We start from the raw sequence: 52,603 nt of genomic DNA, 5'->3' as shown, positions 1-52,603 counted from the left end.
AGCTGGCTTATAATCCTTACCATCTAGGGTCATTTTGGCGCCGATTCCGTGGGGAATTTTCGCCAAAACAACCACAACATTAATTAGTAGCTGGCTTATAGTCCTTACCATCTAGGGTCATTTTGGCGCTGATTCCGTGAGGAATTTTCGCCAAAACAACCACAACATTAATTAGTAGCTGGCTTATAATCCTTACCATCTAGGGTCATTTTGGCGCCGATTCCGTGAGGAATTTTCGCCAAAACAACCACAACATTAATTAGTAGCTGGCTTATAATCCTTACCATCTAGGGTCATTTTGGCGCCGATTCCGTGGGGAATTTTCGCCAAAACAACCACAACATTAATTAGTAGCTGGCTTATAGTCCTTACCATCTAGGGTCATTTTGGCGATAATTTCTCGCAAAATTTCAGAGGTGCCGCCGCCAATTGGACCTAAACGACTGTCGCGTAACAAACGTGCTAGCGGATACTCTTCCATATAACCATAACCTCCTAAAAACTGCAAGCACTGATATATTACCTCGTCTGCCATTTTAGTAGATTGTAATTTTGAAACCGTAGCTTCTTTTACTACATACTCGCCTTTGTTCATACGGTATGCTATAGCGTAGTTAAATTCCTTACAAACAATCATATGCGCATAAGCATCTGAAAAACTGTGCCTTAAAGCCTGAAATTTATTAATACTCTGCCCAAAAGCATAGCGCTCGCTCATGTATTTTTTAGCGTAGTCTAAAGCAAATTCAGCACGTGCATGGGCGTTTACTCCCATTATTAAACGTTCGAAAGCAAAGTGCTGCATAATATATGGGAAGCCTTTATTTTCCTCCCCTAATAAATTGGCAGCCGGAATGGTTACGTTATCGAATGCTATTTCGGCCGTATCGCTGGCGCGCCAGCCTAATTTATCCAGTTTTGTTGCTGAAATACCTGGCGTATCTCTATCCATAATAAACATACTAATACCTTTATTACCCAATTCCGGATTGGTTTTAGCCGCCACCACAAGGTAATCGCTGTATACACCATTGGTAATAAATGTTTTAGAACCATTTAACACGTAGGTATCGCCTTTCTTCTCCGCTGTCGTGCGCATACCCGCCACATCACTACCTCCAAAAGGTTCTGTTACACATAAACAGCCAACTAAATCGCCAGTAATACTCGCCGTTAAATATTTTTGTTTTATGTCTTCGCTACCTTCAGCATTCACGTGCGTCATGGCTAAATAAGCATGCGCCCACATGTTAGCCGCAAACCCACCAGAATTTATTTTCTGTAATTCTTCCAAAAATATAATAGTGTAAAATAAATCTAAATTTAAGCCACCATAGGCTTCAGGGTAGTTTACGCCAAAAAATCCCATCTCGCCGAACTTCTTCCAGATAAATCGGTCTACTTTACCTTCCTTTTCCCACTTTTCAATGTGTGGCACTACCTCTTTTTGTAAAAAATCTTTTAAGCTTTCTCTAAACAAGTTATGCTCTTCGGTGAAGTACATAGTATTCATATTGTCAATTTTTTTGTATAATTATTCGATTGTCAAAGATAACTTAATTATCTCAATCTTATTTATAGGAAAGTCCTTAACTTTCGTTAAATCATCCAGCGATTTAAAGCCATCGCGTAGCGTGCGCTCTTCAATTATGTTAAAAGCAACCTCATAATCTATGTACGGGATTGTTACCAACTCATCGCGAGTGGCCAAATTAATGTTATATTGTTTTATGGCGCGCGGTGTTTTCACCGTAAACTGCTCTAATATGTTACTTATAACCTCGGGCGACAATCCGTATATTTCGGATAGCTCTGCATTAGCTGCAAACTGTCCGCCTACTTTTTCTCGGTAAGCAACAATACGTTCCGACAACTTGCTACCAATACCATAAACACGCGTTAATTGGGTAGCGGTTGCTGTATTTAAATCGGTTTTCTGATTGTAGCTAAGCGGCTTTTTTTCGTCAAACCTAGTTACTTTAGGTGTTTTAGCTTGCTTGTTTACCCAATCTGGAAATTTAAAATAAGGCGACATTATTGCCAAAAGCGAGTCTGATACCTGTGTTACTTTTTGAAATTCCTGTGCAGAATTAACCCATTTGTTTGAAGCTCTAAACGCGTGGAGTCTGTCTATTTCTGCGGCCGACATACCTAAACTATAGCCTTTATAATCCGTAATATAATTTGGGTTAAACGGAAATATTTTTGGTTGCGAAGCTATTACGGCTAGCTGTTTTAAAGAATCGACTTCGGCCTGAAGCTGGCTACTTACAGGGGTAATTGATTGTTTATTTACGGTGGATGTCATGTAAATAACATAGGCCACCTGCACCAAAACCATCACGGTTATTAACAACAAAATCCCATTCCGTTGTTTTTTAGAAAACGTAAAATGGGATTTTAATCTGTGCATATTCGGTTATTTTTTATCCAGCTTTCGGTATAATTGATTAGTCTTTAGTTTGTTTAAATACTTGCTTAAATCTACTTTCACTTCATTAGACATAATGTACAAACCAATAATATTTGGGAAAGACATGGCTAATATCATCATATCTGAAAAATCCAGTACAGCGCCTAAACTCACAGAAGCACCTATTACCACAAATACCAAAAACAACATTTTGTATATAAATTCAATTTTTTTGCTCTTACCAAATAAGTAAGTCCAAGCACGCATACCGTAATAGGACCACGATATCATGGTTGAAAAGGCAAAAAGAAAAACTGCTACCGCTAAAACATATGGAAACCAGGAAATTTGACTTCCAAAAGCATCGGAAGTAAGTTGTGCACCGGCCAGGCCACCTACTTCATGCATTCCGGTAAAAATTAATACTAAAGCGGTAAGTGTACAAACCACAACCGTATCTATGAAAGGCTCTAATAAGGCCACAAATCCTTCAGATGGCGGATTATTTGTTTTTGCCGTACTATGCGCAATTGCGGCAGATCCAACCCCGGCTTCATTAGAAAAAGCAGCACGTTGAAAACCAACCACTAGCACACCTATAATACCTCCTTTTAAAGCAGAAGGACTAAATGCACCTTCGTAAATTGCTGAAAAGGCTGGCCCTATATTTTGAATATTCATAACAATAACTGCCAAGGCTGCAATTACGTATATACTTGCCATTACGGGCACGACTTTTCCGGTTACTTTGGCAATGCTATTAATCCCTCCAATTATTACCACACCAACTAAAATTGCCGTTATAATTCCGAAATAAAATCCATTCCCTTCCAACATTGGAAACTGTCCGGCCAACTGCTCGAACGATTGGTTTGCCTGAAACATGTTACCACCACCAAAAGAGGCACCTACTGCTAATATGGCAAACAAACCGGCTAACACTTTTCCAAATCCTTTCATGTTACGTTTTTCCAGGCCATAGCGTAAATAGTTCATAGGTCCTCCAAATACGCGTCCATCTGGCAAAATGTCGCGGTATTTTACACCTAAAGTACATTCTACAAATTTTGTGGACATGCCCAGAAAACCACATACAATCATCCAGAATGTAGCACCGGCGCCTCCTAAAGACACAGCAACTGCCACACCAGCAATATTTCCTAAACCTACAGTACCAGAAACGGCTGTAGCCAAGGCTTGAAAGTGCGTAACTTGTCCTGGTGCATTGGGATCGTCGTACTTACCACGTGCTAGATCGATAGCATGTTTGAAGCCTCTTAAATTAATGAATCCCATTCTTAAGGTGAAAAATAAAGCTCCAAAAACCAACCATATTACAATAAAAGAAATCGGTTTAGTTAAGGGGTCGCCGTTGGGATGGGTTAATGCTTTTGGTTCATCGTACTTAACTCGGGCAAAATAATGAGCACCTTGTTCTATAACATGTTCGGCATTTTTTGAATCGTAAATAATGTTACCTGCATTCGTTATATGTTCCAATTGTCCTTTTGCCGCGGCTAAAACCGTTACTTCCTTTCCGTTCTTGTCCGCTATTACAGCTATAGGAGTGTTTTTATCTACATGTTCGCCAGCCGCAACCAGCCATTCTTTAAGCGTAAATTCGTTATCAACTTCATTGGTCCAATTTGGAATACCAACTAGTTTAACATCGGCGTAAACCACAGGATCGTACAACCCAACGGCTGCAAAGGGATCCCAGAACAACACCGATCCTAATGCGCCAACGGCAGGTGTCATGGTGCCATTAAAAACCTCGGTTATGGCTTCTGCTTTTACTTTAAAACTCGCTGTTTTGCTGGCTCCAGTGGCATCGGTTACTTCTACGGTATAAGGAATACCTTCGGTAAGGCCAACAGCCATATTTGATGTAAGTGGCGTGCTTTGGTTGCTCCAACGATACGTATACGGTTCTACTCCTCCTTTAACTGTTAGTGTTATAGCCCCGTCGTTAATTGTTTTGGAGGGATTTGTGGTAACTCCCGATATTTCCAAATCCTGTGCAAATGCCATTAGGGGTAGAACTACAGTGAAAATTGAAAGAAGAATTTTCTTCATAAGAATTATGTATTAGTTAGTTTTTTAGAATTAGTAGGACAAGATGCTAAAAATAATTGATTTTTTGAAAAATCTATTCATAAAATCACTTTTTCACTAGGTAATATTATAAACTGCTTTTAATTTCTGAATTTGTTCCGAACGTCCTAGAACAATAATTTTACCATCGGAATGCAGCGCTTGAGTGGCTTCGGGGTTTATAACATAATCGCCTTTTCCATCTTTATAACCAATTATATTACAACCAGTTGTTTTTCGTAAATCCAGTTCACGAATGGATTTTTCAACCTCATTAGTCAGTAGTAATTTTACATCTATTTCTTCAATATTTACATGTGCACTACCGCCAATTTCTAGGTTATCAATAAATTCAATTAAATCGGGAACAACAACCAATGAAGCCATATGGTTACCCCCAATTTTATCGGGTAGAATAACATTGTTAGCACCTGCTAGTTTTAATTTGTTGTATGACGTTTCTTGCGATGCGCGACTAATAATTTTAAGTTGCTTGTTAAGTTGCCTAGCGGATAATACCACAAATAAATTGTCGGCATCGTTTGGTAGCGCGGAAATAAGTGTTGAAGCATGCGCGACGCCCGCTTTTAACAGGGTTTCATCCTCGTTGGCGTTGCCCAAAACAAACGGAACCATCTCACTCCTGTACTTTTCTACAACGTCCTTATCTTGTTCAACAATTACAAAAGGTTTTTTGTAGGCCATTAGCTTTTGTGCTGCTTGCTTCCCGTTTCGACCATAACCGCAAATAATGATGTGATTGTTAAGATTATCAATCTTTTTCTGCATCTTTTTTTGTTTTAAATCTTCAATAGTGTGTCTGCTTAAAATGTACTCCGTTATAACTGTTATGGCGTAACCAACTATAATGATGCTCGTTAAAATTAAAAAAATAGTAAAGAGTTTTGAACCATCGTCCAGTGGCCTTACCTCTCCAAAACCTACTGTTGTAATGGTAATAACAGTCATGTAAAGGGCATCAATAAACCGGTAGCCAGACATTAAAGCGAAACCAATTACGCCGGTAACTAGCAATAAAAATAATAAGGCAATAGCTGTAATTATTTTGGACCGAAAAAGCTTAATGGCTAATTTTACCATAACTACAAATCGAATACGGATGAACGTTTTGTGAATAACAAATCTTTAATACGTATCCAAAAAGCAAAAAACAAATACAGGGCAAATCCAAAGCCAAGTGTTACAAAGGCTAAATACATAAAAGAGGTCCGCACCACTTTAGCACGAATACCCAAACGGTCCGCAATACGCTGGCATACATAGAAACCGCGCTTTTGAAAATACAGCAAGGTTTTGTAAAAAAAATTCATGTTGCAAGATACTAATTTATTTGCTTATTAAATTATTTCCAATGGCACATTCTAAACATTTATTGGGCACACAATAGTGCTGTTTTAATTGTATTAGGGCTTGTGAAACAGCAGCGGTTTTAGCAAGCGGACGCAGGGTGTGAAAACGGCTAACAATCTGATTTTTTTCGGAAGGAACTTGTGCCATTACATTCAGTATTTCCGCAGTATTATCCTGTCCTTGGGCTTTGGCATAGCTGAACGTAATTGGTACAACAGTGTTTATAATTACCAAATTAATAAAACTTTTGGTAAGCATTTTTTTTGAGGCTTTTGAAGGGGTTTGAAAGGTGTAATGTGTTTGCCAAAAAGCGGTACAACCCACCTGGAAAATATCATAAAACTCCGGAAGTGTTTTAGCCTGAATAAGGCGCGATAATAACCCGTGATTTTGCGCATAAATACTTGCTAACTGCGACAGCCTGATAGTGGGAAAATTAGGTGGACGTAATTTAAAAAATTGCACCGGTAACACATGTGTATTGTCTAAATTATATTTGGTTTTTAAATACTGATAGGTGTTAAACAGGTTGTTTTCGTATGGTTCTTGACTGTTAGCGCGTAACAAACCCCCTTGCCCCATTAATAAAGCCTCCAATTGCTGAACATTATTTTGGAGTTTTCGGATTATAGAAAAATTAATAGATTGTGCTAGGGTATAAAACGCTTCGCCATTAATATTTAAACCAAAATTTTTTGCTAACATTATAAATAAAACAGCTTCCCAATTATTTTTAGACTGCTTTAAAAGTGTGCTAATAGTTGTTGCTTTGCGTTCCAACCGCTCAATATACAAACGCTCTAGCCAGTTGTTTATTAAAAATTGCGTCGGCTCATGAAATGCCTTTTCACAATTAATCCATGTTTGTTTTTTAGAAAATAATTTATAGTAATTTGCTAATAAGGTAGTATCTATATATTCCCGAAGTTCTAGGGTAGGTATAGCAGTGTTGTCCTGTCTAAAAACATCGGTGTCATGATCCCAAACCACATGAAGTATAACATTATAATAAGCAGGATCGGTTTCATGATTATGCACATACCAATCGCTGGATTTAATATGTATTTCAATATTTCCTGCCCAATGTTGGTTGTCTATTTTTACCTGTGCGGCAAAAAAATCTGGACCAGACAATGCGTTATGTTGCCCGGAATTTATAATACTAATAGGCAAACCCAAAGTTGTTTTTAGCTTTGTAATGGGCATTTTTTTATGCAACCACAAATAATGTAAAAAAGCCTCTTGCATGTTAACAATTTACGGAAATTAATCTAATATGTATAAACCCCTTTTTACTTTATTATTTTACTTATCTTGTTTCCATTAATTACAAGACACTAAAATGTATGGTAAATTTGATACTTATTTTATGTTTGTTACATCCACAAAATGCTATGACTATTTATACTTTTAATGCTGACAGCAAAAAAACAGATTGGTTTACATTGGACGATGTTGTTATGGGCGGCCAATCTGTAGGAAGTTTTACAATTCATCCAGAAGGTTACGGTGTCTTTAAGGGTAAGGTGTCTTTAGAAAATAACGGCGGATTTTCGTCTGTAAGGCATCAATTTAGCACAAAAAATACGACCAATTTTTCCTATTTCCGAATTGTATTACGAGGCGATGGTAAGCCCTATCAATTTCGCGTAAAATCCGATAAAAACAACCAATATAGCTACGCTGCAACTTTTAACACCCAAACCAAATGGGAAACAATAGATATTCCTTACGCTAGTTTACTACCCGTTTTTAGAGGGCGCAAATTAAATATGCCTCATTTTAACGGTGTGGCCTTATCGGAAATTGGCTTTTTAATTGGCAATAAAAAAGCACAAGAATTTCAATTAGAAATAAAAAGCATTCAACTAATTAACTAAAATAGCCAAATTTTACTGCCGTTTTAAAGATCAGAAACAGGTGTGTTTCCTGTCATTTTAATACCTTCGCAACCATGAATTCCATTGAAATCCGCCATGTAAACGTTGTGCAATACATTACACCTTTAAGAGAAGGTGGATCGCTACCTGCGGTTGTAAAAGCCGACGATGATTTTATGTATGTATTAAAATTTAGAGGTGCCGGACAAGGTAAAAAGGCTTTAATTGCCGAGCTTATTGGCGGTGAATTGGCTCGTGCCATTGGCCTACATGTACCAGAATTAGTTTTTATGACTCTGGACGACTCCTTCAGTAAAACCGAACCCGACGAGGAAATTCAAGATTTACTAAAGTTTAGCGTGGGTTTAAATCTTGGGCTTCATTATTTAGCAAATGCCATTACTTTCGACCCGTTGGCCACCCAAATAGATGCGTTAACAGCCTCTAAAATTGTAATTTTGGATAGTTTAATAAGCAATATAGACCGCACAACCAAAAACACAAACCTACTGTCATGGAACAACCAAATATGGGTAATAGACCACGGTGCCAGCTTTTATTTTCATCATAATTGGCCCACTTGGGAAAACCACTTAACACGTACATTTCCACTCATAAAAAATCATGTGTTGCTACCATTTGCAACAGTGCTAAATAAAGCTGCTGAAGCGATAGAAGTAGCATTAAACGCTTCAAAAATTGAAGAAATTATAGCATTAATTCCTAATGACTGGCTTATAGAGGCCTCTGAAAATACAGCTCCGTAACATTTAAAAGCCCGCTATGTTAGCTATTTAAAAGCAAAACTTGCAATACTAGACAAACTTGTAAACGAAGCCAATCATGCCAGATAACCTTACTTACGAATACGCCATTATTCGCGTTGTTCCGCGGGTAGAACGCCAAGAGTTTTTTAATGTTGGCGTGCTTCTTTACGCAAAACGAAATAGGTTTTTGGGTATAAAATACCACATCTGTCCTCAAAAACTAAATGCCTTCTCGAAAGACTTAAATGTGTCTGAATTAGAAAACTATTTAAATGCCTGGGCCTTAATTTGCGAGGGAAATTTACAAGGAAATACCATTGAACAATTAGATATATCGGATAGGTTTAGGTGGTTGGCTGCCTCCAAAAGTACCGTTATACAATGCTCGCCTACACATGTTGGTATTTGCACAAACCCAAAAGAGACCCTAGAGGGCCTCTTTACAATGTTTGTAGAATAAAAATAGACGTATTTACGCTTCTAAATACCCCATTTTTTTCATCCATTCATTATTAAACATTTTTCCTACGTACCTACTACCATGATCGTGAAATAATACGACCACCACATCGTCTTTGGTAAATTGATCTTCCAGTTGCAACACACCTTTTATGGCGGCACCAGCAGAATTTCCTAAAAACATACCCTCTTCTTTAGCCAGTTTCTGCGTATAAATAGCGGCATCTTTATCGGTAACTTTTGTAAAACCATCAATAATGCTAAAATCTACGTTTTCTGGTAAAATATCTTCACCTATACCCTCGGTAACGTATGGATATATTTCTTTTTCGTCGAAAATACCCGTTTCATGGTACTTTTTAAAAACGCTACCATAGGTATCGACACCCCAAATTTTAATGTTAGGATTTTGCTCCTTTAAATATTTACCTACACCAGAGATAGTTCCGCCCGTGCCAACGCCCACCACAAAATGTGTTACTTTGCCATCCGTTTGTTTCCAGATTTCGGGACCGGTGCTCTCGTAATGCGCACGCGCATTGCTAGGATTATCATACTGATTTACGTACCAAGAATTGGGCGTTTCCTCACCTAAACGTTTGGAAACCGAATAATAGCTTCGGGGGTCGTCTGGTTCTACATCGGTAGGACAAACTACTACTTCAGCACCTACCGCACGCAGGATATCCATTTTTTCTTTAGACTGCTTATCGGAAATAACAAAAATACATTTGTAGCCTTTTACTATTGCGGCCAGTGCCAAACCCATGCCTGTATTTCCCGATGTTCCTTCAATAATAGTGCCTCCTGGTTTTAACCTGCCATCTGCTTCCGCATCCTCTATCATCTTCAGGGCCATGCGGTCTTTTACCGAGTTTCCTGGATTAAAGGTTTCGTATTTAGACAACACCAAACACGGCAAATGTGCTGTTAGTTTATTTAGTTTAACCATAGGCGTGTTACCTATTGTTTCAATAATATTATTTGCGTATTCCATACTAGCTTGTTTCAAATGTTAAGCAAATTAAATGAAAGCTTCCGCTAAATTTAAAGAGCTTTTAATTTAGACATGCAAAGGTAAGTTTTTGGTAGCAAAGCACGAAAGATTTTTAAAGCCGTGCTTAACGAAAAAACAAAACGACCTAGTTAAAACGAATAGACTTAACCGGCGATATTTTTGTAATTACATACGATGGAATAAGAAGCATAAGAATGCATAATATAAAAGTACCTAAATTTAAAGCTAGAATATAGCTTAAACTTATATACACGGGCGCTTCGCTAACGTAATAAACGTTTGGATCCAATGGAAAAATTTTGAAATATTTTTGTGCCAATAAAATGCCTAATCCAATAGTATTACCCCAAAGTAACCCCAAAGCAATTAAATACGACGCATTGTATAAAAATATTTTCCGAATACGCCAGTTGTTACTTCCTAATGCTTTTAAAATTCCTATCATTTGTGTGCGCTCTAAAATAAGCACCAAAAGTGCGGTTACCATATTAAAGCCAGCAACAATAACCATAATGCCTAAAATGCCATAAATATTTTTTACAAAAATACTTATCCACTCGAATATTGAATCGAATTGACGCTCCACGGTTATCGTATTTAACTCTGGCGGTGTTTGTTTGTAAACCTCGTCGCGTATAGCATCTAAATTATTGTAGTTATTTACAAATATTTCGAAATGCCCAACCTGATCTGGCTCCCATTTATTTAATCGTTGCAAATGTTTTAAATGCGAAATAACATAGGTTTTATCGAATTCTTGAAATCCGGAATTATAAATACCAACAACTTGGTAAGGAATAATACGCGGTTGTTTATTAAAATCGTTATTTGTAAAATATGTTTGAATGGTGTCTCCTACTTCCAATCGCAGTCTGTTGGCCGTATATTCTGAAATAAGCACATCCTGACTGTATGCTGAGGTATATTTTGGAATGGTACCTTGCACCAAATATTCTTCAAAATAATCCCATTTATAATCTGTACCAACGCCTTTTACAATCACAGCCTCAAAATCGGTTTCCGTTCTCATAATTCCGAATTTAGTGGCTACACCTTGAATGTGGCTAACGCCGCTAACCGAATTAAATTCTGGATAAAACGACTGATTTTTTGAAATGGCCACGTCGCTTTCTTGCAAATTATTCATGCCAAATTTCGAGATTGTAATATGCCCATTAAAAGCCACTACTTTGTCGCGAATTTTTTGTTGTAAACCAATTCCTGTGGCTATAGACACCATCATAACTATAATACCAATGGCAATGGCTGCAATTCCAATTTTTATTATTGGTGCCGAAACGCTACTTTTATACGCTTTACTATCAATAATACGTTTAGCTATAAAATACTCGAAATTCAAATGATACAAATACTAGTTAATAAGTCCAAAAATACTGTTTTATTATTTGTTATGGTACTCATTTCTTGTGGAAACTTTTCACAAACAACCCAGGAGAAAAATTTGGCCAAAACAGTCGTAAAAAAACCAGTAAAAACAAATAGCACACCAGCTACTAAGGTGGGTGCTAATCAAACAACGGCCTACCTGCCTCTTTTAAAAAACAAGCGTATTGGTATTGTTGCCAACCAAACCAGTGTAATTTTTAAAGACCCTTCTTTACGCACATACACACATTTAGTAGACTCGTTAATGGCGTTAAATGTTACTGTAAAAAAGGTATTTGCACCGGAGCATGGGTTTAGAGGCACTGCCGATGCTGGCGAACTTATAAAAGACGGCACTGATACTAAAACAGGGCTGCCGTTAATTTCGTTGTATGGCGCAAACAAAAAACCTACTGCTGTACAATTACAAGATTTAGACCTTATTATTTTTGATATTCAGGATGTTGGCGCCCGCTTTTACACCTACATTTCAACCCTGCACTATGTTATGGAAGCCTGTGCCGAACAAAAAATACCTCTTTTAATTTTAGACAGACCCAACCCAAACGGTCATTACATAGATGGCCCTATTTTAGAACCAGCCTTTAAAAGTTTTGTTGGCATGCATCCCGTACCTGTGGTTCATGGCATGACAATTGCCGAATATGCAAAAATGATTAATGGCGAAAAATGGCTTGAAAACGCTGTGCAATGTAGTTTACAAATAGTTCCTGTTGCCAATTATACACGCCAAACACCTTATAGCTTACCAATAAAGCCTTCTCCTAACCTGCCCAATGACGTGGCTATAAATTTGTATCCCAGTTTGTGTTTTTTTGAAGGTACAAATGTAAGTGCTGGTCGCGGAACAGATAAACAATTCCAGATATTTGGGAGTCCGTATTTAAAAACTAATTCCGGCATGTTTACCTATCAATTTACACCACAACCTAACCCTGGAGCAAAATCTCCTAAACACCAAGACAAGCTTTGCTATGGTATGGATTTAAGTCAGACAAAACCACTAAACAACCTCAACCTAAATTACTTAGTAAACGCCTACCAAGCTACTGCAAATAAGGCCACTTTTTTTAATAGCTTCTTTTCTAAATTAGCAGGCACTGCCTCTTTACAATCTCAAATTGAAAGTGGTATGTCTGCACCTGAAATTACACAAACGTGGGCAAAAAATTTAAGCGCTTACAACCAAATGCGCCAACCGTATTTACTGTATCCTTAATAGCTGTGGCAAAAGTAAGCAAATAACATCCTTTAAGCATGCACATTACGTGCGCTCTACAGTTGTTTCTGGATCCGTAATATAGACCACAAAAATAATTTTTTTTGCGTCTTGAGAAACCACTAAAACATGCTTGCCTTTTGTAAAATTAGCAAGTGGTAATTTATACTGTTTTTTAAACGGGTGCATATCTATTTCCCGCTTAAAGTCCTCGTTTATGGAGTATATATGATTAATTTGGCTGTTGCTTGCCAGCAATAGCGTATCTTTTGTTGTGTTTAGCTCATGTACCAAAGTACGCGCACTTATATTGGTGTTTTTTACAATTTTTGCGGTATAACTGGTTTGTCCAAAAACCGATTGTTCTAACATAAAAAATCCAAAACAAAGAAACCCGCAAAATGCCGTACGCAACGTGTTACTATATTTTAAATTCATAGTTTTTTGTGAGGCATTTGGGTATTAAGTTTACATAATAGTTTGGATGTATTGTTGGCTAAACCAAAGTAACACTGGTGTAAACGCCAAGGTATAAGTAAAGAGGCTATTGAATGGTGAGGGGATTTCATAAATTATTTAAATTGCTATTAATTCGTTTTATTGGGTGGGTGTTGATAAGGCACAAAAGGCTGTTTTAATAACGTTTTTATTTGGCCATTTGCTACCGCATCTGGGAACACATCTACACCATATATAATTTGTTCGCGATCCAATTCTTTATATGTACCAAAAATCCTATCCCATATAGAAAAAATATTTCCGTAGTTGGAATCTGTATAAGGCAATACATAATGATGATGCACTTTATGCATGTCTGGCGACACAAAAATATAACTTAAAAGTTTATCTGTTGTACGCGGTAATTTAATATTTGCATGGGTTAATTGCGTAAACACAACCGACAAGGATTGGTATAAAAACACAATGGCTATTGGTGTACCCACTATAAAAACACCCAAAACGGTAAAAGCAAACCGGATAACACTTTCAATTGGGTGGTGGCGGTTTCCTGTTGTTGTATCTACATGATGGTCTGAATGATGAACTAAATGTACTTTCCATAACGCGGGAACTTTATGCTCCACAAAGTGGGCTAAATAAGCACCAAAAAAATCGAGTAACAGCACACCCAACAACACATAAACAACCAGCGGCATCTGTGGTAACCAATTTATAATTCCAAAATTATGAGCCGTTACCCAATCGGTTGTTTTTAACAGAACAAAGGCCAAACTCACATTTATAACCACCGTGGTTGCCGTAAAAAACAAATTAGGCCAAGCATGTTTCCATTTTTTGTACGAAAACCGGAATAAAGGTAAAGCGCCTTCCAAAAACCAGAAAAACACAATACCACCAACCAACAACGCACTGCGATGCAAACTAGGAATGGTTTCGAAATATGAAATAACAGCGTCCAATTTTTTTCTTTAAAGATACTAAAAGTTATTAAAAGTTGATGCGTTTTTTCATGGCTTCTACAATGTTAAAAGCTGCAGGGCAAATGGCCACATTTTTTAACGTAAGATTAGAAATTTGTTGAAACTTCTTACGGTCTGTGTGTGGAAACTCCCGGCAGGCTTTAGGCCGCACCTCATAAATACTACAAAAATTATCGGCGCCTAAAAAAGTACATGGCACGGTTTGCAAAACATAATCGTTGTCCTCATCTACTCGTAAAAACTGATTAATAAATTGCTGGGGTTTCATTTTAAAATGCTTGGCAATTCGTTGAATATCTTTATCCGTAAACAAAGGCCCTGTTGTTTTGCAACAATTAGCACATTCTAAACAATTGGTTTCCTTAAATGCCGCTTCGTGCAATTCTTGCATAAGGTAATCCAGTTGCTTTGGTGGTTTCTTTTTTAGTTTTTTAAAGAAATCTTTGGATTCCTTATGCTTATCTTTGGCAAGTTTTGGAAGCATTTCTATTTTAGGGCTAACACTCAAAATGATGGGGATTTTCAAATTTACTGGGGTCGCAAAATAAGAAAAACCCCAAAAACTATAACTATTAAACTGTAAACTTTGTTTTTAAAAGATTTATTTGGAAAAGCGCTAGTAGATTACCAATCTGGTAATTACACAGAGGATTTAGTAACCTATACTAATATTTCGGAGGAAGATGACTTGCCTATTCCTTATCTTTTCAGAAATTTTAGCAACATGCCCAAAATAGAACAAAAGGCTTTGCAGTTGGCAAAAGGCACTGTTTTAGATGTTGGCTGCGGAGCCGGAAGCCATAGTTTGTATTTACAAAACAAAGGGCTCCTTGTTAAGGGTATTGATATTTCTGCCGGAGCCATTGAAGTAGCGCGAAAGCGTGGTGTAAAAAACGTGCAACAAAAAGCCCTTTTAGACGAAACTGAAACCTTTGATACCATTTTATTACTTATGAATGGTACTGGAATTTTTCAGGAACTAGCTCACGTTAGCGCCTACCTTAAACATATCACATCACTGCTAAAACCAAATGGCCAGGTATTAATAGATTCCTCGGATATTAAATATATGTACGAAGATGAGGATGGTGGGTTTTGGATAGACACCCAAGCAAATTACTATGGTGAATTGGACTATTATTTAAGTTATAAAGGTGAAGAGGAAAACCCTATGAAATGGTTATATTTAGATTTCGACACCCTAAAACTTGCCTGCGAAACCCTTGGGTTATCCTGCCAAAAAATACTGGATGGACCGCATTTTGATTATTTAGCGAAACTAACAAAACTTTAAGCGCTGGGCGCAAACAGAAAAGTCTAGCTACGGGAACGTTTCCAGACTTTTAGGTTGCAACAAACTGTTTTTATAAATTAATGGACACGCACCCCACCCAGATAAGTCTGTAAAACCTTGGTGTAAGGCACTTGTTTTATATTAGCTGTCATGATATCTTGATCTAGGATAATAAAGTCCGCCCATTTACCAACCTCAATGCTTCCTTTTTCGGCCTCCTCAAAATTAGCATAAGCTGCCCAAATAGTCATACCGCGCAAGGCCTCTTCTCGCGATAAGGCGTTTTCTTTCTGAAAACCATCCGCTGGAAAGGCGTCTAAATCTTGTCGCGCTACCGCGGCATAAAAGGTTAAAAACGGATTTACTTTTTCAACCGGGAAATCCGTTCCTAAAGCCAATTTACCATAGCTTTCTAATAATTTTTTATAAGCATAAGCACCTTTTAGGCGTTCAGCGCCAATTCTATCTTCAGCCCAATACATATCGCTTGTAGCGTGTGTTGGTTGCACCGAGGGTATTATGTTATTAAATTTTTCAAAGTCGGCTGCCGACACAATTTGCGCATGTTCAATACGCCAACGTTTATCTTTTTTTCCTTCTAAAACCTTCTGATATATATTTAAAACAGCATGATTGGCAGAATCTCCAATAGCATGTGTATTTAGTTGAAAATTAGAATTAGCAATTCGTTTAGCTGCATTTTCAAGGTAATCTAAACTGGTAACAGGCAAACCATAAGTATGTTTGGCATCGGAATAGGGCTCACGCAATAAAGCGCCTCGGGACCCTAATGCGCCATCGGCCGAAATTTTAAACGATCTGATGTGTAAACCGTCTGTTTTAACAACACCTTTATTTAGGTAATAATCGATTTGTTGTTCCGTACCGCTAGCCATAACGTATAGTCTAATTTTTAACTGATTTGTCTGGTATAGGCTATCCATAATAGCAATAGCATCTGCATGTACGCCTGCATCTACAACCGTAGTTAAGCCATATTTAAAACATTCTTTTTGAGCAGCTAAAAGCGCCTCCACGCGTTGTGCAACTGAGGCCGTAGGCCAATTATTGTAAACTAAATTTTGAGCCTTATCCACCAATACGCCAGTAAGCTTACCCTCTTTTTTAATAAACGCTCCTCCTGCTACACTACTGGTATTGGTTACTTTACCCAAATCCAATGCTGCCTGATTAAACAAGGTAGCATGCCCATCTATGCGGCCAAGAGCTATAGGCGTATCTGGAAAAAGCTGATTTAGCAGCGCATTGTCTGGATAACTTTGGTCTTCCCAATCGTTTTGATCCCAACCTCTGGCATAAACAAAAGGTAATTGTTTTTCATTTTGAAAACGAATAACCCGTTTTAAAACATCGTCAAAACTGGTGGTTCCCATTAAATCCACACTTAACAGATTATTCCCTAAACCTTCAAAATGTGCATGAGCATCAATAAATCCCGGAAAAATGGTTTTTCCTTCAGCGTTAATTATCGTGTCTGCCGCATATTTGCTTTGTAATATGTTGGCGGCTGCAATATCCACAAACTTCCCGTCTTTAATGGCAAAGGCTTCTGCTTTTTCAAATTTATCATTAACGGTATAAATATGGGCATTTATAACAATGGTATCTACTTGTGGCTTTTCTTTTTGGCAAGTTAAGACGGTTCCTAAAAGGACAATTACGAGCAATTTTTTCATATGGCGTTGGCGTGCAAAAGCGTTAATTAATTTATTATTTTTTTTCGGTAATAAACTTAAAACAAAACACTTTGTAAACAAAATAGCTTTTAAGAAAAATAAAAAAAGTGCCCCATTTGGAGCACTTTTATGTTACATAGCTAATTTCAGGTTTTTATTAAAAGTCGAATTTATACGAAGCTCCCACCAAGGCTTGAAACGTTTGCACAGGGTAATTTAGCCAACGATGGTAACTTTGATTTGCCAAATTATTCACTTTTGCATACACATCCAACCTGTTATTTACGCGGTAGCCTACATGCGCATTTGCATCCAAGAAACCATCCAGTGTTATTGGCAAGGGATTATTTGTAAATATTGGATTTGCGGGGTTATTGGCAAAAGCAAATCCGGAAACAGCCTGACGTTCGCCTTCAAAAAACAAATTAGCACCTGCAAACCATTTGTTTGTTATTTGATAATCCAGCATTAATGACGCTTTCATATTGGGTAAATTCCAAGCCTCTGCTTCCGCATCGGTATTGTAAATAAAATAATTGGCTGTAAGCGCTAAAGTAAAATCCTGATTAAGGTCTACCTGCAACTTGCCGCCCACGGATAAGGTAGTAATTTTATCGTAAACAAGGCCGTATGAATTTCCATATTGATAGGCTTCGGTACGCGTAAAATCGTAAGGAATTAAATTATTTTTAAACAACTGCTTGTTCTTCTCGCTTCTATAAGATGCTTTTACATCGTAGCCCATATTGCTTGAAATTTTTCCTTTTAAACCAACATAAGCGTCATATTGTTTATTGGTGGGCAGTATTAAGAGTGTTGGCGACACGAACGGATTTTCTTGCGACACGCTGTAATACGTATTTTGAGTTAACCCGCCTTCAATACCACCATAAACCAGCAGCAGCTCGTCCACAAGGCGGTAGGATGCTGCAATATTAGGGTATATATACACATTGCTTTCGCTTGCTTCCGTATCGTTTAAATACACAACAGAGACGCCTAGATTGACGCTTAAATCTTCTTGAACTAATTGGTAGCTAGGTGCCAAGCCAATATTAAAGTTACCGTAATTAATGGCTTCCGAATTAAAATAATTTCTATCAAAACTTCCGCCAAGATAATCGATGGTTAATTGGGTATTAATGTCGTAGTCCTTTATGGTGACATCGGAAATTAGTTTGGCTTTAAAATGATTTTCTGCAGAACCATAATCGTCGCCAAAGTATTGAAAATGTGCTTCGCCTTTACTTAAATAAGCATCCTCCAACTGAACACTACCTCCCAGATTAGCCCCGTAAAACGTATGGCCTGCATCGACACCTTTGGCATCTGTTTCGTTAAAATATGGCTGCTGCATCCCGTGCCAATTATACACTTGGTGTAAGCCGCCCAAATTAAGATCCCATTTTAAATTTCGGTTTATTTGTTCGTAATTGGCTTGTAGTTTGGTGTTGTAAAAAGCATCGTCTAGCAACAAATTATTTATACCCCCTTGAGCTGACTGATGTTGTAAATACCCTCCAATATTTTCGGTTCTACTAATGGCGTGATTTAAATACAAATCGGCTAAAACACTGGTATAACTCCCAAAAGCCAAATTAGCATAATTATCGAATAATTTAGGCGCTTTTTGTTTGTCTAAAACCGCCGCCTTTCCTTTTGCCGGTGTAAAAGTAGAGGCAACTGGAATTGAAAAAATAGTATAATCTACTGCTTTTTTTGCTGTGGTAACACCATCGTCCAGTACGGGTGTTTCTTTCACTTTAAACGCATCGGAAATAGTAGGTGTATACGGTTTTACCACATTAATTACATTGGTATTTAAGGTATCATTTTCCCGTTCTTGTGCCCAGGAAAACAAGGTTGAAAAAAGGCATAAACCGGTAAAGCTAAAATATATGTGCTTGCGCATAAACGTGTTTTTAAATTGCAAAAATTGAAACAAATTTTTCATTGGGTTGAATAACTTTTAGTTACCATTGGGTGTTATTTCTTGCACAGAGGCATTAGTTTTAGCCTGCTCTGTTTTTATGTCTGTTAGAATTTGTTGTGCTTCGGCAACCACATCGGTATAACTGGTAAAATTTTCAATAACACTTTCTAATATATAGGTGGCCTGAAAGGCATCGTTTAAGGCGTGGTAATTTTTGGCCATTAACACCAAACCTTTAGCACTGTAATATTTATACCCCGAAAAATCTTTAGCCAGTTTTTGAACCGACTCATTAGACGCTTCAAAATTGCCAGATTTATTTTCGAAGTAAGCCTTGTAGTAAAACGCTTCTGCAGCTGTTTCGCCCGTGGCTGTTTTTTCTACTTGAGCATAGGCTGTTTTGGCTTTACTTTCGTTGCCAGTTTTCATGGCCGAGCGTGCCATAATAACATAGGCGTCGCTTATAATTTTGTTGTCAATTTTATCTTGTTTTAAAACCTGTTCGGCATACGCTACAGCTTGTTTGTAGGCCTCTAATTGATAATGCGCTTTCATTAAATTTGATTGCGCATAAACCACATTTTGAGGAAACCGCGATTCGGATTCTAAGCGCTTTAAAATTGGAATAGCTTTGGACCAATTTTTTTGTTCTAAATAAATTTGCCCAGATCGCGCTAAGGCTACCTCTGTAAATTCGCTAGGTGTGGCATTTGTTACAGCCTCGTAATGTGGTAACGCATTGTCTTTTAAGTCTTCCTTAAAATACAATTGTGCCAAATAAAAATGCGCTTGCAGATTATAAATTCCTTTTGGAAACTGATTTAAATACCCATTAAACTGCTTAATGGCATCGGTTGTTTTATTGTCTAAATATTTCTTTTCTGCAGACTCGTAGGTAGCTTTATCTAAATCGGTATCCGAAACAGTAATATAATCCAAGGTATTCACCCAAGCTGCATAACTATCTACGCGACCTAGATCGATGTAAATTAAGCGCACCGTGGACACCGCTTGGTTTGCTTCTGGGGTATTTGGAAATGCGCTTGCCACCTGTTTAAACACCTTTAAAGCGTCTTCATTTTTTCCTGCATTGTAGTAAATTAGGCCTTTTCGCAACATGGCTTTAGAAACAAACGTGCTCATTGGGTACGTACTTGTTAATTGGCTATATAAAGCAATTGCCGAATCGGTTTTATTTACCTTAACATAGGTATTAGCTAGTTCGTACATGGCATCATCGCGCAGGGTAGAATTTGGATAATTGGCAATAAACTGCTCCAAACCTGTTATTTTTTGGTTGGTGTTTCCTTGGTAACCTTGGCTTAATGTTTTTTGAAAAAAGGCATAATCGGCATCTACTTTGTTCAATTTAAGCGCTTTGTTGTAGGCATCGGCAGCTGCGCTGTAGTTACTAGATACAAAATGAGCATCGCCTACGCGCAAATAAGTATCGTTTAAGCGAATAGGATCTATATTGGATTGCTGCAAATAACTATTAAAAAACTCGCTAGATTTGGTATAGTTTTTTAATTTAAAGTAGGTGTATGCCAAGTGATAATCGCTGTTTTTAAATTCTGGTGTTGCTGGGGCATTTTCAAATTGCTTAAACTGTTTAAAACCAATCAAGGCCTTGTTATAATTGGCTAAATTATAGTCGGTTTCTGCTTTCCAAAATGTAGCCCGCGCTGTGTAAACGTCGTTAATTGCTTCGTTTACTGCCTTGCTAAACATACTGGCTGCTTCCTGAAACTTGGTTTCGTTATACAGTTCCAAGCCTCTGTAAAAGGCTACTTTTTGAAAGGCTTCTTTATGGGCAAAACTGCGTTTACCATCTAACAAACGCAAGGCTTCTTGGTAGTTTTTAGAGGTAATGTAGGAATCTATTAAAAGGGTTTCAATATCTGCCGTAAAACCCGAGTTTGGGTAGCGTTCCAAGTAGTTGGTAAGCACTTGTGGTACGGATTGGTATGGATTACCAATTTCATAACTTATTTTTGCATAGTTAAGCCAGGCATCTTCTTGTATTTTTAAATCATAATCCATTTGCGAGGCATTTCTAAAAGCATTCAAAGCTTCCTGTTTTTTATTGAGGTTAATATAACTTTCCCCCAGATGATAATAGGCATTTTGTGCCACAGCGTTATTACCATCAATTATTTTATTAAACTCCGAAATGGCTTTTTCGTAATCGGACTGCTTATAATAAGCATAACCCAACTGATAAAAATCGGTATTGTTCCATTTACCATTTTTACCCTTGTAAGCGGTTAAAAAGGGTATGGCCTCGGCGTATTTTTGTTGGTTAAAATAGCTTTCGCCAATAATTTTATTAAGTTCGGAAATTTCGGCTGCTGTGCTTTTAGGCAATTGCGCTTTTGCCAATTTTATAGCTTCATTAAAATTACCTAGTTTAAAGTTTAAATCTGCTTGGTAATACGACAACTTTTCTTGATAGCCCGCTTTTTCGCTTACCTGATCAAAATAGGTACTTGCCTCGTTATAATCGTCGGTTTCGTAGGCCATAAAACCAATATAATACTTGGCTTGAGAACCGTAGGTTTCAGAATTTTCTACCCGCGACAAATAATTTCTGGCCGTTTTATAATCTTTGGTCGCAAAAGCCACATAACCTTTGTTAAAACTGAACCGATCGCGCTGACTTCTGGATAAATCATTTTCGTTAACACGCTCGTACCATTTTTTTGCGTTTGGGTAGTCGCCATTTGCAAAATAATAGTCGGCTACATCGGAAAAGGCCGAATTCCGCTTGGTACTTGTAGGATGGTTTTCAACAAAATCCATAACCAATTTATCGGCATTTCTCTGATTTAACCGAATGGCACAATTGGCAATATAATAATCGTAATCCGCCACGAAATCAGTTGTTTGCGCTTCTTTTTTCAAGTCTTTAAACAACATTTGCGCCGCCTGATACTGGTTACTATTATACAAATCAACCGCCTTTTGGTAATCCATTAAGCTGTTGGTATAAACTTGAGACTGTTGGGCATTAGTGCTTACAAAAAAACCTAAAACACCAAGGAAAAGAACCACTTTTTTAAACATGAAACCGTTTTTTAATTTAAAATCAAAGATAAATTAATATGTATTTTATAACGTTAGAATTATGTTATAATTATAAACAGAGTTATTAAATTGAATACCCCCTATATGCATAACGCTGTTTTTTTTTGAAGGGATAAGCACCTACTCGTAAAAAAGAAAGCAACAGTAACAAATGCGTAAAAGCTTTAAAACTATTTCTTAATTCTACTTTCCCTTTTTGGCTTTATTTGCTTACTTTGTCCTGCGGTAAAAAAGCAATTTAATTTAGTCTATACATTTATGCAACACATCCTTCACTTAAAAGATGCTTCTATTTTTCAGGGCGATAATTTAATTTTATCCGATGTAAATGTTGAAATTAACAAAGGTGATTTTGTTTATTTAATAGGAAAAACAGGCACAGGAAAAAGTAGTTTTATGAAAACACTTTACGGCGATTTACCGCTAACAAAAGGGGAAGGCAGCATTGTGGACTTTAACTTACGTGGCCTAAAGGAGAAGGATATTCCGTTTTTACGCCGCAAATTAGGTATTGTTTTTCAGGATTTTAAACTACTTACAGACAGGACTGTAAACGACAATTTACTGTTTGTTTTAAAAGCTACAGGTTGGAAGGTGAAAAAAGATATGGAAACCCGAATTTCTGAAGTTTTGGATAAAGTGGGCATGAAAACAAAAGGGTTTAAATTCCCGCACGAACTCTCGGGCGGCGAGCAACAGCGTGTTGCCATTGCGCGAGCGCTTTTAAACAATCCAGAACTAATACTAGCAGACGAACCTACTGGAAATTTGGACCCGCAAACCAGTGTTGAAGTTATGGAGGTTTTGCGCGAAATAAACAAAAACGGCAATACTATTTTAATGGCAACACACGATTATGCTTTGCTTTTAAAGTACCCGAGTAAGACATTAAAATGCGACGACAACCAAATATACGAAGTTGTGCAGCGCAAAGCTTAAGGCTTATTTATAACCGCATTTAATATGTTACTACATAAAGCGGCTCCGGCTTGGTTTAAATGATCGGCATCGTGAAAATGCACTCTTTTAAAACGCCTATCTCCTAAAAAATTGATTGCGGTTACATGGCTGTAGTTATTTGCCAATTGTTGCGTTGCTTCTGTAATGGCTGTAACCTCGTTCTGATTTAGTTTCTGCAAATAAGGTAAACTAACAGGCATATTAACCAAAATAACCGCTATATTTTTTTCTTGACAGCTTTTTATAAGGGTTTCTAAACGAGCTATATTTTTTGAAATATCGGCGGTGCCATCGTCATGCTTTTTGGCAATTATAGTTGCTAACCTTTCCAAATCGGCTGCGCTTATGGCTTTTTTATACGTATTTCCCCAACCGGTACTATCGGCCCCTACAAGCGTTTTATTTTTTAAGAAAGCTTGCATATAACCAACCGTTTTACCAAACTTTTGTGTGAGCGCTAAACTGTATTTTTTTACATCGTACGGTTTAATAAGCGGCACATTTAAATGCATGTAACGCGCATAAAAATATTTGCGCCAAATATCTTCTTGGGTATTATCCTCCTGACTTAAATTGGAGTACTCCGCAGCCAGTATAACCGTTTTTAAATTAGGCATATCCGCAACATAGGCTTCAAAGAGTAACGTATCGAAATACAATGTCTGACTAACATTTGCTAAATTAAACGTATGCGAATTGAAGTAATTTGGGTTTACACCATAAAACGTGTGCGAATCGCCAAACACAAGCGTTTCAATAGCCGCTTTATTTTGGGTTATCATGGCATGCTTGAAGGCATAATTATTGGGCACAAACCGATAAAAGCCTTCCACAATTAAGAAACCCAAAAAGATGGGTATTAAAAACCAAATAATATGTTTTATAAAGCGCGCCATTAAAATTGAAAATAAATAAACGGTTGAGCATCTGCAGCAAAATACAAAATACAAAATACCAACAGGTAATAAATAAAAATACGCAGTGGTTTATAGGGTATACACGGCATAATTAGTAAATGCTTTTTGTCGCGTTGCACCCACTCTACACACATATAACCAAGTAGCACCAATAAAAACCCTTTGGAAACTGCCGGCATAGTAAATAAGGACCTGTTTGCTATACCCTGTAAGTACAACAAGGCATGTGTAACCGTTTCTGCCCTAAAAAAAACCCAAGCTAATGTAACAATTAAAAATGTGCCCGCTATGCTAAAAGCTGTTGTTAAAGTAGGAAACACCCGCCCTAAATTAGCTACATGGTTATAATTGGTTTGCCTGTTAAAAAGTATGGGTAATATTATAAAAACAGCATGGATAAAACCCCAAATTACAAAAGTCCAATTAGCACCATGCCACAAACCACTTAACAAAAACACAATGAAGAGATTTCTTATTACCTGTGTTTTTGAACCCCTGTTGCCACCTAAAGGAATGTACACATAGTCCCTAAACCACGTGGATAATGAAATGTGCCAACGACTCCAAAACTCTCGTAAATTTCTAGACAAATAAGGCAGATTAAAGTTTTTCATTAAATCAAATCCCAGTAATTTTGCTGTTCCAATTGCAATATCCGAATACCCGGAAAAATCGCCATAAATTTGAAATGCAAAAAAAACAGCGCCCATAAGTAACGTGCTTCCACTGTGGTTTTGGTAGTTACTAAAAATCTCGTTTACTACAAGTGCGCAGTTATCGGCAATTACCATTTTTTTAAACAGGCCAATTACTATCAGTTTTAAACCCGTCGTGGCTTTATGATATTTAAAAGTTCGGCTATTTAAAAATTGGGGCAACAAATTGCTTGCGCGCTCTATAGGACCAGCTACCAGTTGTGGAAAAAAACTAACAAACGCAAAAAAAGCCAAACCGTTATTGGTTGGCTCTATTTTTTTTAGGTAAACATCTATGGTATAACTTAAAGTTTGAAAGGTGTAAAAGCTAATACCAACTGGCAATAAAATTTGAAGCGTTGCCGGTTCCAGTGTTTTTCCAAACAAAACAAATACCTGTTGAAAATTTTCAATAAAAAAATTATAGTATTTAAAAAACCCAAGCGTTCCAAGATTAACCAACAAACTTACCAGTAAAGCGGCTTTTCGGTGTGATTGGCGTGTTTCATTTTTTAAAAATTTACCAACTGTAAAATCTACTGCCGAACTAAAAAATATGAGCCCCAAAAAACGCCAATCCCAACAAGCATAAAAAAAATAACTACAAAGAATTAAAAACCCATTTTGACTCCAAACAGATTTGTTAAAAACAAACCAATAAAGCAGAAAGACAATCGGAAAAAAAACAGCAAAATCTACAGTGTTAAATAGCATAAAACCTTACTTGAAACAAATAATATACCCCCTATGGCCAAGACGTATAAATTATACATGTGCTAATATATACTTTTTCCAAGCATTACATCAAGTTATAAATAGCTAGGTATAACAAAAGTGTTTAATTATTTATTAGCTTTGGCAAACCGAATGTAATGCGCTCATGCTTTCAATTTTAATTCCTACATACAATTATAATGTGTATCCGTTGGTGCTAACATTGGTTACACAAGCCCAAAAAAGCGCCATTACTTTTGAAATTATTTGTATAGATGACGGCTCCAATGGCAGTGAAATAGCGAGTAATGAAGCAATAAACACAATAGAAAACTGCAGCTTTATTGCCCGAACCACAAATACTGGCAGAACGAAAACCAGACAAGAACTAGCCGAAAAAGCCACCTACCAATGGCTCCTATTTCTAGATGCCGATGTCATGCCCAAACAGGCCAATTTTTTAGAAAACTACATAGCCTTGCTACAGGAAAATCAACCTGTTATATTTGGTGGTATAGCTTACCATAAAAATCAGTTTAGGCCAGAAAATGCGCTTCGTTTTAAATTTGGTAGTAAACGCGAAGTAGTTCCTGCGGCTATTAGGCAACAGTCCGAATATCGCGTAACCTGTTCGGCCAATTTTGTTATTAAAAAAAACTTATTTTTAAAAACTAACCAGTACAATTTAGCGCATAGGTATGGTATGGACTATGTTTTTGGTAATACCTTAAAAGCGCACAACATTGCCGTAAAACATACCAACAATGAAGTTTATCATTTAGGCATTGATGCCAACAAGGATTTTTTAGAGAAAACCAAACAAAGTCTCCAAACTTTAAACATCCTAAACCCAGATGACGACCAACAAACACCCATACGCCTCTTAAAATATTATTTATTCCTTAAACAGTTGTATTTGCATACATTATTTGGAAAAATAATGCTATTAATGGAGCCCACTATTACCAAATATCTTACAAAAAATAAGGCTCCTAATTTGTTTGTTTTCGATTTATATAGATTGGGTTATTTTTGTAGAATACGAAGCTTGCAAACCGAATAAATAACCTAAAACAAGTGTAACAAAGCCCTATATTTAAGTTGAAATACCGTTTAAACAAAACCACATGCATCCTATTTTTTCCATTGTCATTCCACTTTATAACAAGGCCAACTTTATAGCCAACACCTTGCAGCATGTGCTAAACCAAAGCGAGCCTAATTTTGAAGTTATTGTGGTTAACGATGGCTCTACAGACGCTAGTTTGACTGTGGTTGAAGGTATTTCGGATTCCAGAATTTCCATTTATAGCACAGAAAATCAAGGCGTTTCTGCTGCGCGCAATTTTGGTATTCAGAAGGCAAAAACAGACTATATAGTTTTTCTTGATGCAGACGATTTTTGGTACCCCAATCATTTAGAAAATTTAAAAACACTCCTAAACGCATTTCCTAATTGTGGTTTATACGCTAGCGCTTATGCCAAAAAACAGCACGGCAAACTTTACCATTCGGTTTACAATACCATACCACAAAACAAAGTGTGGCAAGGCATTGTTGCGGATTACTTTAAAGCTAGCACGGTAAACAATTTGGCTTGGACCTCGGCTACCATGGTACCAAAAAAAATACTTGATGCTCTGGGCGGGTTTAACGAAGCTATTACTTTTGGCGCTGGAGAAGACACCGATTTGTGGTTGCGAATAGCCTTAAAACATCCCGTTGCTTTTAGTAACCGTGTTACGGCCATACATAATTTACAAGCCGAAAACCGCATTTCGCATACCAGAACAAATTTACGCCGCTTTATAAATTTCGATCAATACGAAACCGCTGCAAAACAAAGGCCGTCATTAAAAACATATCTAGACATTAACAGGTTTGCCATAGGTATTCAGCACCGTATAAATGGACAAGAAGCAGAAGCTTTATCTTATTTTAATAAAATTTCGGTTTCTAGTTTAAACAAAAAACAACGTTTTTTAATGCGACAAAATAAATCTGTTTTAGTAGCTTCCAAAAAACTACAACATGTATTGCAGCAATGGGGCATTTATTTAAGACCGTTTAAATAACTGAAAACGTTCATAATTGCGAATATAGTCGCTTTCATCATAATCTTCCGAAGCTAATACCAAGCAAACCGAACCCGAGGAAAAATTACCAATTTCGCGCCAAATGCCCGGTACAATAAGCAAGCCTTTATCTGGTTTGTTTAGTGTAATTTTAGTTTCGGTTTCGCCATCTTTTAAGTGCACTTCAAAACTACCACTTAAAGCCACCAAAACCTGGTATAATTTTTTGTGCGCATGGCCGCCCCGATGTGCAGAACTAGGTACATCGTATAAATAATACACCCGTTTTATGGCAAAAGGAATAACATCTTTTTCAATAAAAGCCAAATTTCCACGTGGATCTTGAACTTTAGGAATATCTATAATTTTTAAGTTGTGTAACCTACTTGTCATGCTATTTTATTTAGTAAATGTTCCCATTCATGGGCTATTTGCGCCATAGCAAAGGGTGCCACGCTTTTTGGGGCATTGGTTTTACAGGTGGTGTATAAAACCTCATCAAATATAAAACTATTCATGGCATTTGCTAATGCCTCAACGTTATAATTTGGCACCAGCAATCCGTTAAATTTATTGCGAATAATTTCATCAGGACCCGTTTTACAATTTACTGAAATAACTGGGGTACCTAAACAAAGAGACTCCGGAATAACCAAAGGAAAGCCTTCGTAATGACTAGTTAACACCGTAAATTTAGCTTCTTTTACATACGGATAAGGGTTGGCCGTTTGCGGCAAAAATAGCACCATATCTTGCAAATCTAAATTTGCTACATAGCTTTTAAGCCTTGCCTGGTCCGGACCGCTTCCTAACAAAACTAACTTCACATTATTTTTAGGTAGTTTAGAGGCCTGATAGGCGTCTATAAGCAAAGTCAAGTTTTTAGAAGCTAAATCCAATCGGCCATAAAAAAGAATATAAACCGTTTTTAATAAAGGATTATTTAGTGGTAGTTGGGCCATGCGCTGGATGTCTTCAAAATTAAAGGCATTGTAAATTGTTTGTATACTTTTTAGTTGATATTCGGATTTAAAATACCTAGTAATACCCGCGGAAACACCTACCATTACTTCGTTTTTATACAACAACCTACTCAACCAATCCTGTTTTGGAAACATGATTGTTTTCTGATAGGAATGAATAACATACACCGTAGGAACCTGATACAAGAATTTAGTTATAAGGAACTCTCGGTAACCTTGCACGCGCGATCGGTGATCGATGATAACATCAAAATTTTCGCTTTTAAGGTATTTCCGAAGCATAAATAGTCGTGCCAACCTGTTTGTAACCGAATTGGTTTCTGTTTTGTAGTTACCTAAATTAAATAAGGTGCCAGAATAGTTATAAAGCACCTCGTTAAATACTGTAACAATATGTACGTTGTATCCTAATTTGGCTAAAAGCGTGGATTGTAAAGCCGCGGCATGCTGTGCCCCTCCTTTTCCTAAAGAAGATACAACTAAACAAATCTTTTTATTGTTACTTTGCACTATTCAATATTTAGAAACCAAATATAGTAAACGAATTCCTGTTAACTAAATTTAGTTAAACCCAGCAAACTTTGTTTACACCCGTATATTTTTGAAATGAAGATATTATTAATTGGCGAATACAGCAGACTACACAACTCCCTTAAAGAAGGGTTAGAAAGCTTGGGGATACAAGTTACCCTTGCCGGTTTTCGCGACGATTTTAAGAATTATCCGGTAGATATAGTATTTAAAGAGCGCTACAATACCGGTTTGCCTCTTTTTTTTAAAAAAAGCATTTATAAACTAACAGGTATTGATGTAACCTCCAGAAATATTGAAAAACAATTTAATCAAAAAAAAAAGCTGCTTACAGGTTTTGATTGTGTGCAATTAATAAACGAAAACCCTTTTAATACGGTACCAAAAACCGAAAAACGCTTGCTTGAATATATTTTTTCGCATAACAAAAAAGTATTTTTACTATCCTGTGGTACAGACTATATTAGCGTTAAATATGCCTTTAACAAACAATTTAGATACTCTATTTACACACCTTACGAAGCCGGAAAAATATCGAAATCGGTGTTTTGGCATGTTTTAAAATGGCAAACACCGCCACTAAAAACCTTACATAAATTCGTTTTTAAAAATATAGCAGGTGTTATTGCATCGGATTTGGATTACCACATACCACTACAAAACCACAAACAGTATTTAGGCATGATTCCTAACCCGATAAATGTGGATAAACTACCTTTTCAAAACACAGCTGTAACGGACAAAATTGTCATTTTTCACGGCATCAATTCGCGTAATTTTTACAAAAAAGGCAACGATATTTTTAAAGAAGCCTTGGCGATTATTAAAAGTAAATACGCGCAGCATGTGGACATTATAGAAGTTGAAAATTTACCGTACAGCCAATACATAGAATCGTACAATCGGGCACATATTATATTAGATCAGGTGTATGCTTACGACCAAGGCTACAATGCTTTGGAGGCCATGGCCAAGGGTAAAGTTGTTTTTACTGGTGCCGAAACCGAATGGCTAACTCACTACCATTTAGCCCCCAATACAATAGCCATAAATGCGTTACCTAATGCCACACACATAGCCGATAAAATAGAATGGTTAATTGAAAACCCAGAGCAACTACAAATTATTGGTAAAAATGCGCGTGCCTTTATAGAAAAAGAGCATCATTATACGCGTATAGCAAAACGCTACTTGCAACACTGGCAAGATTAAATTATTATGAAACGTTTTGGTTATTGCTGTCGTCAAATTCATCTTCCGAAATAACGCCAAACAACGACGAACTAAACAACATTAAAATAACGCCATAGTAAAGTACATAAGTGGCAAAATGAGCTATGTTGGCGCCTTCAACACCGTAAATATCTATAAAATAAATACTTGTAAAGTATAAAATAATTACAGAAAATGCTTCGGTTATCATATAATGCCAGAACATTTTTTTAGCTAGAAACTGATAGGCTATTACAATAGAGAGTACTTTTACAAAATCGCCTAAAAGCTGCCACAAAAACAAATTGGCCACTGGCGTAAACTCCTCCGAGAACAAGATAAGCACAATGGTATTACGAAATACATAAATGCCAATTAAGCCAACAGCAAAAATGGGCATAACAGATTTATAAAAATTAAAAACTTCGGCACGGAATTCCGATTTAGTATCTATTTCAGAAAAGCGAGGCAAAATATAAAGTGTTAATAACGAGGTTACAAACATTAAATAGTATTTGGAAATCCGATTCATAGCCTCCCAAAAACCTGCCTCCTTTAAACCAACAGAGTCCGTAATATAATTACGAATAGCTATAGCCACCAGCGGTAATAAAAAGGCTGAAAATATGGCCATAATTGAAAACGAACTTAATTTTTTTAAGTATTTAAAACTTATGCGGTTAACCTTAATTAGAGGCACCAAGCTACGCCGGTTGGCAATAGCCACCAAGCTGAAAAAAAACAAAAGCGATTCTGATATAACCACCGAAATTAAAGCGCCATCCAAACGTTCTTTGTAAATAAGAAGTAAGGTAATGGACAAGCCAAAAATCTGTCCGATTATATTTATAATAATAAGTGTTTTATACTTTGAAAAACCATTTAAAATACTAAAAATAAACATGTTTAAGGCATAAAACGGTAGCGCTATGGCCATAATCCGAATTACATAAGCATAATCGTTATAAAATGAAAACACATAATCGTTTAGTAATTGGGCGTTGTAATAAGAAAAAAACGACACGGCAATAGTAGCAACAAACCCCAAGTAGAAAACCGTAGAAATTGTTTTACTTAACTCAATGGTATTGTCTTTAAATTCGGCCACATACTTTACTGCTCCTGTGTAAAGGCCTAAAATGGAAGCCGCTTGTATGGAACTTAAAAAATTGCGCAAATTACCTATTAGCGCCATACCTTCGGCACCAACAAATAAGGCGATGGCTTTGGAGGTTAAAAAACCTGAAATAATTTTAACCAACATAGCCACCGAATTTAAGGAAGCTACTTTAAACAATACATTGTTGTTTATGTATTTAAGTAAGCGTTTCATTTATAATTATTTACAAGGCTAATAACTTTAGTAACTTCTGCTTGGGTTAAAACAGGACTTATTGGCAAACTTACCACCTGTGTATGCAACATTTCGGTAATAGGCAAGTGTACATGGGCGTAGCTTTTTAAAGCATCCTGTTTATGTGGTGCTATGGGATAATGAATTCCGGTTTCTACACCATTTTCTTGCAAATAATTTATAAACTCGGCTCTATTTTCAACACGCAACACAAACAAATGAAATACATGATTGGCTGTATTATTGTAATAGGGCAAGACTATTTTTGAATTCTTTATTTCGGATAGGTAGCGCATTGCTATTTGCCGCCTTATAGCATTATCGGCATCTAAATCTGCTAATTTTATATTTAAAAATGCCGCTTGCAACGCATCTAAACGGTTATTAACGCCTAATAACCTGTTTACATATTTTTTATCAGAACCATAGTTTCTTAATGTTCGTATGGTTTGTGCCACAGCCATATTGTTGGTTGTAACAGCACCCGCATCGCCCAAAGCTCCTAAATTTTTACCCGGATAAAAACTAAAGGCAGCTGCATGCCCTAAATTTCCGGCCCTGTTACCTAAACTATTGGTTGCACCATGCGCTTGGGCCGCATCTTCTATTATTAATAAATTATTTTTGTGAGCCAGCGTATTAATGGATTGCATAGGAGCCAATTGCCCGTACAAATGTACTACCAAAATGGCTTTAGTTTTAGGAGACAGGTGTTTTTCAATTTCGGCAGCCGATAGGTTATAGGTCTTAATATCTGGCTCCACAAAAACTGGCTTTAAATTAGCGTGAATAATTGCTAAAACACTGGCTATATACGTATTTGCAGGCACAATAACCTCATCCTCTGGCTCCAACTTACCTAATGTTATATAGGCTTTTAAAATAAGTATTAAGGCATCTAAACCATTGCTTACCCCTATAGCATGTTTTGATCCGCAATAAGCAGCAAAATCATTTTCAAAATCCGAAACTTCATTTCCCAAAATATACTGACCTTGCCGTAAAAATTCTTGAAATTTACGTTGAAAGGCCGCTTCATAACGGGCATTGACAGCTGAAAGATCTAAAAACTTTATCATAACATGACGTTAGTTAAATGGTTGTAATTGGCTGTGGGAATGCTATAAAAATCTTGAGCAATAGCCCGAGCGCCAAAACCTTCCTTCCAGTAAACCAAACCTGCATTTACCTGTTTACCTTTATTTTCATTGGAAATACCAAAATCGAAATATGGTTTGTTTTTAAACGTTTCTGTTATTAACACGTGATGCAAAAAGTCCAAGCTCCCTAATTTATTTTTATCCGTTGTTGCCGAAATATACTGCGAATGTGCCACGCGATTTGAAATAAAAACAGTAGTTCCTGCCACCAGTTTTTCATTAAAGTAAACATTAAATTGTTTTATATTATCTGGAAATCGGTTGTGTAACAGGGTAATTTCTTCTGCAGAATGCACGGGCTTTACGCCGTACTTTTGTTGTAAATTGGGCACCAAAATGGTTTGCCAGAAATCGGTAAAATTGTTGTCGTTTTTAATAACTAAATGGTGTTTTAGCGCGCGCTTAACACCATCCTTTCTGTCCTTGGAAAAGGGTAAGTTTTCCGACAAACTGATTACAGACAACATATCGCGTCGAACCAATTTTGCTTGAAGCAAAAACATGATATAATCTTGTTCCTGATTAGGCCCTTTTGCGTAAATACTAGGTAGTAATTTTAATTCCAGTTGCTCAAACCCTTCTGTATAAAAAAACTGAAGAACCTTCTGAAAGATCTGCAACACCGTTTGAAACTTTAATTTAGCACTGTAAATTAATCCACCGTAGGTTAAACCTAGGTGACTAAACACCGTGGTTCCTATTTTATTTGCAGGTAATATAGCCACTAGTTTATCCTGTTTAAACACCAACACAGAAGCGTCCTCAAACCTGTCTTGGTGGTATTCCATAAAATCCCGATGAAACAAAAACGTAGCATTTTTGGCATTGGCAATAAAATTATTCCACTGCTGGTAACATGAGGCGTTATAGTATTGTACCGAATAAGCTGATAGCATAGATTTTTGCAAAACTAAAGTTTAAATTTATGTACCAGTGGCTTTAAAAACCACCAATTTTTATTCTTAAAATATAATATTACACAAATAATAATTAAAAATTCAAAAGGGAAGCTAAATCGGTTGTTTGTTCCGTAGGTTAGCAATGCCTGTAGTACAGATGCTATAAATATAACTGACATACTAATAAAACCCCAATTTATAGTTTTATTTCTTATAGCCTGTATAACAAACAGTGGCACCAGCAACAAAAACACTATTCTGAATGAGTACAAAATTACTTTTTGCATGGTCCAAATGGCTGTAAAAAATGTATTGGCGTGTTTAAAATTAAAATCGTTGTAATTCCAATACAGCGTAGGTTTCCAAAAATCTGCCCATGAATAAAAAAGCACCTGTTCCAAATACGCCAGCGGGTTTTTGGCTATGGTATCTTTGGCATAGGCTAATAAGGCCTGACTAAATTCAGAAAACTCCAAATTATACGCTTGGTAAGCGCCGTTGTCGTAAGCATACCAAATAGACATGGCAATATTTTTGTTGGCAGCTATGGCTTCGTTTCTGTACGCAACATAAGGTTCATAAAGCCATTTATAATTATCGAATGTATTTTCGGCAAAACGCACCACATTTTGAGACAAATAAACCCCCATTAATGTGGTAGACGAAAAATTACCATGGTGTTTTTTAATAACTGCAGACCAAGCTAAATAGGTTAATACTGGAAACATAAGCACTACCGAGCGTTTTATTAAGCCTTTCCAGTTTTTGGGTTCTTTTAAAAACCAAAAGCCATATAGTAAAAATGGTATGAACAGATAAAATGGCTTGGTTAAAATTAAATAGGCAAAAACCAGCGCTAATAACAGGTAAAAAGTCAGACTTTTACGACCGCTGGTAATTAGATAAAAAACTAATGAAAGTAGAAACAGAACCAAAGATTCCATGAGAATGGCCGTTTCAAAGAAGTAAACATTTATAAAGGACTGCAAAAATAGTGTGATTATAAAGCTTTGTTTTCTGGAGAATGTTACATTCAACAAAAGTAAATACCACAAAACAGCCGTTATTATTCCTAATAAAAATTGGCAGGCTACTGCCACGTGTAAATTTCCAGAACTTAAAGCCAATAGTAACGCGTAGCCGGGCGTACGCATGCCGTCGTAATTTCCATAGGACAGTGCCATAATGCGTTCTGCCAAATCTATATAACCCGAGCTATCTGGGTAAATAGTTACATGTGTGTAAAAACCAAAAAAAATAATGAGTCGCACCAATAAACCAAAAACTGAAATGAAAATAATATTATTATCTTTTAGCATGGTGTTTAGCTCGTTTTTTTAAAGTTTTTGGTGCAATAAACTTACCATTTTTTTATGATAGGTACTGGTGTAAACTGAATTACTTTTTTCTTAAGCGGTTGTTTACTTAATATGTTTAGTTGAAGTGAGCCTAGCACAAAAACCCCAATACTAATTAACAGCGAGTTAAATAGTGTGGCCATAAGCGTACTGCTCCACCCAGGCACCGCCACATGAATAGCGTATTTTTTATACAGAATAAAGCCGGTAAGCACAAGAATTCCCAATATTAAAACCATGGACAGTTTTATAAACACAAACAGTAAACTTTGTGCGTTTTCCACGAAAGAGTTTACGGCATGGTAAAATAAATTTTTAAAACCCATTTTAGAAGTTCCAGCAATACGCTGGGCCCGATCCCATTTTATTTTTGTTTTTACACATGCCTGATTATCCAGAAAAGCAGCTAAATGCACAAAGGACCCTTGCGCCGCAATGGTTACCAACTTTGGACTTAACATGCAGAAATTACCAAAATTTAAGCGCTTACCAATTACCAACTTAAAAAGCCCTTGATACAAGCGGTAAAAAAATTTAAAACGCCAATTTTCGTTGCGTTTACCGCGTACTACTTGAACCAAGTCCATTTGGGTGTGCTGTAATAATGCTGGAATGGCTTCGGGATTATCCTCGCCATCGGCATCCATAATTATAACATGATGAAACGTTTGTGTTTGTGCGTAAAGTAAGCCTTGCTGAATAGCCTGTTGATGCCCCATATTAAACGCTAAGGGCAGCAGCGTTATGTTTATATTCTTGTTATGAACGCTTAAGGCTTGTATGTGTTGGTTGGTATCGTCCAGCGAGCCATCGTTTATATAAACCAGTTCAAACAAAAAAGGCTGTGTTTCCAGAATTTCCAATAGCCTATTATGAAGCAGGACTATGCCCGAGCTTTCGTTATAACAAGGTAACAGGATTGCTACTTTTTTCATTATTTAAGAAACACTATTAGTAATTTCAGAATTTAAGCCGCGCCTATTTATGGTAATTTTTTAGATCGCTTTTTACACTGTACTTAACTCCTGTGGTGTAAATATAGTAAAGTCTATACTTTCTTACTAAGCAAATAATAACAATTTATGCACGCAATTGCGCCATTGGAAATAATAATAGGCCATGCTGTTTGCAGCATAAAGCCATAAATTACAAACAAAATACAACCAATGGTATTAATGATACGCAAATTTTTAACATCTTTCATCGTGAAAGAAATAAGCAACCCAGCCATGGCTAGGTAGCCCACCCATTCGGTAAGCGGAATTCCAGATAACACGTCCATACTAAATAAAGATAAAAAAGAGGCATTCGTTTTCACAAATCCCTCTAATAGTTTTTAAAATAAGAATGTAATTAGATTGCTTTGTTTCGCTTTCTCTCTACTTCCGTTAATAATATTTTTCGTAGGCGAATATGATTTGGTGTTACCTCTACATACTCATCTTTTTGAATATACTCTAGCGCTTCTTCCAATGAAAATTTAATAGCTGGAACTATTTTCGCCTTATCGTCTGCACCAGAGCTTCTAACGTTACTTAATTTTTTAGTTTTGGTTACGTTTACAACCATATCGTCGCCACGCGAGTTTTCACCAATTACTTGACCTTCGTAAATATCTTCACCTGGATCTATAAAAAACTTACCACGTTCTTGCAACTTATCAATAGAATACGGAATGGCTTGTCCTTTTTCCATGGAAACCAAAGACCCATTTTGACGCTCTGGAATACCGCCTTTTAGGGGCTGATACTCTTTAAAACGGTGTGCCATAATAGCCTCGCCGGCGGTGGCCGTTAATAATTGATTTCGCAAACCAATAATACCTCGCGATGGTACCACAAACTGACACACCATACGGTCGCCTTTAGCTTCCATACTAGTCATTTCGCCTTTACGCATGGTTACCATTTCTATGGCTTTTCCAGACACGTGTTCTGGCAAATCGATAGTCATTTCTTCAACCGGTTCGCATTTTACACCATCAATTTCTTTAATAATAACCTGTGGTTGTCCAATTTGTAACTCGTAACCTTCTCTGCGCATGGTTTCAATTAAAACCGATAGGTGCAAAACACCTCTACCAAACACCATAAACTTATCGGCGCTATCGGTTTCTTCAACCCGCAATGCCAAGTTTTTTTCAAGTTCTTTGTATAAGCGGTCTTTAATATGGCGTGAGGTAACAAATTTACCATCTTTACCAAAAAATGGCGAATCGTTAATGGTAAAAAGCATGCTCATGGTTGGTTCGTCTATGGCAATTGTTTTTAAACCTTCCGGGTTTTCGGCATCCGCTACGGTATCGCCAATTTCAAAACCTTCCAGCCCCACAATGGCACAAATATCGCCAGGAGCTACGGACTCCACTTTTTTACGTCCAACACCCTCAAAGGTGTGTAATTCTTTAATTTTATTTTTAACAATGGAACCATCGCGTTTAACCAACGAAATTTGCTGACCAACATGAAGTTCGCCACGAGTTAAACGACCAATAGCTATACGCCCAGTGAAGGATGAAAAATCTAACGACGTAATAAGCATTTGGGTGTTTCCTTCCGGAATTTTAGGCGAAGGAATATGTTCTACCACCATATCCAATAGCGGTTCTATATTTTCAGTTTGGTTTTTCCAGTCGGTGCTCATCCAATTATTTTTGGCTGATCCGTACACTGCCGGAAAATCTAGTTGCCACTCCTCTGCGCCCAATTCAAACATTAAATCGAATACTTTTTCGTGAACTTCGTCTGGGGTGCAGTTTTCTTTATCTACTTTATTAATTACCACACAAGGTTTTAAACCTAAATCGATGGCTTTTTGCAATACAAAACGGGTTTGTGGCATAGGCCCTTCAAAGGCATCTACAAGCAAACAAACGCCATCTGCCATATTTAAAACACGTTCCACTTCGCCACCAAAATCGGCGTGACCAGGCGTATCTATAATATTAATTTTTGTGCCTTTGTATATAACCGAAACGTTTTTAGATGTAATGGTTATACCCCGTTCGCGTTCCAAATCGTTATTATCCAGAATTAAATCGCCTGTGTTTTCATTTTCACGAAACAGCTGACAGTGAAACATAATTTTGTCGACCAAAGTTGTTTTACCATGATCAACGTGAGCAATGATTGCAATATTTTTAATTTGAGCCATATATTGTGCCTTATTTTGAGCGGGCAAATGTACATTAAATTATTTAGGTATTAAAGACCTGACCTAATTAATGTTAATGAGCTCGTAATATTGCAGTTAGAAGTCATATTTTGTAGGAAAATACTTCAAAACAAATCAATTCCTGCGTCCGTTCTTCGTAAAAATATATAGTTTTTACCTTGTAGCTAATTAGCATTTAAACCTAACTTTAAACCAACCTTTCGTTACAAGTTATCCAAATTTAAAATAGTTTACGTGAGGTTGAGAAGCAAAAATTTAGGTTTTAAGTATTTTTATTACGCATAATTTAATTTGCAGAATAAGCCATATTAGGCACCAAAAAAATTAGAATTTAAATGCGTAACTTTGTGTTTTAAATAACAATTAAAATGACATTACACTCCATCCCGAATATAAAACACACCGCTGCCAATAATTTTTTTCTTTTATCTGGTCCTTGTGCTATTGAAAATGAAGCTATGGCGCTACGCATTGCCGAACGCATAGTAAGCATTACCGACAAGCTTGAAATTCCGTTTATTTTTAAAGGTAGTTTTAAAAAAGCAAACAGGAGCCGGATAGACAGTTTTACGGGTATTGGTGATGAAAAGGCGTTGAAAATTTTAAAAAAAGTTTCCGAAACATTTCAAATTCCAACCGTAACAGATATTCATGAAGTTTCCCATGCTGCTATGGCCGCTGCCTATGTAGATGTTTTACAAATTCCAGCCTTTTTAGTGCGCCAAACAGACTTGGTTGTGGCTGCAGCTAAAACAGGTAAAGTTGTAAATTTAAAAAAAGGACAATTTATGAGTCCGGAGGCTATGAAGCATGCCGTACAAAAAGTAAAAGATTCTGGTAGCAACAAAGCATGGATTACAGACCGCGGCACTATGTTTGGGTACCAAGATATGATTGTAGACTTTAGAGGCATTCCAACCATGCGGGAATATGCGCCAACCATACTAGATGTAACACACTCCTTGCAACAGCCTAACCAAACTGCTGGTGTAACTGGCGGACGCCCAGACATGATTGAAACTATAGCAAGAGCCGGTATTGTTAACAATGTAGATGGCCTGTTTATAGAAACTCATTACGACCCAGCTAAAGCCAAAAGCGATGGGGCTAATATGCTACATTTAGATAATCTTGAAAAATTACTTACCAATTTAGTAGCCATTAGAAAAACCATTGTAAATTTATAAGCACTTATGGCGAAACCTTTTTAAGAAACTTTTTTGTAGTCAGAAAAATCTGACAACCAGAGGCTTATAAATTAATTTCATTTTTTTTGCAATTTACCTGTTAAGGAAGCTACCTTTTATGCGTCTAACGCTGCTTATAACATGGTAAAGCAGAAAAATGACACCTATTTACAAATGCCTAATATTGGTTTTTTTTAGCCTGATAATGATACCTGTTTTTTCGCAGGAAAACATAAAAGTACCTTATACCGCCCATCAAAAAGGAAAGCTGTTTTTTAGCTGGGGTGGTAACCGTGAAGCCTACTCCAGATCTGATATTAGGTTTAAGGGTGAAAACTACGATTTTACGTTAAGCAACGTGCAGGCGCACGACAAACCAAAAGGTTGGCATATAGACTATATAAACCCAACACGTATAACCATACCACAAACTAATTTTAAAATAGGTTACTTTTTTTCGGACCATTATTATTTGGCTTTTGCTGTGGATCATATGAAATATGTTATGACCCAAAACCAATTTACCAATATAAATGGGTATATAAACTTACCCGATGATGCTCCAGGGTCTGCCTACAACGGGAACTATAACCAAGCCGCCATACAAGCCACTGAAGATTTTTTAATGTTTGAACACACCGATGGTTTAAACTATGTTTATTTTGAAATTGGCAGGTTTGACGATATTTCTTCTATTTTTGGAATTTCAGAAACAGATATTTTTCAAATAAATATTACCGAAGGTTTTGGCGCTGGTGCTTTGTTTCCAAAAACAAATAGCACCCTATTACAGAAAAAAAGACATGACGATTTTCACATATCTGGTTATGGCCTATCGGTAACTGCTGGTTTAAATTTAACCTTTTTTAAATACTTTTTTATTCAAGCAGACTTAAGAGGTGGCTATATAAATATGCCCGATATTAAAACAACAAATGCCGCTTTTGACAGTGCTAAACAAGATTTTCTGTTTGTTGAAAGTGTACTATCTGTAGGTGGCACCTTCAGAATTTAACAAGTATACGCTAGTTTTACCTAACCCAATTATTAGGATAAAAAAACCCAAGCAAATTTTAAGCTATATTTGCGTGGTATTTTGGAAAGTTAAAACAAGCCACCAAATTACTTTTTTAAACCAATAATTGCTTGAGTATCCAAAAAAACGCATTAAACCATGGAAATACGTGAGGCCAAACAAACCGATTTGCCCCAAATTTTATCTGTTTACAAACATGCTATTAGCCAAATTAGTAGCAAGCAGTTAACAGAACAACAATTAAATGTTTGGGCATTGGGCGCCAACAACACAAAAAAATGGACCACACGTATTGAAAAGGACTACTTTATAATTGCTGAACAAGCAAACCATATTGTAGGTTTTGCCTATTTTACGCAAGGCAATATGCTAGCCGGTTTATACGTACAGCAAAGCCACAAGCGCCAAGGCATTGGCGCAAAATTGTTGCGCGTTATGGAGTCCCGTGCCATTAGCCAAGGTTACAACCAAATAAAGGCCAATATTGTACCCAGCGCTTTACCTTTTTTTGATGATTATTTTTACGAGGTAGAAAAAAAATATCGGAAGCATTTAAAAGGGGTTGCTTTTGATATGTTAGGCATTTACAAAAATTTATAATTGCTTGCAGCCATCAAACTTTCACAAAGCAATGATTGGAAACTTAAACAATGTTTTAAACATTTTTAATTCTAAACAAACATTAATAAAGCCCTTTGTTAATAACTTAAAAAAGGGCTTTATTTTTATAGATACAATAAGCGCGCTAACTAACTTCCGTTTACATAATTTTGAAGGTATGCAAAGCGTTTTGTTAATTTTCCGTTTTCGGTAATTTTGGCACGGTTTAAAATACCGTCTTTATCGTTATTAAAAAAAGCGGGGAATACGTGTTCCATAAACATATTTCCAAAGCCTTCACTGGCATCTTTTGGTAGTTCGCAAGGCAAATTATCTACAGCCATTACCGTAATGGCATTTTTTGCGTTAAATTCCACTTCTTTTTCCGTTTGCGGGTCGTAGCCATAAAACGGGTTGGCTATGGTAGATGCGCGTATGGTGGAAGCCACGGGACCATCAATATCGCAACTAATATCGGCTACTAAATTTATCCTAAAGTCTGGATGTTTCGCCTCCTGTCGTGTAAACAAATAAGGCGCATTATTTCCGTAAAAATGACCTGCAATAAAAAAATCGGTTTCTTTAGCATAAGGCATAAAATTGCTTTCGTATCCTGTTGGATCCTGATAAAATTCTGCTTTGTTACCTACTTTACCGTCTGTGCGCTTATTGTATTCCATAACATCTGCCATACAATAAACCGGTTCTGAAAATTGGCTTGTTAGGTATAACGCATCGGAAACCTGGGTTATATTAAGGTAATCTAAAATTTCTTTAGCACCATAGGCAACCTTTCCTGTTCCGGTAAGGACAATTTTTATATTTGGAATGGTAATTTTATCCAATTCTTTCTTTACAGCCTGCAAATCGGGAAGTGTTTCTACTTTAGGCAGGGTAAACAAACCATCGCGCAAGCCTAAGGCTCTAAAACCGTTATAAGCACCTACAAGGCCAGCGTAACGACCAAAGCCAATTAACCTGGAGCCATTTTGATCAATTATGGTTTCATGATCGTACAAATCTATATTTTTTTCCAATATGGCCTGCAAAAGCTTCCTGTTGTATGGCTGCTTTTTTATGGTGTGCGAAAAGAAAAAATATTTTTTATTAGGAATTAAATTTGCTGTAGGCACTTCTTTAACGCCTAACATAACATCGCAATCGCCAATATCGTTGGTTACAGTGAAACCTAATTTTTTGTAGGCGCTGTCCGGAAAAATACGAATATCGCTAGACTCGATAATAAAATGTGCTTCTGGAAACTGCTTTTGTACTTGAGCTAATTTTTCTGGCGAGAACACCACACGCCTGTCTGGTGGGTTTTTTCGCTCCTTAATAATGGCAAATTTCATGGCTATTAACGTATTTAAAAGATTAGATTTACCTTTTTGTAGGTTATTGTCCTATTTTTTTGTTTAAAATATTCCAACAACCTAAATTTGGTATATATTTTGCACGAAAATACGTGGATTTGCGTTGTTGCACAACTTTTTTTTGCTAACTTCGCTGTCCTTTTGAAAGTTTGAAATGACATTATATTTTAAACACCTAAAAAAGGCAAGTGGTTGTTTATGGTTTTAAACATGCCATACTTAAATGGGGTCGACTGGTTTTGACAGCGAGATTATTTAAACGGTAAGCACGTCGTGTAATGACATTGAAACACGTAAAAGGCTAGGTCAACTTTATAAACGGCGAGAATAACTACGCTTTAGCTGCCTAATCTGAATTACAGTAAGATTGGCCACGGTACACAAGGTGTACAAGCTAAATGTCTCCAGAAAGCCTTGATTAACGGCGTTCTAACAGAGGCATCGTAAAAGTTAATATAGCATATGTGCTGCTTTGACACATGTGTGAAGCTAAAGAAGATAAGGCGTAAGTAGGTTGTCTTTAACCAGCTTACGCACGAAAAAACAAGAAAAGAATAAGCGTGTAGAAAGCCCTTTAATGACTTGTTTGGACGAGGGTTCGATTCCCTCCGACTCCACAGAAACCCTTTGAAAGCTTTGCTATCAAAGGGTTTTTAAATTTAGCTACCATTTTTGTTTGTTTATTTTGAAGCAAATAAACCCTGACTTTATTTTATTTAGAACATAAAAACTAATTTAGTGCGGTAATTACTTAAGAGTATTTTTATTGTTTTTAGGTGCCGCTTTTATTGTTTTAGCTACGAAAGGTGCTTGTTTTTTGCGGAAATAAACTTAAACACTTGGCTTAACTATTTTTGCTAAACAACACTAAAAAGTTACGATATCCCGACAATTTACCAAATAAACGTGTATATTTATGCTCATATAACCAGTTGTGTGCAAGCTAAAAAAATGAAACCGATAATTAAAATATTGACCATAGTTCTATTAATTGGTACCTACAGTTGCGAATTCAAAAATGACCGACAAGAATATGCTGAAATGCTAATTGAAAAAGTTGAGAAGTTTAAGAAAACAAATAACCGATTGCCAAAAGATGTAACTGAACTTGGACTAAATGAAAAAATGGATAGTCCTGCATTTTATGAAATGGAAACTGACTCAACTTATATAGTTTGGTATGGATTGAGCGTTGGAGAATCTAAAGTTTTTAAGTCGTCAACAAAAAAGTGGACTGAAGAAGGATGATTTCAATACTATTATTAATTCCTTGGATAATATTTGGATTCAAAAACCCAAATCGGAATTTGATTGGACTTAATCAAACTAAAAAATCCTTGCTTTTACTTCTAGGAATTGAAATTATATTTTTTCTAATTCTTTATCTGTCTTTACCTGAACCGACTTCAAAAATTGCAGGCCTACAAAGTTTTGCGTGGAATTATTTTATTTTATATTATGCAAAAGGAATTATCCCAACAACAGTTTTTAGCGAATATTTAGACGGGAATTTAGGAGATAAAATTGATTTGAATTATCAATATGTATATTTGATTGTAAGTTTAATAATTGACTATTTAATATTGCTAATAATTAGTCCGAATATAAAAAAAATGTTTAACCGAAAAAAAGCCAGCACACAACAATGGCTATAAGTAATTGCTTGTTCTCGCCTACTTCTGAAAATCCTCGCGGATTTTCAGTTTGGTGTGTACTTGCAAAGTTTAGTGCTAACCCACGCAACTACTCATAGCCTAGACCGTTGGGCACAAGGTTGAAAAAAAGCCAACCCTCGGCAGGCACATTTGGTTTTTTCCCTCCGCAACTCCCACCACATAAAAAAACCAAAAGAGCCTGCCCTGCCAACGCTGACACCAAATCAAACCAACTAAAACATCACGACTGACTTCCTCTCTTGGAAATTTATTTCCTCCAATTAACACTTCTTAACACTAAATAACACTCGTTAACTGTTTTTTGATTTTTATATGCTTTGTTTTGGATCATTATTAATCACTAATACTTTAACCTATGAGAAAATTAGTTTTTCTTTCAATGTTCGGACTAATGTCCGCTGGGGCGTTTGCCTCAAATGGAGAAGAAGCCCCAAAGCTTCCTGAAGCCAATGCAGAAACCATCGAAAACAGTGTGGAAACTGTAGAAGCCGAAACAGCGGAAAATGCTGTAAGGGCTGAAATCACAGTAAATTGTGAAGACGGTTCTTCATATACTGTTAGTTGTGGCAGTTGTAGTACTGCCCAATTGATTGGTATTGCTTGGGCTCTTTGTAGCTAAATTCATTTACCCGTCTCGGCTTTGCCGAGACGGGTTTTATTCAATTAAAAACAATTATAATACAATGAGATTTTTGATAATTTTATACTTTTTAGCTTCAATTTCAGTTTGTAATGCCCAAAGTCGGGGCATTGTTTATTATGGGCATATAGAAAGCCCCGGAAAAGGTGGTCCAGCAGGACTTGACTTTAACGCCTATTTAGTGTTCGACAAAGAAGCGTCTTACTACGTAACGGCCAAAGACTCGCTTGAAAATCAATCTGAATTGGAAAAACAGCAAACCAAAGAAGTAAATGGGAAAACCCAAGTCTATCTGGGCAAACACACTTTACCGCAAGGCAAACAAGTGTACTACAATAGACAAAAAGACAGCCTTTGGTGGAACAAAAAATATAAGGAACCCGTTTACGGTCGCGAAAAGAGAGAAAAAATAAACTGGAAACTGGAAGCTGAAACAAAAACTTTTGGCGGACTTATCTGCCATAAAGCCACAGGAGTTTTCAGGGGGAAAACTTACACGGCTTGGTACACAAAAAAAATACCCTTGCCCTACGGACCTTGGAAACTTCAAGGGCTTCCGGGGCTAATTCTTGAAGCTTATGACGAGAAAAAAGAAATGTACCTTTATTTTAAATCGGTTGAATATCCTACTCAGCAAAATTTATCAGTGGGGCCAATTGTTAAACCCAAAGAAGACAATAAATACAATTGGATTTCAATTGACGAATATAAAGAACTGCTTGAAAAAATAGTGGAAAAGAACAAAACCAAAGCCATATTGATTGCCAAACAAATGGGTGGCGATGTAACGGTAAATTCAGGTGGAATTGAAACACTTAGCGTAGAGTTATTTGAATAATTTCAAACTATTTTAATGGACAAAAACCCCATATAAAAGTGGAGTTTCATTTTTTACAGATATTTTTATGAAATCCATTCTGCCCCTTGTTTTTCTTTTTATATCGGTTGGCAATTATGCCCAAAATATTGTTGTTTCGGGCTTAACAACCGATAACCAATTTCAACCTATTGAAAGTGTTGTTGTAATGGCCAAAAACCAAGAAAATGAAGTTTTGGGCTATAGTTACAGTAACGAAAAAGGGTTTTATAAAATAGAATTTGAATCGGGCAATATGCAATCGTTTTTACTTGAAGTTTCAAGCTTGGGATATGCTACCATTGAAAGGGAAATCAACATTGATGACCAAACCACCTACAACATCAACTTTAAAATGGAAGAAAAGGCAGAATACCTAAGAGAAGTTGTTGTAGAAGCTCATCAAAAAATTAAAGTAAATGCCGACACAACTTTTATCAGGGTTTCGCAATACACCACCAAGACCGAGCAAACAGTTGAAGATGTGCTAAAACGCCTGCCCGGAATAGAAGTTTTGCCCGATGGCAGCATAAAAGCACACGGAAAACCCATTGAAAACCTTTTGGTTGAAGGTGAAAACATATTGGACAAAAACTATAAAATCCTTTCCAAAAATTTGGATGCAAGAACATTGGAAGAAGTTCAAATTTTGGACAACTACGAAGAAAACCCCATTTTCAAAAGTCTTTCCAATTCAGAAAAAGTAGCCATAAACCTAAAGTTGAAAAGCGATTTTAAAAACATTTGGTTTGGTAATGTTTCAGCGGGCTACGGACTTGAAAACCGTTATCAATCGGCATTGACTTTGGGCTTGTTGAAAAAGCGGATAAAATTGTTGGAATTCAGCAACATCAACAACACAGGTAACAAGGCGTCTAATTTGTTACAAAACGAAAATATTGTGATTGATTTATCGCAAATGTTTCAAAAAATAGAGAAAAAACCATTTTCAATTTTTTCAATAGACGAACAAGAAGAAAACGTTTTCAATTCCCGAAGTATTTTTAATACATCAATGCTTCATTCACTTGGGATGTCGTCAAAAGTAAACGACAAGTTGGCTGTTAGGGGTTCTGCAAACTTCATTTCAGACAAAACAGAGCAAGATTACCAAGCCATAACCCAATACAATACAGGAGAAAACAACACAACTTTTTCAGAAATAAGCAATTACGAAAACAAGAACAAGGTTGGCTCTACGGAATTGGAATTAAAATATGCGCCCAATGCCAAAAACTATATCGTAAATACGGCAACATACAACCGAAATCCGCATAATACAATCAATGGCATAATGTTGGGCAACATAGGTGTTTCGCAAGAAAACGATGCTTTTTCAGAAACGTTTTATAACCATTTGGAACATACGTACCTTTTAACGAACAACACCGCATTGTACAATTACTTGTATGTTGGTTATGGCGTTTCGCAGGAAAATGCCGAAATATCACATCCTTTGTTGAATGATTTGTTGGAAACGGAAAACACGGAGCCGTTTTTTCAGGATGTCAATAACAAGTTCAATTATTACGGTCTGCAAAGTACAATGCTGACCAAACGTAACAAATGGGAAAACCAACTGAAGTTTCACGCCCATTTTGAAAATGAAAATGCATCGAGCCGGCTTTTTACCGAAACTGAAAACAACTTTGACGGCTATATGAACAATTTGAAAATCGACAACAATTTTCTTTCGGTTTCCGAAGCGTTAAAGTTTAAACTGAAACAAAACAACTATGTAAAAGGAAGCCTTTCACTCACACAAAATTGGTTTAACAACGATGATTTTTTACTGAAAAACGTTTCTTTTACGTTTAGGCAAAAGCTAAAAAACATTGGGGTAATTAAGTTAAACTACAACTATAAAGAAGATTTGCCCAAAGCGCAAATGCTCTTATCTGATTTTGCTTTAAACTCATACCAAGATTTTGTAAGTGGCACAAATGAAATAACAAAGCTAAAAAACTCTATTTTCTCGTTTAACTACAGCTTGTACAACGATGTTAAAGGGTTTTCTATAAACAGCTCATTGCTTCACACCATTGCCCATTCGGGCTATGCCCCAAATGCTTACACTAACAGTAATTTTATTTTTAACGGTTTAATACCATACGCAGGTGGTGAAAACACGCTTGCCAATGCAAGCCTGACCAACTATTTCAGCAAGTTGAAAATAGCTACTAAATGGGAAACCGACCAAAGTTTTATCCAATCGCCCTTTTCGGTTAATGAATCGGAAGTTAGCAACCTTAAAAACTATTCGGGAAGCTATGCTTTTTCCGCAAGTTCGTACTTTAAAAAATGGTTTAATTTTTCTGGTGGTGTTTCGTATCGTTTTTCATCTTCAAAAGTGGAAGGGAATTTGAATTCTTTTGAAACCAAAAAGGCTTTCTTGGATTTCAATTTAAAAATCTCGGAAGCCTTAAAAGCTACCGTAAACAACGAATATTACATCCTGAACAACGAAAATTACGCTTTTTTAAATGCAACCATTAACTACGAGCCGAAGAAAAGCAGATGGTCTGGAACGCTTTATTTCAATAACCTTTTGAATGAAGAAGAATACCTTATTCAGCAAATCAATTCTTTTACGTCTTATGAAAAGCGTTTGAAACTGATGCCTGCTTATGTGCTTTTCAACATAAAATACAGGTTCTAAATTTATACAACCAATTTATAACCTACGCCCCTTACATTCAATATTTTAATGGTTGTGTCTTTTGACAATCGTTTTCTGAGCTTGCTGATAAACACGTCCATACTTCTGGCCGAATAAAAATCGCTGTTGCCCCACAATTGAGCCAAAACCACATTTCGGTCTATCGTGTCGTTTTTATGTTGGGCCAAGTACAACAACAACTGACTTTCCCTATTGGTAAGGGTTTCCTTTTTTTCTTCCTTGTATTGAAGGGTTTGGTTTTTGGGGTCGAACTTGTACTGGCCAATTAGAATATCGTTGTTTTTATTGGAAGTATTCCGGTTGCTCAACAAGTTTTTTATGCGCACAATAAGTTCTTCAATGCTAAAGGGTTTTTTCAGGTAATCGTTGCCACCGGTATTAAAGCCCGTAACCACATCCTGCGGTTGCGATTTTGCGGTAAGGAAAATAATGGGCGTTTCATCATCGTTTTTCCTGATTTGTTCAGCTAAGGTAAATCCGTCTTTTTTGGGCATCATAACATCAAGTACCAACACATCGGGGCGGTTGGTTTGGTACAATTGATAGGCTTCTTCACCATTATGGCAAAGTTGAACGGCAAAATCACGGGTTTCAAGGCTTTCTTTCAAGATTTGCCCAAGTGCGGTTTCGTCTTCTGCCAATAATATAGATGTTTTTTTATTCATTAGGTATTGAAATGGTAAATGTTGTGGCGTTGTTTTTTAAAGATATTTTGGCGGTGCCGAGATGTTTTTCCGCTATTTTTTTTACGTGGTACAGACCAATTCCCGAACCTTTGACATTATGGATATTACCTTGTGGCACGCGGTAAAATTTATCAAAAACCTTTGTCGCCTGTTCTTTCTTTAAGCTGTTTCCGCTGTCGGTTACAGAAATTGAAAAGACTACACTGTTTTCAATTGTAATTTCTATTTGGTTTCCACCATATTTTATGGCATTGTCCAACAAAGCACCAAACGCATTCCCGAGATGAAACGAGTCAATAAAAGCTTCTTTTTGAGAATTATCAGATAAATGCAAAGTGATGTTTTTTTCTGCGGAATTCAATTTATAATTTTCAACAATGGCAGTTGCCCATTCTTCTACATCGATAGTTTGCCTGTTAAGTGTCCAATTATTGGTGTCTAAAAGTGCCGTGTCCATAAGTTGGTCTACCATTTTGCCCAGTTTTTCCAGTTGTTGGTTGGAATAGTCTAAATATCGGTTGGTTTTTTCGGTGTCGTTGTTTGCATTAAAATTCCGAATGCTTTCCAATGCAGCCCCAATGGTAGAAATAGGCGTTTTGAACTCGTGGGTAATGTTGCTTATCAAATCGTCTTTTATTTCAGAAAGCTGTTTTTGTCGCTTCATTACCCAGAGCATATAAAACAGTGCAAATAGGATAGCAACCGTTAATAAAAGCGATAGGAAAATGCTCAACAAGCTTTTTTTAAGTATGGTTTTTACCGCATTGGGAAATTGTATTTCTATGCTTTCGCCTGTTTTTAAGTAAGTGGACTTTCCTTTTGCAGAAAAGTGTTTTGAAAATGAATTCCCTTTGTGCGCTGTTGCAAAAAGCGAGTCGTTTTTATAATAATTAAGCGTGTAGGGAATAGTGTACTCTTTTCTGTTCAATTCACCATCTAAAAGTGTTTTCAGTTTTTTAAAATCGATGAAATCTTTATTGACAGATATGTAGATGTCTTTTATTTCATCCAGTATTTTCAAGCTATCGGACAGTTCCTTTACATTTATTTCCTTGATGCTTTCAGGATGGATTTTATCGATAATTTTTTGACTGTCATTTCCCGTTATGATTATTTTCCCCGATTCGGTCAGAAGCTCTTTTTTAGCTTTAACAGAAATTGAACTTTCCTTTGCGAGTTCTACAAAATAATTATCAAGGGCAACATCTAACGCCTGCTGAATTTCACTTTTAAAGCCCGTACTGTTTTTTTGATATTCAGAATAACCCCAAAACAATTGCATTGCTATTGTGATGATAATAACAGCGGTCAATAAATAAGGGATTCTTCGATAGAGTTTTTCCATAAATCTGTCAAAGATAGTGAATTTCTAATTTTGGCAAAATGTACCTGAACACGCTAACAAATAAACTATGGAAACAAATTACCGCAAGCACATCCCGCTTTTCCCAACGCAAAAGCCAACGGCTTAAAAAGCGGGAAGAGCTTGCTCGTTTAGTGCTTTTAAAGAAAAATACGGCGGAATTGCCAAGCAGAACGCAGAAAACCCAGTGCCCAACAACGGCTATGAAAAATAGCTACAAAAGGATTAATCCAAAGTTTTTTGTACTTTTAAAACCAATAAAGCTACTCGGAAAGGTTTGCGTGTACTTGCACGCTACTTTTCATAGCCGCAACCCGTTGGCGGTAATTTGAAGAAACAATTAACAACGAAAAACATTCAAGAAAATGAAGCTATAAGTAACTGTAAGATAGAATAAGAATTGAAATATCCTTTAATACGCAAAGTAGAAAGGGCGATTGTTAATATTAAAAAATTAGAAAATGACACAGTTACAAATGATTGACAAAACAAAGTCAATAGCTCAAAATGATAAAAATATTTCTGCCGTATTTATGTACGGGTCATTTACCAAAAATGAAGGGGACAAATATTCAGATATTGAATTCTACATCTTCTTGAAGGATAAAGAAAATTTTTCCGCTGAAAATTGGGTAAGCCAAATTCATCCTTTGGCATTATATTTTACCAACGAGTATGGAAGTGAAGTTGCCATTTTTGAAAATATGATAAGGGGGGAGTTTCATTTTTTGACAAACGACCAAATGGAAGTTATCAAATCGTGGGACGGTTTGGTAGAGTTTAGCGACTTTGACAAGATGATTTTAGTAGATAAAGAAGATTTATTGACTAACACGCTCAAAGAAATAAAAACTAAAGTACCTGATCGAACAACAAATGAAAATATCCTGTGGTTGAGCCAATCATTGTTGAATGTTTTACTTACAACAAGCAACTTAATTAAACGACAGGAATTTGCTCACGCTTACCAAAGCTTATCAAATGTTCAAAAATATTTACTTTGGTTAATAAGAATTGAAACATACCAAACCAAACATTGGGAAAGTCCAACAAAAAGCTTGGAAAAAGACATAGACCCAGATTGGTATTCGTTATTTCAGGAGACAACATCAGAATTAGATCCGACAGATATTAAAACAGCTTTCAAGAAGACATTAACATTGACTGAAAAACTTTTTGATAATCTTGGAGTTGAAGCAAAATTAAAGGGGGTATTAAGGAGAATTGAATAAAAAAAACTACCGCCAACATTGTATAAGCGTAATGCGGGCTGAACTGCTAAATTTGAGCATTTTTGCTCCTAAGAAACTTTGTGGTGGGCGGACAGTGAATTGCTCCGAAATCCCGCACTACGCTTATACTTGACCGTTACCTGCAAGCTGAAAAATGGAACCCGAAAAAGACGAAAAATATTGGAAAGATTATACTGAATTCATCAAGGAAGTTGAAAACTTGACTGAATTAAGTCCTGCGAATTTATTGTCGCAATATGAAATTCTGATAGCGGAACTGAATGATATTGAAGAAGAGGATTATTTGGAATGGCAATATGAATTTGACTATGATATATGGACGAGGCAAAAAATACAAAACGTAATTGACCATAAACCGATTTCGGAAAACATACTTCTGAATCAGTTTAAAGAAAAAATAAACAGATTGGATTCGGAATTAAAAAAGCATATTCTGAATACTGACCAAATTGACTGGTGGAAAAACCCAAAAATTGATTTTAAAAACGGAAATAAAGCCAGCAGGTAACAACGTGTATAATTAATTGCTAGGTTACTGCCGACTTACGAAAATTCCGCTGGAATTTTCTATCTGTGATTTGTTTGCTAAATTAGTTGCTGAAACACGCAACTAACCATACACCAGAACGTTAGGCACAAGTTGAAACGAGCAGCAACGGACCTAGCAAACTCGCAAACTTTAAGAAATTAAAAAAACTCATTACGATTGATTAAATCACTCTGAGTGATTAGCCGCTCGCAAAAGCTGATTCCAAACCCGCCCAGGGTCATTTTTATTCATAGAACTTTCTGGAAAAAACTCAACTTTTGGCTTATCACCTTTAACGACAAAAATTGACGAGCTACTTCATGAATATTGACCATTAAGTTTTAATCTGATAACGTGTGATTCGCCTACCGAAAATAAAAGGTCAGTGACCAAGCAGCTTCAGAAAATCCTCCCGCTAGTGTCGATTTTTTTTACAATATTTTTGATGTTTAATAAAGTAATTTTTAACTCGAAAAATTTTAAAAAACCAACAAGCGAAAATCTGAACCTAAAAACCAGTGCCTAACAATGTGTATAATTCATTGCTGGTTCTTACCTGCTTGCGAAAAATTATCGAATACCTAAATCTCGTTTTTATTTACTAACTTTAA

General features: G+C 36.5%; 46 protein-coding genes, 1 other RNA gene and 1 pseudogene. 20 read left to right on the top strand and 28 right to left on the bottom strand.

Annotated features, from left to right (window positions below):
- Positions 1-343: 343 nt before the first annotated feature.
- The 6 genes from ACFSQP_RS11680 to ACFSQP_RS11655 all read right to left on the bottom strand — a co-directional run bounded on the left by ACFSQP_RS11680 (position 344) and on the right by ACFSQP_RS11655 (position 7,126).
- The gene (locus ACFSQP_RS11680) at positions 344-1,513 is read right to left on the bottom strand and encodes an acyl-CoA dehydrogenase family protein (protein ID WP_376894708.1); all 1,170 of its coding nucleotides are present in this window, start codon (positions 1,511-1,513) and stop codon (positions 344-346) included.
- Between the two features lie 21 nt (positions 1,514-1,534).
- Positions 1,535-2,413 (bottom strand): ComEA family DNA-binding protein, encoded by an 879-nt coding sequence (locus ACFSQP_RS11675; protein WP_376894706.1) that lies wholly within the window; start codon positions 2,411-2,413, stop codon positions 1,535-1,537.
- A 6-nt stretch (positions 2,414-2,419) separates the two neighbouring features.
- Positions 2,420-4,489 (bottom strand): amino acid carrier protein, encoded by a 2,070-nt coding sequence (locus ACFSQP_RS11670; RefSeq protein WP_376894703.1) that lies wholly within the window; start codon positions 4,487-4,489, stop codon positions 2,420-2,422.
- Positions 4,490-4,585: 96 nt separating this feature from the next.
- Positions 4,586-5,608, bottom strand: coding sequence for a potassium channel family protein (locus tag ACFSQP_RS11665; RefSeq protein WP_376894700.1), 1,023 nt, complete (start codon positions 5,606-5,608; stop codon positions 4,586-4,588).
- Positions 5,609-5,610: 2 nt separating this feature from the next.
- Positions 5,611-5,838: a PspC domain-containing protein gene (locus ACFSQP_RS11660; RefSeq protein WP_376894697.1), complete on the bottom strand. Its 228-nt coding sequence runs from the start codon at positions 5,836-5,838 to the stop codon at positions 5,611-5,613.
- Positions 5,839-5,854: 16 nt separating this feature from the next.
- Positions 5,855-7,126, bottom strand: a complete 1,272-nt coding sequence (locus ACFSQP_RS11655) for a DUF2851 family protein (protein WP_376894694.1) — start codon at positions 7,124-7,126, stop codon at positions 5,855-5,857.
- 146 nt (positions 7,127-7,272) lie between these two features.
- On the opposite strand from ACFSQP_RS11655, the gene ACFSQP_RS11650 reads away from it, so the two are divergent.
- The 3 genes and pseudogenes from ACFSQP_RS11650 (at position 7,273) to ACFSQP_RS11640 (ending at position 8,985) form a co-directional block, all read left to right on the top strand.
- Entirely contained in the window at positions 7,273-7,758 is a 486-nt protein-coding gene (locus ACFSQP_RS11650; RefSeq protein ID WP_376894692.1) for a CIA30 family protein, read from the top strand.
- A gap of 74 nt (positions 7,759-7,832) precedes the next feature.
- Positions 7,833-8,612: pseudogene (locus ACFSQP_RS11645) on the top strand (HipA family kinase).
- Entirely contained in the window at positions 8,602-8,985 is a 384-nt protein-coding gene (locus tag ACFSQP_RS11640) for a DUF3037 domain-containing protein (RefSeq protein ID WP_376894689.1), read from the top strand. The pseudogene ACFSQP_RS11645 and the gene ACFSQP_RS11640 overlap by 11 nt, the downstream one beginning before the upstream one ends.
- A gap of 12 nt (positions 8,986-8,997) precedes the next feature.
- Here ACFSQP_RS11640 and ACFSQP_RS11635 read toward each other — a convergent pair whose 3' ends face one another.
- Together ACFSQP_RS11635 and ACFSQP_RS11630 are read right to left on the bottom strand one after the other, a co-directional pair.
- On the bottom strand, positions 8,998-9,981 hold the full coding sequence (locus tag ACFSQP_RS11635) for a PLP-dependent cysteine synthase family protein (protein WP_376894687.1): 984 nt from the start codon (positions 9,979-9,981) through the stop codon (positions 8,998-9,000).
- Between the two features lie 145 nt (positions 9,982-10,126).
- A complete protein-coding gene (locus ACFSQP_RS11630) occupies positions 10,127-11,362 on the bottom strand; it encodes an ABC transporter permease (RefSeq protein ID WP_376894834.1) in 1,236 nt (411 codons plus the stop codon).
- Between ACFSQP_RS11630 and ACFSQP_RS11625 the strand changes: the two genes are divergently transcribed.
- Positions 11,363-12,628: an exo-beta-N-acetylmuramidase NamZ family protein gene (locus ACFSQP_RS11625; RefSeq protein WP_376894685.1), complete on the top strand. Its 1,266-nt coding sequence runs from the start codon at positions 11,363-11,365 to the stop codon at positions 12,626-12,628. It begins immediately after the preceding gene.
- A gap of 45 nt (positions 12,629-12,673) precedes the next feature.
- On the opposite strand, the gene ACFSQP_RS11620 is transcribed toward ACFSQP_RS11625, so the two are convergent.
- From ACFSQP_RS11620 to ACFSQP_RS11610, 3 genes are all read right to left on the bottom strand, one after another.
- Positions 12,674-13,066, bottom strand: coding sequence for a hypothetical protein (locus ACFSQP_RS11620; protein ID WP_376894684.1), 393 nt, complete (start codon positions 13,064-13,066; stop codon positions 12,674-12,676).
- Positions 13,067-13,215: 149 nt separating this feature from the next.
- Positions 13,216-14,049 (bottom strand): sterol desaturase family protein, encoded by an 834-nt coding sequence (locus tag ACFSQP_RS11615; RefSeq protein ID WP_376894681.1) that lies wholly within the window; start codon positions 14,047-14,049, stop codon positions 13,216-13,218.
- Between the two features lie 28 nt (positions 14,050-14,077).
- Complete coding sequence (locus tag ACFSQP_RS11610; RefSeq protein WP_376894832.1) at positions 14,078-14,554, bottom strand: YkgJ family cysteine cluster protein; 477 nt, start codon at positions 14,552-14,554, stop codon at positions 14,078-14,080.
- Positions 14,555-14,656: 102 nt separating this feature from the next.
- On the opposite strand from ACFSQP_RS11610, the gene ACFSQP_RS11605 reads away from it, so the two are divergent.
- Complete coding sequence (locus tag ACFSQP_RS11605; RefSeq protein WP_376894678.1) at positions 14,657-15,364, top strand: class I SAM-dependent methyltransferase; 708 nt, start codon at positions 14,657-14,659, stop codon at positions 15,362-15,364.
- Positions 15,365-15,441: 77 nt separating this feature from the next.
- On the opposite strand, the gene ACFSQP_RS11600 is transcribed toward ACFSQP_RS11605, so the two are convergent.
- The 3 genes from ACFSQP_RS11600 to ACFSQP_RS11590 form a co-directional block, all read right to left on the bottom strand.
- Positions 15,442-17,061: an amidohydrolase gene (locus ACFSQP_RS11600; protein ID WP_376894676.1), complete on the bottom strand. Its 1,620-nt coding sequence runs from the start codon at positions 17,059-17,061 to the stop codon at positions 15,442-15,444.
- Positions 17,062-17,218: 157 nt separating this feature from the next.
- Positions 17,219-18,973 (bottom strand): TonB-dependent receptor, encoded by a 1,755-nt coding sequence (locus ACFSQP_RS11595; protein WP_376894673.1) that lies wholly within the window; start codon positions 18,971-18,973, stop codon positions 17,219-17,221.
- Between the two features lie 57 nt (positions 18,974-19,030).
- On the bottom strand, positions 19,031-22,060 hold the full coding sequence (locus ACFSQP_RS11590) for a tetratricopeptide repeat protein (protein ID WP_376894670.1): 3,030 nt from the start codon (positions 22,058-22,060) through the stop codon (positions 19,031-19,033).
- 279 nt (positions 22,061-22,339) lie between these two features.
- On the opposite strand from ACFSQP_RS11590, the gene ACFSQP_RS11585 reads away from it, so the two are divergent.
- The gene (locus ACFSQP_RS11585; protein WP_376894667.1) at positions 22,340-23,020 is read left to right on the top strand and encodes a cell division ATP-binding protein FtsE; all 681 of its coding nucleotides are present in this window, start codon (positions 22,340-22,342) and stop codon (positions 23,018-23,020) included.
- Here ACFSQP_RS11585 and ACFSQP_RS11580 read toward each other — a convergent pair.
- Together ACFSQP_RS11580 and ACFSQP_RS11575 are read right to left on the bottom strand one after the other, a co-directional pair.
- A complete protein-coding gene (locus tag ACFSQP_RS11580; RefSeq protein ID WP_376894665.1) occupies positions 23,017-23,937 on the bottom strand; it encodes a hypothetical protein in 921 nt (306 codons plus the stop codon). The two genes, ACFSQP_RS11585 and ACFSQP_RS11580, sit on opposite strands and share 4 nt — an antisense overlap.
- Positions 23,937-25,220 carry an MBOAT family O-acyltransferase gene (locus ACFSQP_RS11575; protein ID WP_376894662.1) on the bottom strand — a complete coding sequence of 428 codons (1,284 nt, stop codon included), beginning with the start codon at positions 25,218-25,220 and terminating at the stop codon, positions 23,937-23,939. The genes ACFSQP_RS11580 and ACFSQP_RS11575 overlap by 1 nt, the downstream gene beginning before the upstream one ends.
- Before the next feature lie 313 nt (positions 25,221-25,533).
- On the opposite strand from ACFSQP_RS11575, the gene ACFSQP_RS11570 reads away from it, so the two are divergent.
- Positions 25,534-26,430 carry a glycosyltransferase family 2 protein gene (locus ACFSQP_RS11570; RefSeq protein ID WP_376894659.1) on the top strand — a complete coding sequence of 299 codons (897 nt, stop codon included), beginning with the start codon at positions 25,534-25,536 and terminating at the stop codon, positions 26,428-26,430.
- A gap of 64 nt (positions 26,431-26,494) precedes the next feature.
- A complete protein-coding gene (locus ACFSQP_RS11565; RefSeq protein WP_376894656.1) occupies positions 26,495-27,442 on the top strand; it encodes a glycosyltransferase family 2 protein in 948 nt (315 codons plus the stop codon).
- Here ACFSQP_RS11565 and ACFSQP_RS11560 read toward each other — a convergent pair.
- Together ACFSQP_RS11560 and ACFSQP_RS11555 are read right to left on the bottom strand one after the other, a co-directional pair.
- Positions 27,425-27,835, bottom strand: coding sequence for a sugar 3,4-ketoisomerase (locus tag ACFSQP_RS11560; RefSeq protein WP_376894653.1), 411 nt, complete (start codon positions 27,833-27,835; stop codon positions 27,425-27,427). The genes ACFSQP_RS11565 and ACFSQP_RS11560 overlap by 18 nt on opposite strands.
- On the bottom strand, positions 27,832-28,935 hold the full coding sequence (locus ACFSQP_RS11555) for a glycosyltransferase (RefSeq protein WP_376894650.1): 1,104 nt from the start codon (positions 28,933-28,935) through the stop codon (positions 27,832-27,834). The genes ACFSQP_RS11560 and ACFSQP_RS11555 overlap by 4 nt, the downstream gene beginning before the upstream one ends.
- Before the next feature lie 96 nt (positions 28,936-29,031).
- Here ACFSQP_RS11555 and ACFSQP_RS11550 point away from each other — a divergent pair, with 96 nt between their 5' ends.
- Positions 29,032-30,168 carry a glycosyltransferase gene (locus tag ACFSQP_RS11550; RefSeq protein ID WP_376894647.1) on the top strand — a complete coding sequence of 379 codons (1,137 nt, stop codon included), beginning with the start codon at positions 29,032-29,034 and terminating at the stop codon, positions 30,166-30,168.
- 4 nt (positions 30,169-30,172) lie between these two features.
- On the opposite strand, the gene ACFSQP_RS11545 is transcribed toward ACFSQP_RS11550, so the two are convergent.
- The 7 genes from ACFSQP_RS11545 to typA form a co-directional block, all read right to left on the bottom strand.
- Positions 30,173-31,501 (bottom strand): O-antigen translocase, encoded by a 1,329-nt coding sequence (locus ACFSQP_RS11545; protein ID WP_376894644.1) that lies wholly within the window; start codon positions 31,499-31,501, stop codon positions 30,173-30,175.
- Positions 31,498-32,601: a DegT/DnrJ/EryC1/StrS family aminotransferase gene (locus ACFSQP_RS11540; RefSeq protein ID WP_376894642.1), complete on the bottom strand. Its 1,104-nt coding sequence runs from the start codon at positions 32,599-32,601 to the stop codon at positions 31,498-31,500. Before ACFSQP_RS11540 ends, ACFSQP_RS11545 begins: the two co-directional genes overlap by 4 nt.
- Entirely contained in the window at positions 32,598-33,578 is a 981-nt protein-coding gene (locus ACFSQP_RS11535) for a GNAT family N-acetyltransferase (protein ID WP_376894639.1), read from the bottom strand. The genes ACFSQP_RS11540 and ACFSQP_RS11535 overlap by 4 nt, the downstream gene beginning before the upstream one ends.
- 14 nt (positions 33,579-33,592) lie before the next feature.
- Positions 33,593-34,900, bottom strand: a complete 1,308-nt coding sequence (locus ACFSQP_RS11530; protein ID WP_376894637.1) for a hypothetical protein — start codon at positions 34,898-34,900, stop codon at positions 33,593-33,595.
- 41 nt (positions 34,901-34,941) lie between these two features.
- Entirely contained in the window at positions 34,942-35,874 is a 933-nt protein-coding gene (locus tag ACFSQP_RS11525) for a glycosyltransferase (RefSeq protein WP_376894634.1), read from the bottom strand.
- Between the two features lie 113 nt (positions 35,875-35,987).
- Positions 35,988-36,257 (bottom strand): uroporphyrinogen decarboxylase, encoded by a 270-nt coding sequence (locus ACFSQP_RS11520; protein ID WP_376894632.1) that lies wholly within the window; start codon positions 36,255-36,257, stop codon positions 35,988-35,990.
- Between the two features lie 35 nt (positions 36,258-36,292).
- Positions 36,293-38,092, bottom strand: a complete 1,800-nt coding sequence (gene typA / locus ACFSQP_RS11515) for a translational GTPase TypA (protein ID WP_376894629.1) — start codon at positions 38,090-38,092, stop codon at positions 36,293-36,295.
- A 389-nt stretch (positions 38,093-38,481) separates the two neighbouring features.
- Here typA and kdsA point away from each other — a divergent pair, with 389 nt between their 5' ends.
- The 3 genes from kdsA (at position 38,482) to ACFSQP_RS11500 (ending at position 40,936) form a co-directional block, all read left to right on the top strand.
- On the top strand, positions 38,482-39,300 hold the full coding sequence (kdsA, locus tag ACFSQP_RS11510; RefSeq protein WP_376894626.1) for a 3-deoxy-8-phosphooctulonate synthase: 819 nt from the start codon (positions 38,482-38,484) through the stop codon (positions 39,298-39,300).
- Between the two features lie 205 nt (positions 39,301-39,505).
- Positions 39,506-40,315, top strand: coding sequence for a hypothetical protein (locus tag ACFSQP_RS11505; RefSeq protein WP_376894624.1), 810 nt, complete (start codon positions 39,506-39,508; stop codon positions 40,313-40,315).
- A 159-nt stretch (positions 40,316-40,474) separates the two neighbouring features.
- On the top strand, positions 40,475-40,936 hold the full coding sequence (locus ACFSQP_RS11500; RefSeq protein WP_376894621.1) for a GNAT family N-acetyltransferase: 462 nt from the start codon (positions 40,475-40,477) through the stop codon (positions 40,934-40,936).
- Positions 40,937-41,085: 149 nt separating this feature from the next.
- Here ACFSQP_RS11500 and ACFSQP_RS11495 read toward each other — a convergent pair whose 3' ends face one another.
- Positions 41,086-42,288: an NAD(P)-dependent oxidoreductase gene (locus ACFSQP_RS11495; protein ID WP_376894618.1), complete on the bottom strand. Its 1,203-nt coding sequence runs from the start codon at positions 42,286-42,288 to the stop codon at positions 41,086-41,088.
- A gap of 246 nt (positions 42,289-42,534) precedes the next feature.
- Here ACFSQP_RS11495 and ssrA point away from each other — a divergent pair.
- The 6 genes from ssrA (at position 42,535) to ACFSQP_RS11465 (ending at position 48,140) form a co-directional block, all read left to right on the top strand.
- Positions 42,535-42,929, top strand: a transfer-messenger RNA (tmRNA) gene (gene ssrA / locus ACFSQP_RS11490).
- Positions 42,930-43,260: 331 nt separating this feature from the next.
- A complete protein-coding gene (locus tag ACFSQP_RS11485; RefSeq protein WP_376894616.1) occupies positions 43,261-43,557 on the top strand; it encodes a hypothetical protein in 297 nt (98 codons plus the stop codon).
- Complete coding sequence (locus tag ACFSQP_RS11480; protein WP_376894613.1) at positions 43,554-43,964, top strand: hypothetical protein; 411 nt, start codon at positions 43,554-43,556, stop codon at positions 43,962-43,964. Before ACFSQP_RS11485 ends, ACFSQP_RS11480 begins: the two co-directional genes overlap by 4 nt.
- A gap of 376 nt (positions 43,965-44,340) precedes the next feature.
- The gene (locus ACFSQP_RS11475) at positions 44,341-44,604 is read left to right on the top strand and encodes a hypothetical protein (RefSeq protein ID WP_376894611.1); all 264 of its coding nucleotides are present in this window, start codon (positions 44,341-44,343) and stop codon (positions 44,602-44,604) included.
- Positions 44,605-44,668: 64 nt separating this feature from the next.
- A complete protein-coding gene (locus ACFSQP_RS11470; protein ID WP_376894608.1) occupies positions 44,669-45,463 on the top strand; it encodes a GLPGLI family protein in 795 nt (264 codons plus the stop codon).
- Positions 45,464-45,530: 67 nt separating this feature from the next.
- Positions 45,531-48,140 carry a carboxypeptidase-like regulatory domain-containing protein gene (locus tag ACFSQP_RS11465; protein WP_376894605.1) on the top strand — a complete coding sequence of 870 codons (2,610 nt, stop codon included), beginning with the start codon at positions 45,531-45,533 and terminating at the stop codon, positions 48,138-48,140.
- Positions 48,141-48,142: 2 nt separating this feature from the next.
- Here the strand turns inward: ACFSQP_RS11465 and ACFSQP_RS11460 are convergent, their stop codons facing one another.
- Entirely contained in the window at positions 48,143-48,826 is a 684-nt protein-coding gene (locus tag ACFSQP_RS11460; RefSeq protein ID WP_376894603.1) for a response regulator transcription factor, read from the bottom strand.
- Positions 48,819-50,192 (bottom strand): sensor histidine kinase, encoded by a 1,374-nt coding sequence (locus ACFSQP_RS11455; protein ID WP_376894601.1) that lies wholly within the window; start codon positions 50,190-50,192, stop codon positions 48,819-48,821. The genes ACFSQP_RS11460 and ACFSQP_RS11455 overlap by 8 nt, the downstream gene beginning before the upstream one ends.
- A gap of 479 nt (positions 50,193-50,671) precedes the next feature.
- On the opposite strand from ACFSQP_RS11455, the gene lnu(I) reads away from it, so the two are divergent.
- Both lnu(I) and ACFSQP_RS11445 read left to right on the top strand, forming a co-directional pair.
- On the top strand, positions 50,672-51,442 hold the full coding sequence (gene lnu(I) / locus ACFSQP_RS11450) for a lincosamide nucleotidyltransferase Lnu(I) (protein WP_008992950.1): 771 nt from the start codon (positions 50,672-50,674) through the stop codon (positions 51,440-51,442).
- A gap of 154 nt (positions 51,443-51,596) precedes the next feature.
- Entirely contained in the window at positions 51,597-51,971 is a 375-nt protein-coding gene (locus ACFSQP_RS11445) for a hypothetical protein (protein WP_376894598.1), read from the top strand.
- Positions 51,972-52,603: the final 632 nt, after the last annotated feature.

Source organism: Bizionia sediminis (genome assembly GCF_042684585.1).
In the GTDB taxonomy this organism is placed as follows: Bacteria; Bacteroidota; Bacteroidia; order Flavobacteriales; family Flavobacteriaceae; genus Algorimicrobium; species Algorimicrobium sediminis.
This window is presented reverse-complemented; position numbering and strand designations above follow the sequence as displayed.

What these genes read in the sequence shown, in the direction of transcription:
- ACFSQP_RS11635 (WP_376894687.1), bottom strand. Translation starts at nt 9,981, where the DNA reads ATGGAATACGCAAATAATATTATTGAAACAATAGGTAACACGCCTATG.
- ACFSQP_RS11670 (WP_376894703.1), bottom strand. Translation starts at nt 4,489, where the DNA reads ATGAAGAAAATTCTTCTTTCAATTTTCACTGTAGTTCTACCCCTAATG.
- ACFSQP_RS11495 (WP_376894618.1), bottom strand. Translation starts at nt 42,288, where the DNA reads ATGAAATTTGCCATTATTAAGGAGCGAAAAAACCCACCAGACAGGCGT.
- ACFSQP_RS11480 (WP_376894613.1), top strand. Translation starts at nt 43,554, where the DNA reads ATGATTTCAATACTATTATTAATTCCTTGGATAATATTTGGATTCAAA.
- ACFSQP_RS11460 (WP_376894603.1), bottom strand. Translation starts at nt 48,826, where the DNA reads ATGAATAAAAAAACATCTATATTATTGGCAGAAGACGAAACCGCACTT.
- ACFSQP_RS11640 (WP_376894689.1), top strand. Translation starts at nt 8,602, where the DNA reads ATGCCAGATAACCTTACTTACGAATACGCCATTATTCGCGTTGTTCCG.
- ACFSQP_RS11530 (WP_376894637.1), bottom strand. Translation starts at nt 34,900, where the DNA reads ATGCTAAAAGATAATAATATTATTTTCATTTCAGTTTTTGGTTTATTG.
- ACFSQP_RS11675 (WP_376894706.1), bottom strand. Translation starts at nt 2,413, where the DNA reads ATGCACAGATTAAAATCCCATTTTACGTTTTCTAAAAAACAACGGAAT.
- ACFSQP_RS11565 (WP_376894656.1), top strand. Translation starts at nt 26,495, where the DNA reads ATGCATCCTATTTTTTCCATTGTCATTCCACTTTATAACAAGGCCAAC.
- ACFSQP_RS11470 (WP_376894608.1), top strand. Translation starts at nt 44,669, where the DNA reads ATGAGATTTTTGATAATTTTATACTTTTTAGCTTCAATTTCAGTTTGT.
- ACFSQP_RS11560 (WP_376894653.1), bottom strand. Translation starts at nt 27,835, where the DNA reads ATGACAAGTAGGTTACACAACTTAAAAATTATAGATATTCCTAAAGTT.
- ACFSQP_RS11505 (WP_376894624.1), top strand. Translation starts at nt 39,506, where the DNA reads ATGATACCTGTTTTTTCGCAGGAAAACATAAAAGTACCTTATACCGCC.
- ACFSQP_RS11580 (WP_376894665.1), bottom strand. Translation starts at nt 23,937, where the DNA reads ATGGCGCGCTTTATAAAACATATTATTTGGTTTTTAATACCCATCTTT.
- ACFSQP_RS11455 (WP_376894601.1), bottom strand. Translation starts at nt 50,192, where the DNA reads ATGGAAAAACTCTATCGAAGAATCCCTTATTTATTGACCGCTGTTATT.
- ACFSQP_RS11600 (WP_376894676.1), bottom strand. Translation starts at nt 17,061, where the DNA reads ATGAAAAAATTGCTCGTAATTGTCCTTTTAGGAACCGTCTTAACTTGC.
- ACFSQP_RS11545 (WP_376894644.1), bottom strand. Translation starts at nt 31,501, where the DNA reads ATGAAACGCTTACTTAAATACATAAACAACAATGTATTGTTTAAAGTA.
- ACFSQP_RS11595 (WP_376894673.1), bottom strand. Translation starts at nt 18,973, where the DNA reads ATGCGCAAGCACATATATTTTAGCTTTACCGGTTTATGCCTTTTTTCA.
- ACFSQP_RS11625 (WP_376894685.1), top strand. Translation starts at nt 11,363, where the DNA reads ATGATACAAATACTAGTTAATAAGTCCAAAAATACTGTTTTATTATTT.
- ACFSQP_RS11485 (WP_376894616.1), top strand. Translation starts at nt 43,261, where the DNA reads ATGAAACCGATAATTAAAATATTGACCATAGTTCTATTAATTGGTACC.
- ACFSQP_RS11665 (WP_376894700.1), bottom strand. Translation starts at nt 5,608, where the DNA reads ATGGTAAAATTAGCCATTAAGCTTTTTCGGTCCAAAATAATTACAGCT.
- ACFSQP_RS11550 (WP_376894647.1), top strand. Translation starts at nt 29,032, where the DNA reads ATGAAGATATTATTAATTGGCGAATACAGCAGACTACACAACTCCCTT.
- ACFSQP_RS11540 (WP_376894642.1), bottom strand. Translation starts at nt 32,601, where the DNA reads ATGATAAAGTTTTTAGATCTTTCAGCTGTCAATGCCCGTTATGAAGCG.
- ACFSQP_RS11445 (WP_376894598.1), top strand. Translation starts at nt 51,597, where the DNA reads ATGGAACCCGAAAAAGACGAAAAATATTGGAAAGATTATACTGAATTC.
- kdsA (WP_376894626.1), top strand. Translation starts at nt 38,482, where the DNA reads ATGACATTACACTCCATCCCGAATATAAAACACACCGCTGCCAATAAT.
- ACFSQP_RS11535 (WP_376894639.1), bottom strand. Translation starts at nt 33,578, where the DNA reads ATGCTATCAGCTTATTCGGTACAATACTATAACGCCTCATGTTACCAG.
- ACFSQP_RS11655 (WP_376894694.1), bottom strand. Translation starts at nt 7,126, where the DNA reads ATGCAAGAGGCTTTTTTACATTATTTGTGGTTGCATAAAAAAATGCCC.
- ACFSQP_RS11650 (WP_376894692.1), top strand. Translation starts at nt 7,273, where the DNA reads ATGACTATTTATACTTTTAATGCTGACAGCAAAAAAACAGATTGGTTT.
- ACFSQP_RS11500 (WP_376894621.1), top strand. Translation starts at nt 40,475, where the DNA reads ATGGAAATACGTGAGGCCAAACAAACCGATTTGCCCCAAATTTTATCT.
- ACFSQP_RS11610 (WP_376894832.1), bottom strand. Translation starts at nt 14,554, where the DNA reads ATGCTTCCAAAACTTGCCAAAGATAAGCATAAGGAATCCAAAGATTTC.
- ACFSQP_RS11660 (WP_376894697.1), bottom strand. Translation starts at nt 5,838, where the DNA reads ATGAATTTTTTTTACAAAACCTTGCTGTATTTTCAAAAGCGCGGTTTC.
- ACFSQP_RS11525 (WP_376894634.1), bottom strand. Translation starts at nt 35,874, where the DNA reads ATGAAAAAAGTAGCAATCCTGTTACCTTGTTATAACGAAAGCTCGGGC.
- ACFSQP_RS11620 (WP_376894684.1), bottom strand. Translation starts at nt 13,066, where the DNA reads ATGAATTTAAAATATAGTAACACGTTGCGTACGGCATTTTGCGGGTTT.
- ACFSQP_RS11585 (WP_376894667.1), top strand. Translation starts at nt 22,340, where the DNA reads ATGCAACACATCCTTCACTTAAAAGATGCTTCTATTTTTCAGGGCGAT.
- ACFSQP_RS11680 (WP_376894708.1), bottom strand. Translation starts at nt 1,513, where the DNA reads ATGAATACTATGTACTTCACCGAAGAGCATAACTTGTTTAGAGAAAGC.
- ACFSQP_RS11590 (WP_376894670.1), bottom strand. Translation starts at nt 22,060, where the DNA reads ATGTTTAAAAAAGTGGTTCTTTTCCTTGGTGTTTTAGGTTTTTTTGTA.
- ACFSQP_RS11475 (WP_376894611.1), top strand. Translation starts at nt 44,341, where the DNA reads ATGAGAAAATTAGTTTTTCTTTCAATGTTCGGACTAATGTCCGCTGGG.
- typA (WP_376894629.1), bottom strand. Translation starts at nt 38,092, where the DNA reads ATGGCTCAAATTAAAAATATTGCAATCATTGCTCACGTTGATCATGGT.
- ACFSQP_RS11570 (WP_376894659.1), top strand. Translation starts at nt 25,534, where the DNA reads ATGCTTTCAATTTTAATTCCTACATACAATTATAATGTGTATCCGTTG.
- ACFSQP_RS11465 (WP_376894605.1), top strand. Translation starts at nt 45,531, where the DNA reads ATGAAATCCATTCTGCCCCTTGTTTTTCTTTTTATATCGGTTGGCAAT.